Origin of the sequence: Methyloligella sp. GL2 (genome assembly GCF_013341275.1) — a bacterium.
Classification (GTDB): Bacteria; Pseudomonadota; Alphaproteobacteria; order Rhizobiales; family Methyloligellaceae; genus Methyloligella.
Genome location: NZ_CP054476.1, coordinates 3157766 through 3215436 on the forward strand (window position 1 = coordinate 3157766; position 57671 = coordinate 3215436).

General features: G+C 63.7%; 49 protein-coding genes (2 of these 49 running past the window's edge). 31 read left to right on the plus strand and 18 right to left on the minus strand.

What is annotated here, in order from left to right; all coding sequences use genetic code 11:
* Nucleotides 1-124, minus strand: the start of a protein-coding gene (locus tag HT051_RS14705; RefSeq protein WP_174542723.1) for an AraC family transcriptional regulator. 653 nt of this gene lie to the left of the window's left edge; only the first 124 of its 777 coding nucleotides appear in the window; it begins with the start codon at nt 122-124; its stop codon lies off the left edge, out of view.
* 134 nt (nt 125-258) lie between these two features.
* Between HT051_RS14705 and HT051_RS14710 the strand changes: the two genes are divergently transcribed.
* The 5 genes from HT051_RS14710 to HT051_RS14730 all read left to right on the plus strand — a co-directional run bounded on the left by HT051_RS14710 (nt 259) and on the right by HT051_RS14730 (nt 6556).
* On the plus strand, nt 259-1389 hold the full coding sequence (locus HT051_RS14710) for a DUF3047 domain-containing protein (RefSeq protein WP_174542724.1): 1131 nt from the start codon (nt 259-261) through the stop codon (nt 1387-1389).
* Between the two features lie 147 nt (nt 1390-1536).
* The gene (locus tag HT051_RS14715) at nt 1537-2649 is read left to right on the plus strand and encodes a microcin C ABC transporter permease YejB (protein ID WP_174542725.1); all 1113 of its coding nucleotides are present in this window, start codon (nt 1537-1539) and stop codon (nt 2647-2649) included.
* A gap of 19 nt (nt 2650-2668) precedes the next feature.
* Nucleotides 2669-3823: an ABC transporter permease gene (locus HT051_RS14720; RefSeq protein WP_246810267.1), complete on the plus strand. Its 1155-nt coding sequence runs from the start codon at nt 2669-2671 to the stop codon at nt 3821-3823.
* A gap of 132 nt (nt 3824-3955) precedes the next feature.
* On the plus strand, nt 3956-4870 hold the full coding sequence (locus tag HT051_RS14725; protein ID WP_174542726.1) for a cation diffusion facilitator family transporter: 915 nt from the start codon (nt 3956-3958) through the stop codon (nt 4868-4870).
* A gap of 9 nt (nt 4871-4879) precedes the next feature.
* Nucleotides 4880-6556, plus strand: a complete 1677-nt coding sequence (locus tag HT051_RS14730; protein WP_174542727.1) for an ABC transporter ATP-binding protein — start codon at nt 4880-4882, stop codon at nt 6554-6556.
* Here the strand turns inward: HT051_RS14730 and HT051_RS14735 are convergent.
* Nucleotides 6553-7419 carry an NlpC/P60 family protein gene (locus HT051_RS14735; RefSeq protein WP_174542728.1) on the minus strand — a complete coding sequence of 289 codons (867 nt, stop codon included), beginning with the start codon at nt 7417-7419 and terminating at the stop codon, nt 6553-6555. The two genes, HT051_RS14730 and HT051_RS14735, sit on opposite strands and share 4 nt — an antisense overlap.
* Nucleotides 7420-7421: 2 nt before the next feature.
* On the minus strand, nt 7422-8849 hold the full coding sequence (locus tag HT051_RS14740) for a M17 family metallopeptidase (RefSeq protein ID WP_174542729.1): 1428 nt from the start codon (nt 8847-8849) through the stop codon (nt 7422-7424).
* Between the two features lie 125 nt (nt 8850-8974).
* Between HT051_RS14740 and HT051_RS14745 the strand changes: the two genes are divergently transcribed.
* Entirely contained in the window at nt 8975-9649 is a 675-nt protein-coding gene (locus tag HT051_RS14745) for a glutathione S-transferase family protein (RefSeq protein WP_174542730.1), read from the plus strand.
* A gap of 197 nt (nt 9650-9846) precedes the next feature.
* Nucleotides 9847-11094 (plus strand): tetratricopeptide repeat protein, encoded by a 1248-nt coding sequence (locus tag HT051_RS14750; RefSeq protein ID WP_174542731.1) that lies wholly within the window; start codon nt 9847-9849, stop codon nt 11092-11094.
* A gap of 161 nt (nt 11095-11255) precedes the next feature.
* Here HT051_RS14750 and HT051_RS14755 read toward each other — a convergent pair whose 3' ends face one another.
* From HT051_RS14755 to HT051_RS14795, 9 genes are all read right to left on the minus strand, one after another.
* Nucleotides 11256-12227 (minus strand): type II secretion system F family protein, encoded by a 972-nt coding sequence (locus HT051_RS14755; RefSeq protein WP_174542732.1) that lies wholly within the window; start codon nt 12225-12227, stop codon nt 11256-11258.
* A 2-nt stretch (nt 12228-12229) separates the two neighbouring features.
* Entirely contained in the window at nt 12230-13222 is a 993-nt protein-coding gene (locus tag HT051_RS14760; protein WP_174542733.1) for a type II secretion system F family protein, read from the minus strand.
* Nucleotides 13215-14756 carry an ATPase, T2SS/T4P/T4SS family gene (locus HT051_RS14765; RefSeq protein ID WP_371740591.1) on the minus strand — a complete coding sequence of 514 codons (1542 nt, stop codon included), beginning with the start codon at nt 14754-14756 and terminating at the stop codon, nt 13215-13217. The genes HT051_RS14760 and HT051_RS14765 overlap by 8 nt, the downstream gene beginning before the upstream one ends.
* Before the next feature lie 2 nt (nt 14757-14758).
* Nucleotides 14759-16054 carry a CtpF protein gene (locus tag HT051_RS14770; protein WP_174542734.1) on the minus strand — a complete coding sequence of 432 codons (1296 nt, stop codon included), beginning with the start codon at nt 16052-16054 and terminating at the stop codon, nt 14759-14761.
* Between the two features lie 2 nt (nt 16055-16056).
* Nucleotides 16057-16794: a CpaD family pilus assembly protein gene (locus HT051_RS14775; protein WP_174542735.1), complete on the minus strand. Its 738-nt coding sequence runs from the start codon at nt 16792-16794 to the stop codon at nt 16057-16059.
* Nucleotides 16795-16814: 20 nt separating this feature from the next.
* Nucleotides 16815-18317 carry a type II and III secretion system protein family protein gene (locus HT051_RS14780; RefSeq protein ID WP_174542736.1) on the minus strand — a complete coding sequence of 501 codons (1503 nt, stop codon included), beginning with the start codon at nt 18315-18317 and terminating at the stop codon, nt 16815-16817.
* 66 nt (nt 18318-18383) lie between these two features.
* Nucleotides 18384-19175: a Flp pilus assembly protein CpaB gene (gene cpaB, locus HT051_RS14785; protein WP_174542737.1), complete on the minus strand. Its 792-nt coding sequence runs from the start codon at nt 19173-19175 to the stop codon at nt 18384-18386.
* A 194-nt stretch (nt 19176-19369) separates the two neighbouring features.
* Nucleotides 19370-19873: a prepilin peptidase gene (locus HT051_RS14790; RefSeq protein ID WP_174542738.1), complete on the minus strand. Its 504-nt coding sequence runs from the start codon at nt 19871-19873 to the stop codon at nt 19370-19372.
* A gap of 175 nt (nt 19874-20048) precedes the next feature.
* Entirely contained in the window at nt 20049-20231 is a 183-nt protein-coding gene (locus HT051_RS14795; protein ID WP_174542739.1) for a Flp family type IVb pilin, read from the minus strand.
* Nucleotides 20232-20771: 540 nt separating this feature from the next.
* Between HT051_RS14795 and HT051_RS14800 the strand changes: the two genes are divergently transcribed.
* The gene (locus HT051_RS14800) at nt 20772-21296 is read left to right on the plus strand and encodes a pilus assembly protein N-terminal domain-containing protein (RefSeq protein WP_174542740.1); all 525 of its coding nucleotides are present in this window, start codon (nt 20772-20774) and stop codon (nt 21294-21296) included.
* Between the two features lie 85 nt (nt 21297-21381).
* Here the strand turns inward: HT051_RS14800 and HT051_RS14805 are convergent, their stop codons facing one another.
* Nucleotides 21382-22968, minus strand: a complete 1587-nt coding sequence (locus HT051_RS14805) for a pilus assembly protein (protein WP_174542741.1) — start codon at nt 22966-22968, stop codon at nt 21382-21384.
* A 286-nt stretch (nt 22969-23254) separates the two neighbouring features.
* Here HT051_RS14805 and HT051_RS14810 point away from each other — a divergent pair, with 286 nt between their 5' ends.
* Nucleotides 23255-23752, plus strand: a complete 498-nt coding sequence (locus HT051_RS14810; protein ID WP_174542742.1) for a TadE/TadG family type IV pilus assembly protein — start codon at nt 23255-23257, stop codon at nt 23750-23752.
* A 12-nt stretch (nt 23753-23764) separates the two neighbouring features.
* Nucleotides 23765-24337, plus strand: coding sequence for a TadE/TadG family type IV pilus assembly protein (locus HT051_RS14815; protein ID WP_174542743.1), 573 nt, complete (start codon nt 23765-23767; stop codon nt 24335-24337).
* A gap of 67 nt (nt 24338-24404) precedes the next feature.
* Here the strand turns inward: HT051_RS14815 and HT051_RS14820 are convergent, their stop codons facing one another.
* Entirely contained in the window at nt 24405-26576 is a 2172-nt protein-coding gene (locus HT051_RS14820; RefSeq protein WP_174542744.1) for an AsmA family protein, read from the minus strand.
* A gap of 250 nt (nt 26577-26826) precedes the next feature.
* Nucleotides 26827-28224 (minus strand): carbohydrate porin, encoded by a 1398-nt coding sequence (locus HT051_RS14825; protein ID WP_174542745.1) that lies wholly within the window; start codon nt 28222-28224, stop codon nt 26827-26829.
* Between the two features lie 440 nt (nt 28225-28664).
* Here HT051_RS14825 and HT051_RS14830 point away from each other — a divergent pair, with 440 nt between their 5' ends.
* The 3 genes from HT051_RS14830 to pbpC all read left to right on the plus strand — a co-directional run bounded on the left by HT051_RS14830 (nt 28665) and on the right by pbpC (nt 37044).
* On the plus strand, nt 28665-29585 hold the full coding sequence (locus tag HT051_RS14830) for a LysR family transcriptional regulator (RefSeq protein WP_174542746.1): 921 nt from the start codon (nt 28665-28667) through the stop codon (nt 29583-29585).
* A gap of 143 nt (nt 29586-29728) precedes the next feature.
* Nucleotides 29729-34960, plus strand: coding sequence for an alpha-2-macroglobulin (locus tag HT051_RS14835; RefSeq protein WP_174542747.1), 5232 nt, complete (start codon nt 29729-29731; stop codon nt 34958-34960).
* Nucleotides 34957-37044, plus strand: coding sequence for a penicillin-binding protein 1C (gene pbpC / locus HT051_RS14840; RefSeq protein ID WP_174542748.1), 2088 nt, complete (start codon nt 34957-34959; stop codon nt 37042-37044). Before HT051_RS14835 ends, pbpC begins: the two co-directional genes overlap by 4 nt.
* Before the next feature lie 9 nt (nt 37045-37053).
* Here the strand turns inward: pbpC and HT051_RS14845 are convergent, their stop codons facing one another.
* A complete protein-coding gene (locus HT051_RS14845) occupies nt 37054-37239 on the minus strand; it encodes a DUF3008 family protein (protein ID WP_174542749.1) in 186 nt (61 codons plus the stop codon).
* Nucleotides 37240-37582: 343 nt separating this feature from the next.
* On the opposite strand from HT051_RS14845, the gene HT051_RS14850 reads away from it, so the two are divergent.
* The 18 genes from HT051_RS14850 to pnp all read left to right on the plus strand — a co-directional run bounded on the left by HT051_RS14850 (nt 37583) and on the right by pnp (nt 56530).
* Nucleotides 37583-37822, plus strand: a complete 240-nt coding sequence (locus HT051_RS14850; RefSeq protein ID WP_174542750.1) for a hypothetical protein — start codon at nt 37583-37585, stop codon at nt 37820-37822.
* A 213-nt stretch (nt 37823-38035) separates the two neighbouring features.
* Entirely contained in the window at nt 38036-39418 is a 1383-nt protein-coding gene (miaB, locus tag HT051_RS14855) for a tRNA (N6-isopentenyl adenosine(37)-C2)-methylthiotransferase MiaB (protein WP_174542751.1), read from the plus strand.
* Between the two features lie 123 nt (nt 39419-39541).
* A complete protein-coding gene (locus HT051_RS14860; RefSeq protein ID WP_174542752.1) occupies nt 39542-40477 on the plus strand; it encodes a PhoH family protein in 936 nt (311 codons plus the stop codon).
* Nucleotides 40470-41072 carry an rRNA maturation RNase YbeY gene (ybeY, locus tag HT051_RS14865; protein WP_174542753.1) on the plus strand — a complete coding sequence of 201 codons (603 nt, stop codon included), beginning with the start codon at nt 40470-40472 and terminating at the stop codon, nt 41070-41072. The genes HT051_RS14860 and ybeY overlap by 8 nt, the downstream gene beginning before the upstream one ends.
* Nucleotides 41069-42049: a hemolysin family protein gene (locus tag HT051_RS14870; RefSeq protein ID WP_174542754.1), complete on the plus strand. Its 981-nt coding sequence runs from the start codon at nt 41069-41071 to the stop codon at nt 42047-42049. The genes ybeY and HT051_RS14870 overlap by 4 nt, the downstream gene beginning before the upstream one ends.
* Nucleotides 41958-43778 carry an apolipoprotein N-acyltransferase gene (gene lnt / locus HT051_RS14875; RefSeq protein ID WP_208454344.1) on the plus strand — a complete coding sequence of 607 codons (1821 nt, stop codon included), beginning with the start codon at nt 41958-41960 and terminating at the stop codon, nt 43776-43778. The genes HT051_RS14870 and lnt overlap by 92 nt, the downstream gene beginning before the upstream one ends.
* Nucleotides 43779-43898: 120 nt before the next feature.
* Nucleotides 43899-44312, plus strand: coding sequence for a helix-turn-helix domain-containing protein (locus HT051_RS14880; protein WP_174542756.1), 414 nt, complete (start codon nt 43899-43901; stop codon nt 44310-44312).
* A 141-nt stretch (nt 44313-44453) separates the two neighbouring features.
* On the plus strand, nt 44454-45629 hold the full coding sequence (gene metK, locus HT051_RS14885) for a methionine adenosyltransferase (protein ID WP_174542757.1): 1176 nt from the start codon (nt 44454-44456) through the stop codon (nt 45627-45629).
* 55 nt (nt 45630-45684) lie between these two features.
* Nucleotides 45685-46374 (plus strand): tRNA (guanosine(46)-N7)-methyltransferase TrmB, encoded by a 690-nt coding sequence (trmB, locus tag HT051_RS14890; protein WP_246810114.1) that lies wholly within the window; start codon nt 45685-45687, stop codon nt 46372-46374.
* Nucleotides 46375-46554: 180 nt separating this feature from the next.
* The gene (gene rimP / locus HT051_RS14895) at nt 46555-47106 is read left to right on the plus strand and encodes a ribosome maturation factor RimP (protein ID WP_246810115.1); all 552 of its coding nucleotides are present in this window, start codon (nt 46555-46557) and stop codon (nt 47104-47106) included.
* Nucleotides 47107-47157: 51 nt separating this feature from the next.
* Nucleotides 47158-48822, plus strand: a complete 1665-nt coding sequence (nusA, locus tag HT051_RS14900; RefSeq protein ID WP_174542760.1) for a transcription termination factor NusA — start codon at nt 47158-47160, stop codon at nt 48820-48822.
* A 50-nt stretch (nt 48823-48872) separates the two neighbouring features.
* Nucleotides 48873-49523 carry an RNA-binding protein gene (locus tag HT051_RS14905; protein WP_174542761.1) on the plus strand — a complete coding sequence of 217 codons (651 nt, stop codon included), beginning with the start codon at nt 48873-48875 and terminating at the stop codon, nt 49521-49523.
* The gene (infB, locus tag HT051_RS14910) at nt 49520-52042 is read left to right on the plus strand and encodes a translation initiation factor IF-2 (protein WP_174542762.1); all 2523 of its coding nucleotides are present in this window, start codon (nt 49520-49522) and stop codon (nt 52040-52042) included. The genes HT051_RS14905 and infB overlap by 4 nt, the downstream gene beginning before the upstream one ends.
* A 55-nt stretch (nt 52043-52097) precedes the next feature.
* Complete coding sequence (locus HT051_RS14915) at nt 52098-52634, plus strand: YcxB family protein (RefSeq protein ID WP_174542763.1); 537 nt, start codon at nt 52098-52100, stop codon at nt 52632-52634.
* Nucleotides 52631-53020 (plus strand): 30S ribosome-binding factor RbfA, encoded by a 390-nt coding sequence (gene rbfA / locus HT051_RS14920; RefSeq protein ID WP_174542764.1) that lies wholly within the window; start codon nt 52631-52633, stop codon nt 53018-53020. Before HT051_RS14915 ends, rbfA begins: the two co-directional genes overlap by 4 nt.
* Nucleotides 53021-53054: 34 nt before the next feature.
* Nucleotides 53055-53981, plus strand: a complete 927-nt coding sequence (gene truB / locus HT051_RS14925) for a tRNA pseudouridine(55) synthase TruB (RefSeq protein ID WP_174542765.1) — start codon at nt 53055-53057, stop codon at nt 53979-53981.
* 34 nt (nt 53982-54015) lie between these two features.
* Nucleotides 54016-54285 carry a 30S ribosomal protein S15 gene (gene rpsO / locus HT051_RS14930; RefSeq protein WP_174542766.1) on the plus strand — a complete coding sequence of 90 codons (270 nt, stop codon included), beginning with the start codon at nt 54016-54018 and terminating at the stop codon, nt 54283-54285.
* 121 nt (nt 54286-54406) lie between these two features.
* Nucleotides 54407-56530, plus strand: coding sequence for a polyribonucleotide nucleotidyltransferase (pnp, locus tag HT051_RS14935; RefSeq protein WP_174542767.1), 2124 nt, complete (start codon nt 54407-54409; stop codon nt 56528-56530).
* A 121-nt stretch (nt 56531-56651) separates the two neighbouring features.
* On the opposite strand, the gene HT051_RS14940 is transcribed toward pnp, so the two are convergent.
* Together HT051_RS14940 and fabI are read right to left on the minus strand one after the other, a co-directional pair.
* Complete coding sequence (locus HT051_RS14940; protein WP_174542768.1) at nt 56652-56855, minus strand: hypothetical protein; 204 nt, start codon at nt 56853-56855, stop codon at nt 56652-56654.
* A gap of 46 nt (nt 56856-56901) precedes the next feature.
* Nucleotides 56902-57671 carry the 3' portion of an enoyl-ACP reductase FabI gene (gene fabI, locus HT051_RS14945; protein WP_246810116.1) on the minus strand. It continues 121 nt past the right edge of the window, so only the last 770 of its 891 coding nucleotides appear in the window; its start codon lies off the right edge, out of view; its stop codon occupies nt 56902-56904.

Here is a 57671-nt window from a genome sequence, read left to right on the forward strand (position 1 = left end):
GGCCGTAGATGCCGACATGCAGCACCGCCGAGCCATAAATATGGTCTTCCAGATGCTGCAGCGGCCCGCAATAGACCGACCGGCCCGATCCGACATAGAGCTGTGAGTGGATGGGATGCAGCATAGCAGGTTCCTACAAGCCCGCGCCGGGGTGCTTCGCTAGGGTTCGACCAGCCTAAGACGGCCCCCGCCCGCGACAAAGAGAAGGATAGTGCAACCTTCCGGCGGACAACAAGAAAACATCTGGAGGAAGATTTGATGCAAGATATGCCGATAGCGGAGGCGATGCGTCCCGGACGCGCGCCTGTCGATACGGGCGAGTTCAAAGCCGATCTGGCGTCCCTGCTGGCCGCCGCACCGGACGGACTGATCCGCGATCACCATCTGATCGAGCTTGGCTCGGAGCAGCATCCCTGGATCGATACCGGCATCGATATTGCCGCCGGCGACAAGGTGACCACGTTCACCGCCGGCAAGACCGTGCTGACCGGCACGCCGATCGAGATCGGCGCCGATTTCCAGCTCTGGTGCCGCATCGGCGAGGATGGCGAGGCCTTCCGCGGCACCCGCGCCTCCAACAGCTTCACCGCGGACCGGTCGGGGCGGCTCTATATCGGCAGCTATTTTCCCGGCGAATGGGCGACGCGGTCCGGCGAGCTGGCAACGCCCTTGGAAGCCTATGAGGCGGTGAACGGCGATCTTGCCATGGCGGTGATCCGCTGGGAGGGTGAGCCGGTTGAGGCGCTGAAGCAGCTCTTGGCGCAAGGCGATGTCTCCGGCCTGATCGCCGCGGAGATCGACCGTCTGACCGCGCCGGTCGCAGCGCCCGACGGCTGGCATTATCTGTGGTTCGTCGGCCCTGCCGAAATCTACAAAGATTGCGAGACCGAAGAGCACAAACACGCGATCTGCTGCTCGGCGAGCAACGATTGCGGGCTGCTTCTGAAAGACGTGCCGCTTCCCTTCGTGCCCGGCACCAAGCTTCGCTGGTCCTGGCGCATGGAAGAGCTGCCGTCGGACGTCAGCGAGGACGAGTTCTTCACCCACGACTATTTGAGCATCGCGGTGGAGTTCGAGAACGGCCAGGACCTCACCTATTTCTGGAGCCGCGATCTCCCGGTCGGCACCGGCTTCCGCTGCCCGATCCCGACCTGGGCGCATCGGGAGACTCATGTGGCGGTGCGCTCCGGCACGGAGCAGCTCGGGCAATGGGTGAGCGACGAGCGCGACGTCTATGCCGATTACGCGGAGCATGTCGGCGGCGATATGCCGGGGCGAATCGTTCGGGTCTGGCTGATCGCGCTCACCCTGTTCCAGCAGGGCACCGGCAAATGCCAATACGCCGATATCTCGTTTCAGACGCCGGAGGGCGAGGTTACAGTTCTGTAAGGGGCGGTTTTCCGCCATATTTGCTGCGAGTTCGGGCAGTAATCCCGATTGGGCGGCGCGCGGGCTTTTCCGCATGCGCCAGTGGTGGCATGAGTTGTCGAACTTTGCGACACTCGCCGCCCAATCGGAGACCTGTCCCGGACGTCTATGACAGCCTATATCCTTCGCCGGCTTCTTCTCATCATTCCCACCATGTTCGGCATCATGCTGATGACCTTCGTGGTGGTGCAGTTCGCGCCCGGCGGCCCGGTGGAGCGGATGATCGCGCAGCTCACCGGCACGGATGTGGCGGCGACGGCGAAGATCAGCGGCGGGGGCGGCGATTTCTCCGGCAGCGGCGGGGCGCAGACCTCGCCCGGCGATTTCTCGGTGAATTCCAAATATCGCGGCGCGCAGGGGCTCGATCCGGAATTCGTCAAAAGCCTGGAAAAGCAGTTCGGCTTCGATAAGCCGGCCTATGAGCGCTTCTTCAAGCTCTTGTGGGACTATGCGCGGTTCGATTTCGGCGAGAGCTATTACCGCGACACGCCGGTGCTCAAGCTGATCGCCGAGAAGATGCCGGTCTCGATCTCGCTCGGGCTATGGATGACGCTGATCTCCTATTGCATCTCCATTCCGCTCGGCATCCGCAAGGCGGTCTCCGATGGCTCGCGCTTCGATATCTGGAGCAGCTCGGCGATCATCCTCGGCTACGCCATTCCCGGCTTTCTGGTGGCGGTGTTCCTGATCGTGCTGTTCGCCGGCGGCTCGTTCTTCAAATGGTTTCCACTGCGGGGCCTGGTCTCGGAGAACTGGTCGGAGCTTCCCTGGTACGAGCAGATCCTCGACTATTTCTGGCATCTGGTGCTGCCGATGATCGCCATGGCGCTGTCGGCCTTCGCCACCACCACCTTCCTCACCAAGAACTCGTTCCTGGAGGAGATCCGCAAGCAATATGTGATGACGGCGCGGGCCAAGGGGCTGACGGAGAACTCGATCCTCTACGGCCACATCTTCCGCAACGCGATGCTGATCATCATCGCCGGATTTCCGGGCGCCTTCATCGGTGCGTTCTTCGCCGGGTCCTTGCTGATCGAGACCATCTTCAGCCTGGACGGGCTCGGCCTGCTCGGCTTCGAATCGGTGGTGAACCGCGACTATCCGGTGGTGTTCGCCACGGTCTATATCTTCTCGTTGCTCGGTCTGGTGATCAATCTGGTCTCCGACCTGACCTATACCTGGGTCGATCCGCGCATCGATTTCGAGACGCGGGAGGTCTGAGTTGGACGCACCCACCGATATCGCCGTCGAGGAAATCGAGACCAGCGAGGGCAAGCAGTCCTGGTACCGGCTATCGCCGATCAACAAGCGGCGCTGGGCGATCTTCAAGTCGCATAAGCGCGGCTATTGGTCGTTGTGGATCTTCCTTTTCCTGTTCCTGATCAGCATGTTCGCCGAGTTTATCGCCAACGATAAGCCGCTTCTGGTGAAATACGAGGGCGGCTACTACATGCCGGTCTTCACGGCTTATCCGGAGACCGATTTCGGCGGCATCTTCGAGACCGAGGCCGATTACCGCGACCCGGCGGTGCAGGATCTGATCAAGGAAGGCCATGGCTGGATGATCTGGCCGCCGATCCGCTTCTCCTACAATACGGAGAACAAGGATCCGCCGATGGCCTTTCCGTCCAAGCCGACTTGGGCGCTGACGGCGGAGGATTGCAAGAAGGCAGTGGAAGACGGTTTCCACCCTTGCAACGACCAGCTGGAATGGAACTGGCTCGGCACCGACGATCAGGGTCGGGACGTGGTGGCGCGCATCATCTACGGCTTCCGCATCTCGGTGCTGTTCGGGCTGGTGCTGACCTTCGCCTCCTCGGCGATCGGCGTGGCGGCCGGCGCGGTGCAGGGCTATTTCGGCGGCTGGACCGATCTCATCTTCCAGCGCTTCATCGAAATCTGGACCAGCGTGCCGCAGCTCTATCTGCTGATCATCGTGGCAGCGGTGATCGAGCCGAATTTCTGGATCCTGCTCGGCATCCTGCTCGCCTTCTCCTGGGTGGCGCTGGTGGGGCTGGTGCGGGCCGAGTTCTTACGCGCGCGCAACTTCGAATACGTCACCGCGGCGCGGGCGCTGGGTCTCTCCAACGGCACCATCATGTGGAAGCACCTGCTGCCCAACGCCATGGTGGCGACGCTGACCTTCATGCCGTTCATCCTGAACGGCTCGATCACCACGCTGACCTCGCTGGACTTCCTCGGCTTCGGCCTGCCGCCGGGCTCGCCGTCGCTGGGCGAGCTGCTGGCGCAAGGTAAGGACAATCTGCACGCGCCCTGGCTCGGGCTGACGGCGTTCTTCGTGATCGGCATTATGCTGAGCCTGCTGATCTTCATCGGCGAGGCGGTGCGCGATGCGTTCGACCCGCGCAAGGCCTATGGCGGAAAGGACGGCTGACGATGCACGGTGTTTCTTCGCCTTTCGTCATCGCCGGGCTTGACCCGGCGATCCAGGGCAGCACCCTCGGAGCCAGCCGCCCTGGATGCCCGGGTCTTTGCCCGGGCATGACGCGTTTGTTGAGGACATAGGATGCACGGCTCGCATGGACATAGCCACGGGCACGGCCATAGCCACAGCCACGATCTGAACGAGCGGCGTATGGGGCTGGCGGCGCTGATCACCGGTCTGTTCATGGCGGTGGAAGCGGGCGGCGGCATCGTCTCCGGCTCTCTGGCGCTGCTCGCCGATGCCGGCCATATGCTCACCGATTTCGCCTCGCTGAGCCTTGCCTGGTTCGGCTTCCGGCTGGCTCGCCGCCCCGCGGACTGGAAGCGCACCTACGGGTTCGACCGGTTCCAGGTGCTGATCGCCTTCGTCAACGGCATGGCGCTTTTGGTGATCTCCGCCTGGATCGTCTACGAGGCGATTCTGCGCCTGAGCGAAGGCGCCAAGGTCGAAGGCGGGCTGATGATGGGCATCGCCGCGCTGGGGCTCCTGGTCAATATCGGCGCCTTCCTGCTGCTGCACGGGGCGGACCGCAAGAACCTCAATGTGCGCGGCGCGGCGATCCATGTGATGGGCGATCTGCTCGGCTCGGTGGCGGCGCTGATCGCCGGCGCGGTGATCTATTTCTCCGGCTGGATGCCGATCGATCCGCTGCTGTCGCTGCTGGTCGCGCTGATCATCATCCGCAGCGGCTGGCTGGTGGTGCGGGAAAGCAGTCATATCCTGCTGGAAGGCGCACCGCCGGAAATCGACACCCGCGAGATCGGCCCTGCCCTGATCGAAGCGGTGCCGGGGGTGAAGGACATCCACCATGTGCATGTCTGGGCGATCACCCAGGAGCGCACCATGGTGACGCTGCATGCCGGCATCGAGTCTGCGGACAAGGCGGATGCGGTGGTGCGCGGCATCAAGGAGCAACTGAAACAGAAATTCGGCCTCGACCATGCGACGGTGGAGATCGAATGCGACGGCTGCGCCGACACCGCGCAAGGAAGCTGAGTCACGCTCATGGCCGAAACCAAGACCACACGCCGCCGCAAAACGGCAGCCAAGCCCGCAACCGAGACGCTGCTTTCGGTGAAGGATCTTTCGGTCGATTTCGGCCGCGGCGAGACGCCGACTCATGCGGTGCGCGACGTCTCCTTCGAGATCGGCAAGGGGGAGACGCTGGCGCTGGTCGGCGAATCCGGCTCCGGCAAGACGGTGAGCGCGCTGTCCATCCTGCAGCTTCTGCCCTATCCGTCCGCCTCGCACCCTTCCGGCGAGATCGTCTTCAAGGGCGACAACCTGATGAAGGCGAAGCAATCGGATCTACGCCGCATCCGCGGCAACGAGATCTCGATGATCTTCCAGGAGCCGATGACCTCGCTGAACCCGCTGCACACCATCGAGGCGCAGGTGGCCGAGGCGATGATCATCCATCAGGGGCTTTCGTCCAAGGCCGCGCGAGCCCGGGTGCTGGAGTTGCTGGATGCGGTCGGCATCGAGGACCCGAAGGGGCGGCTCGCCTCCTATCCGCATCAGCTTTCCGGCGGGCAGCGCCAGCGCGTGATGATCGCCATGGCGCTGGCCAACGAGCCGGACCTTTTGATCGCTGACGAGCCGACCACGGCGCTCGACGTCACCATCCAGGCGCAGATCCTGGAGCTTCTGTTGGAGCTTCGCAAAAAGCTCAACATGGCGATGCTGCTGATCACCCATGATCTGGGCATCGTGCGCAAGATGGCCGACCGGGTCTGCGTGATGACGAAGGGCGAGATCGTGGAGCGCGGGGCGACGAAGCAGATCTTCACCGCACCGAAGCACCCTTACACCAAGCATCTGCTGAGCTCGGAGCCGAAGGGCGAGCCGCCCGCGGCGGATGCCTCCGCACCAACCATCGTAGAGGCCAAGGATCTGAAGGTCTGGTTCCCGATCAAGCGCGGCTTCCTGCGCAAGACGGTCGGCCATATCAAGGCGGTGGATGGGGTCGACGTCAATGTGCAGGAAGGCCAAACGGTGGGCGTGGTCGGCGAATCCGGTTCCGGCAAGACCACGCTCGGCCTAGCGCTGCTGCGGCTGATCTCCAGCGACGGGCCGATCGTCTATCTCGGCGACCGCATCGATTCCTTCGACAGCAAGGAGATGCGCCCGCTTCGGCGGCAGATGCAGATCGTGTTCCAAGACCCTTACGGCTCGCTCTCGCCGCGGCTTTCGGTGGCGCAGATCGTCGAGGAAGGGCTGCTGGTGCAGAACCGCGGCCTCTCGGCGGCAGAGCGGCAGCAACGCGTCTCGGCAGCGCTGAAAGAGGTCGGGCTCGACCCGGCGATGAAGGACCGCTACCCGCATGAATTTTCCGGCGGGCAGCGACAGCGCATCGCCATCGCCCGGGCGCTGGTGCTGGAGCCGCGCTTCCTGGTGCTGGATGAGCCGACCTCGGCGCTGGACGTCTCGGTGCAGGCGCAGATCGTCGATCTGCTGCGCGACCTGCAGAAGCGGCACAAGCTGGCCTATATGTTCATCAGCCACGATCTGAAGGTGGTGCGGGCTCTGGCCAATTCGATCATCGTGCTGCGCCACGGCAAGGTGATGGAGCAGGGCCCGGCGCGCGAGGTGTTCGAAAATCCGAAGACCGACTACACCAAGGCGCTGCTGGCCGCCGCTTTCGAGCTGGAAGCGACGGGCGGCGAAGCGGTCTCCAGCTAAGCGGATTTTTTCAGGCGTTTGACCGCGAGGATGGGCTCGCCGGTTTCCGCGATGCGCGCCTTCGCCTGTTCCAACGGCTCGGCGGCCACCGCCATGTGATGGGCGTTGGCATGAAGCAGTGTCTCGGGCGAGGTCATGATGCCGACATGGCCGCGCCAGAAGACGAGATCGCCGCGGGACAGCGGCGCCCCCTCCCCGACCGTTTCGCCGAGTGCCGCCATCTGCAGATCGGTATCGCGCGGGGCTTTGGTACCGGCGCTTTGCAAAGCGAGCTGCACCAGGCCCGAGCAGTCGAGGCCGAGGCTGGTCCGACCACCCCAGAAATACGGCGTCCCGAGAAAGCGCGTCGCGACGGCGACGAAATCCTCTTCGTGCTCCGCCAGCGTTTCTGCATGCCCCGCGAACAGGAAGCCGCCGCCGGAGAGCGACAGAAACTCGCCATTCTCGCCGGCATCGCCCTTGGCGGAGACTTGCGCATTCATGCTGAGCTGGGCGAGCGGCGGCGTCTTGATGTTGGGCTCGGGGTAGACATAGCTGCGGAGCGCCTTGATGCGATGGGTCGGCGGCACGACCTCGGCGCTGATTCCTTCCGTCGGCAGGTAGCCGACATAGCCATCGTAATCGAGCTGCACCCAGCCCCAGCCCTCGCGGCTATCGAACAGGGTCAGCGTCTCGCCGAACAGCGTCTCGGTCTCCAGCGGCGCGTCGGCGCGGGGGGCGCGGCGCAAGGGAAGATGCGAAGCGGTGACCTGAACGCGCGTCCCTTCGGTGTAGCGCGGCGCCTCGACGATCCCGCGCAAGGCCTCGGACGCCAGATCCTCCCGGTATGGCGTGATGCGGGGGTCTGGCGTCGTCTCGCTCACGGTTACACCGATCCTTTGCCCGGGAAGGTCTTCTCGAAGAAGGCGAACAGCGCGCGGGCGCCTTGCGGCTCACCGCCGATCGGCTTACCCGGCTTCACGCGCGGCACCCAGCCATAGATATCGAGATGGGCGAAGCGCTTGGCTTCCGTCACGAAGCGCTTGAGGAACAAGGCGGCGGTGATGGAGCCGGCGAAGGGGCCTTGCGAGATGTGATTGACGTCGGCGATGGAGCTCTTCAGCCACTCGTCATACGGCGCCCAGAACGGCATGCGCCAGAGCGAGTCGCCGGTCGTCTCGGCGGCATCCAGCATGCCGGCGGCGAAGTCTTCGTCGGTGCTGTAGAGCGGCGGCAGGTCGGGACCGAGCGCGGAGCGTGCCGCGCCGGTCAGCGTGGCGAAGGTGACCAGATAGTCCGGTGCTTCCTCATCGGCCAGGCTCAGCGCGTCGGCCAGCACCAGGCGGCCTTCGGCGTCGGTATTACCGATCTCCACGGTCTTGCCGCTGCGGCTCTGCAGCACGTCGCCCGGACGGAAGGCATTGGCGGAGATGTTGTTGTCGGCGGAAGGGATCAGCACGCGCAGGCGGACGGGAAGCTTCGCCTCCATGATCAGCAGCGCAAGGGCGAGGGCCGCGGCCGCGCCGCCCATATCCTTCTTCATCAGCACCATGGCGCTCGGCGGCTTGATATCGAGCCCGCCGGTATCGAAGCAGATGCCCTTGCCGACGATGGTGAGCTTGGGCGCGGTGTGCTCGCCCCAGGTCATATCGATGAGGCGGGGCGCGCGGTCGCTGGCGCGGCCCACGGCATGGATCATCGGGAAGTTGTCGGCGAGCAGCATCTCGCCTTCGGTGACGGAGATCTCGGCGCCGTAGGTGCCGGCGAGATCGCGCACCGCCTTCTCCAGCTCGGCGGGGCCGAGATCGTTGGCCGGGGTGTTGATCAGCTCGCGGCCGAAATAGAGCGACAGGCCCTGCGCCAACACGCGATCCTTGTCCGCGCCTTCCGGAAGCACCAGCCGTTTGGGCTTGCTGTCGTTCTCCGGCTTGTAGCGGCCGAACTCGTAGCTGCCGGCGAGCCATGCGAGCGCAGCAGTCTCCGGATCGTCCAGCGCGCCTTCGAAGCGATAATCGCCTGCCGGCAGCCTTGCCGGCAGGACGCCGGGCAGGAACGGAGACGTCTTGCTCCAATCGGCGCCGCCCGTGCCGAGGGCGACGGCGGCAACAGCGCCATCCTCGCCCGGCAACAGCAGCACCGCGCCTTCGCTCGGCGTCCAGCCTTGTGCGGCGGCCCATTTTCTCTGGGCGTCGCTCAGAACCGAGAGCCCATCCTCGTCGGCGATTGGATAGATAGGGATCGCGCCTTCGCCGGGCGCGATAAGCGCCTCCAGCTGGCTGCGAAGGGTGGCGAGTGTATTGGCTTTGTTTGACATGGAATCCGGACAGAAATTCAAGGAACTTGCACGCGCCGGGCATTAATGGCAGGGGAGCGCGGCAAAGACAATGGAACAGGCTCTGGGCGCAGGATCTGGGCACAAGATTTGGCGGAGAGGACAGCATGGCGGTTGAGGCATATCGGTTGGTGATCGGCGACAAGAACTACTCCTCCTGGAGCTTGCGGCCCTGGCTCGCCATGGCGCATTTCGGCATCTCGTTCACCGAGGAGAAGGTCGTGCTGCGCCAGGGCCATGCCACCAAGCAATCGATCCTGCGCCATTCGCCGTCCGGCAAGGTGCCCTGCCTGATCGCCGGGGAGATTCTGGTCTGGGACAGTCTGGCCATTCTGGAATTCCTGGCCGAGCGCTACCCGCAAGAGCCGTTCTGGCCCAAGGACGAGGCGGCCCGTGCGGAGGCGCGCGCAGTCTCAGCGGAGATGCATTCCGGCTTCCAGGCGCTGCGCAACGACATGCCGATGGATATCGTCAGCCGCCTGCCCCAGCCTGAGATCAGCGAGGCGCTGGAGCACAATATTCGCCGCGTGACGGCGATCTGGAATGCTGCACGGCAGCGCTACCAAGCCGACGGTGCGTTCCTGTTCGGCGGGTTCTCGATCGCCGACGCCATGTATGCGCCGGTGGTGACGCGGTTCAAAACCTTCGGCGTCGATCTTCGGCGCTATGGCGATGAGGACGGCCTCGCCGCTTCCTATTGCGAGACGGTGCTGGCGATGCCCGAAATGCAGGCTTGGGAAGAAGGCGCGGCAGCGGAAATGGCCGAGCGCGCGGCAAGCTAGAAGACCCCGCAAGGGGGCGCCGGGCACGGCGCTCCGCCGCTAAACTCTTAAGATCAATTAACTTTTCGGGAGGCTCTCGGCCGCGCCATACGGCGTATGGTTAATTCTTTTTTGACGCGTGTGCCAGAAACTGACGAGGTCAAATTCAGGTAAAGGCACCGCTTGCCTCGTCTCGCGGTGCCTTCGCGAGGTCCTTCATGTTTCCGGTTTCCGTTCGCTCTTCCAGCCGCCGTCGCCGCCTCTTCTTTGTTCTGGTCGCGACCACCGCTGCGTCTGCCTTGCTGGGCGGCTGCAACAAGAGCGGGCCGAAGATGTTCGGCAACAATGCGAGCGGGCTTCCCTCGCAGATGGCCTCGCTCACCGGCAAGCAGGACACCAACAAGGCGGTGTCACAATGGGCCGCGGCTTACGGCAAGCGGCCGAGCGATCCGAAGATGGTGCTGGGCTATGCCTATGCGCTGAAGGCCACTGGCAACAAATCCAAGGCGTTCGGCGTGCTGCAGCGCGGCTATGCGGAAAATCCCACCAATGGCGAAATCGCCGCCAATCTCGGACGCCTGGCGCTGGAGATGAACCGGCCCGACATCGCCAAGCCGGCGCTGCATCTGGCGGCGGCCCAGGGGGTGGACGATTGGCGGACGCTCTCGGCCCAAGGCACCCTGCTCGCCAAGCGGGGCCAGCATGCCGAGGCGCAGAAATATTTCCAGGCCGCTTTGCGTAAAGAGCCGAGAGCGACGTCGGTGATCAACAATCTGGCGCTGTCCTATGCCCTCGACGGCAAGGCGGCGGAAGCCGAGGGCCTGCTGAAGAAGGCAGTGGCCAACGGGGCGAACGACAAGCGCATCCGCCAGAACCTGGCGCTGGTGCTCGGCGTGCAAGGCAAATATGGCGAAGCGAAGAAGATCGCTGCGGTGGATCTGCCGGAGGCGCAAGCCAACGCCAAGATCGCCAAGCTGGAAGAGATGCTGAACCGGCCGACGCAGGTGGCCATGGCCGAGCCGGAGCCGGTGCCCGAGCCGCCGCGCTCCACGCCGTGGAATCCGTTCGGCGCCAATGAAGGCAAGCCCCGCTATGAGCCGGTGCGCACCGCCAGCGTGGACAATTCCGGTCCGGCCGGAAATCTGCCGGTCTGGACCTCCTCGCGCAGTCTGAGCACCGCGCCGGAGCCGAAGCGGATTCCGGTTCCGGAGCAGCTCGCGCCGCCGCCAAAACAGGCCGCGCCGAAACAAATCAACCCCACCCAAGTGGCCGTCGCTTCGGCGGCGGACGCGGTTGCGGCTCCAGCAGCGCCGAAGCCGGTGCTCAGCATTGCCAAGCCCTATATCGAGAAAACGCATAGTTCCTCGGCGATCGCCAAGAGCGCGCCCGCAGCCAGCACGCAGATCGCCGCCAATGAGGGCACGGCGCGGGATGCGGCGAGCCTGCTGCGCAGCGATCTGAGATAGACCCCCCCCCCATATCCGGCTATCCGGCATTTGCGCGGCGCTCCCTTTTGGGGGCGCCGTTTTTTCGTTTGGCACTAGGCTGGTCGGATCATGCGCTGCTGGCGGTGGCCGCACTGAGCCGCGAGGGCCGCAGAAAAGGAACGCTTTGGAGCGGCGCAGGCCTAGAAGTTCTTCATCACCTGGATGATCGCCGGTCCGAGAATGACCGCGAACAGAACGGGCAGGAAGAATAGGATCATCGGCACGGTCAGCTTCGGTGGCAGGGCGGCCGCCTTCTTCTCGGCTTCCGACATGCGTGCATCGCGACTTTCCTTGGCCATGACGCGCAAGGCCTGGCCGAGGCCGGTGCCGTAGCGCTCGGCCTGCACCAGGCTGGTGCCGACGGCCTTGATGGCGGGCACGCCGGTCCGCTTACCGAGATTCTCGTACGCCTGGCGCCGGTCGGGGAGATAGGAAAGCTCGGCGGTGGTCAGCGCGAACTCTTCCGCAAGCTCCAGGGATTGCCTGCCGATCTCCTTGGAGACCTGGTTCATCGCCGATTCGATGGACATGCCCGACTGTACGCAGATGAGCAGCAGATCGAGCGCATCCGGGAAGGCCTGCTTGATGGATTTCTGGCGCTTCTGGATCAGATTGGTGACGAAGATATTCGGCAGATAGAAGCCGACATAGGCGCCGCCGATGGCGATGCCGAGCCGCGCGATGGGCGCAAGATCGAAATCGGCCCAAAAGAAGGCATAGAGCGCCGCGACGGTGAAGGTCGCGATCGGCAGGGTGGCGCGGAAGAACAGGAAGGCAATCACCGGTGCCTGGCCGCGGAAGCCGGCCATCTTGAGACGATCACGGGTTTCGTCGGTCTCCAGGGCCTTGCGGAGATTGAGCTTGTCGACCACCCGCTTCATGAAGGTGCGCGGATCCTTGCGCAGCCTGGCATGACGCTCCTCGGCGAGTTCGGCCATGCGCTCGGCACGCAAGCGGTCGCGCTCGCCGGCGACATATTTCATGCGCGACTCGAGACGGTTGCCGACCAGAAACGGCGTCACCAGCACCGCCACAGTGGCAAACGCCGCCACCGCCGTCAGGATGACGACGAGGGTCTGGGGTTGGATCAGGCTGTAGATCGTATCGAGCATAATCAGTACTCGAAATTGATCATCTTGCGCATGATCAGGATGCCGGTCAGCATCCAGAGACCGGCGCCGATCAGGATGATGTTGCCCATGCGCTCCGTCACCAGCGGATCCATGTAGCCGGGCGTGGTGAAAAAGACCGCAAGTGCGACCAGCGGCGGCAGCGCGCCGATAATCCAGGCGGAGGCCTTCGCCTCTGCGCTGAGCGCTTTCACCTTGGCCTGCAGCTGATAACGGTCGCGCAGCACTTGCGAGAGGTTGCCCAGCGCCTCGGCGAGATTGCCGCCCGCCTGAGACTGTATCCCGATCACGGTGGAGAGGAAGTTCACTTCCTGCAACGGCATGCGCTCATACATGCGCTGGAATCCCTGGCCCAAAGGCACGCCAACCTTCTGCTGTTCGACCAGCTCGACGAACGCGCTCTTCACAGGCTCCGGGGCTTCGGAAGCGATGATCAGAAGACAATCGCTCAAGGGCAGACCCGTCTTCACACCGCGAACGATGATGTCGATGGCGTTGGCGAACTCGCGCAGGAATTTCGCCTGATGGCGTGTCGTCATCTTGCCGAGAACCCAGCGCGGCAAGCCGACGCCGAACACGAAGATGGCGAGCACTGCGGTCCAGAGCGGCGCTCCGACAAGAGCGACAACGAGGCCGCCGAACAGGCCCGCGGCGACGCAGAGAAGATAGTAGACGCGCGGCGATATCGTGAGGCCGGCACGCCTGAGCCGGGTGCGCAAGCTGATGCGTTTGTCCGCCCTCTGCTGCGCTTCCAGCTCCTTGACGGTTTCCTGCACCTGCTGGCGGCGCATATGGGCGGGCTGCTTGGCGGCTTGCTGGATACGTCGCTGGGTGGTGCCTTGCGAGACGTTGGCAACCCGTTTGTTGACCTGCCGCTCGCTGCTGAAATAGGGGCTGAGCAGAGCATAGGCGATGCCGCCGACGGCCAAGGCCGCCAGGCCGATAATCGCGATCTGAAGCAGCTCGGGGCTAACCAAGGCGTTCTCCTAAGGGACGGCCGGTCTCGTCGCTCATTTCGGCGGACGACAGGACTTCCGTGAGGCGCTTGTCCTCGCCGAAGTAGCGCGCCCTTTCGTAGAAGTTCGGACGGGCGATGCCGGTGGCGCGATGGCGGCCGACCAGGCGGCCGTTCGCGTCCTCGCCTTCGATGTCATAGACGAAGAGATCCTGCAGGGTGACGACGTCGCCCTCCATACCCATCACCTCGGTGACGCGCGTGATCTTGCGCGAGCCGTCGCGCATACGGGCGGCCTGGATGATGATGTCCACCGAGGAGACGATCATCTCGCGGATGGTGCGCGCCGGCAGGTTGTAGCCGCCCATCAGGATCATGCTCTCCAGACGCGAGATGCATTCGCGCGGAGAGTTGGAGTGCAGCGTGCCCATGGAACCGTCATGGCCGGTGTTCATGGCCTGCAGGAGATCGAACGCCTCCGGTCCGCGCACCTCGCCGACGATGATGCGGTCGGGGCGCATACGCAGACAGTTCTTGACCAGATCGCGCATGGTCACCTCGCCCTCGCCTTCGAGGTTCGGCGGGCGGGTCTCCAAACGCACGACGTGGGGCTGCTGCAGCTGAAGCTCGGCGGAGTCTTCGCAGGTGATGATCCGCTCTTCGTGATCGATATAGGCGGTCATGCAGTTGAGCAGCGTCGTCTTACCGGAGCCGGTGCCGCCGGAGATGATGACGTTGCAATGCACCCGGCCGATGATGGCGAGGAGCGTGCGCCCCTCCGGCGTGATGGAGCCGTAGCGGACGAGCTGATCGAGAGTCAGCCGGTCACGCTTGAACTTACGAATGGTGAGGGTCGGCCCGTCGATGGCGAGCGGCGGGGCGATGACGTTGACGCGGCTGCCGTCGGCGAGGCGGGCATCGCAGATCGGGCTGGATTCGTCGACGCGGCGGCCGACCTGGCTGACGATGCGCTGACAGATATTCATCAGCTGGGCATTGTCGGCGAAGCGGATGGCCGAGGGCTCGACCTTGCCGTCGACTTCGATATAGGTCGTGTTGGCGCCGTTGACCATGATGTCGGCAATGTCGTCGCGGGCGAGCAGCGGCTCCAGCGGGCCATAACCCAAGACGTCGTTGCAGATATCCTCGAGCAGCTCTTCCTGCTCGGCGATGGACATGACGACATTCTTGATCGCCAGAATTTCGCTAACGATGTCGCGGATCTCCTCGCGGGCGACATCGGGATCGAGCCGGGCGAGCTGGGTCAGATCGATGGTGTCGATCAGCGCAGTGAAGACCGTGGTCTTCACGTCATAATATTCTTCCGAGCGCTGCCGTGCGGACTTAGCAGCCGCGGCTTGCGGTTTCGGCTGGCCGGATCCCTGCGAGGCTTGCGGCACGGCCGGCACCGCCGCCTCAGCCTTGGCATCGGACGTCGGCTGGCTTGCGCTCTCCGGCGCCTTCGTCTCCGTCGTCGACGCTCCGCGCTCGGACTCAGGTTTCGTCGCCTCGGCCGCGTCCGACCCGGGCAATGTGGTTCGCCGTTTACCGAACATCTCTACTCACTCGTCTTGCTAAGCCTTAGCTTGCTGAGAAGCGGCGCGAGCAAGGAGCCGCTTTCGGCCTTCTGCTCATGGTGATCGGCCAGCAGGTAGGCGAGCGACCGGAATTGCTCGGCAGCTTTCGACTTGGCGGAAATTTCCTCAATCATCTGGCCGTTATTGGCCGCGGTGCCGAATAGCGGCGCATCGAAGTCGATGACCACGGCGGGGTCGAGTTCCAGCGCTTGCGCGAAATCCTTGACCGAGATCTCAGGGCGTTTGGGCATGCCCACCGCGTTCAGAGCCAGGAACGGCGGACGGTCGTTCTCGCGCTTGGATTTGAGCTGGTCGACAATATTCTTGGCATTGCGCAGATTGGCCAAATCGGGCACCGCGGTGAGCACGATATGATCGGCGCGCACGATCACCTGCTGCGCCCAATCGGTCCAAAGATGGGGAAGGTCGACGCAGACCCAGGGCACGTTGGCGCGGACCACGTCGAGCACGGTCTCACAGGATTGGGTGCTGACCTCGAACGGATTCTCCAAGGTGCCGGGCGCCGCGAACAGGCTCAAATGATCGGAGCAGCGCGATAGCAGCCGATCGAGCAGCACCTCGTCGAGACGTTCCGGCGCGGCCAAGGCGTCGGCGATGCCCTGCATCGGATCCTGATTGAAGTCGAGCCCGGCCGTGCCAAACGGCAAATCCATATCGGCAATCACCACCTCGTTGTCGAGATGATCGGCGATGGCAAACGCCGTATTGTGGCACACCGTGCTGGAGCCGCATCCGCCCTTGGCGCCGATGAAGGCCGCCACCTGGCCGATCGGGCCGGTCTCCGGGTTGGTGTAGATGTCGGAGATGCTCTCGATGATGTCCTGCACGTCGGTCGGCGCCACGATGTATTCGTTGACGCCGCGGCGCAACAGCTCGCGATAGAGCAGCACGTCGTTGACGTGGCCGATGGCGATCACCTTGGTGCCCTGATCGCAGACGTCTGCGAGGCGGTCTAATTCCTCCAGCAGCGCTTGGCCGTTGCGCAAGGATTCGATGATGATCAGGTTCGGCGTCGAGGCATCGCGGAAGAAGGTGACGGCCGCATCGATACCGCCCATGCGAACATTGACATGCGCCCGCGCCAAGCGGCGGTCGCTGCTTGCCTTCTGGATCGATTCGGCGGTCTCCCGATCCTCGCAAAAGGCCTGGATATTGATACGCGGAATGGGGCGCGCCCGGATGGTCTTGGATTCCGTCGGCGCGCTATCACCCGGTTCTTCCGAAGCCGGTTCTTCCGCATATGCCGCATTACTCATGTCTAGTTCGACTCCACGTCGCTGGCTTGGACCCTTTCATCGTCACTCCGTTCGGCGCCAGTGACTTGGCCCTTCACGTATTTGCCCCAGACCACGTCGCGGCGTTCGCTGGAGCGCGGCGTCTCGCCTCGCGGCTCCACCAGATCGCGCGGATTGGCGACTTGCGCGGCAAGATTCGCCTGGGTGGCGCAACCGAGATTGGGGTAAGGCATGTTCTGCGGATCGCGGGCCAGGTTCTCCGACCAGTCGCCGCAAACCGGGCCCTTGGCGACGTAGCGCTCATAGGACAGCCGCAGCGCCGGGCTCTGTTTGTAGCTGACATTATAGGGGACCAGCTCCACCATATCGCGGGTGAAGCCCTGACTGCGCAGAATATCGCGCACATCGGCGTAAACCCGCCTTGCCGCCTTCTCGCTGGCGCCGCCAGAGGGAGCGCGGATCACGATCTTGGTACCTTTGCTACGGCGAAACTCGTGCAGGTAGCTATAGAGCTGGGATTCCTGGTGCCGGGTGAGGCCGTAGGAACTGCCATAGACCGGGATGTCGAGCCGTGCCTCGCTATTGGAGACGAGGATCGGGTGCCGCTCATTGGGATTGGCCAGCATGAAGGGTGCGTCATAGCGCGGACCTGCCTGCATGCAGCCGCCCAGGACTGTGCCGGAAATCAGGATGGCGAACAAGGCGACAGCCGGTTTGCCGATCTGGCGCGCGTCCGCGGGCCGCTTGTTGGATCCAGACATGATACGCTTCTCCATCCTCTCTACTCGACGATAAAGCCGACATCGCCGCCCATGGGCCCGGCGGGAATTGCTGCCGGTTCGGGGTGACGGCCATAGATACGGTTCATCTGACCCATCAGGTCGGCGTTGACGTCGGATGCCCAGCCAAAGCCCTCATCCGGCGCGGTCAGCTTGCTCTTGGCCACGGCTTTGGCGATGTAGGGCGTGACCATCACGACCAGCTCGGACTCGTTCTTTTGAAAGTCGCGGCTGCGAAACAGCGTGCCGAGCACCGGAAGGTTCTTCAGCCCCGGATAACCGGTGAGATCCTGGCGCGACTGGTCGGACAGAAGGCCGGCGATCACCAGGGAACCGCCGCTCGGAAGCTCCACCGTGGTCTGAGCCCGCCGCACCTTCAGCGCTGGAATAGTGAAGCCGCCGGTGGTAATGGCGCCTTCATCAGACAGCTCGCTGACCTCGGTCGAGATCTTCAGGCTGATGCGGCCCTCGGACATCACCACCGGGGTGAAGGCCAATCCTACGCCGAACTGCTTAAAGTCTACCGATGCGGTGTTGGTGGTGGCATCAACGCCCGTCACGATCGGGAACTCGCCGCCAGCCAGGAAGTTGGCGGTCTCGCCGGAGATGGCTGTCAAGTTCGGCTCGGCCAGAGTGTGGATCAGGCCGTTCTGCTCCAGCGCCTGCAGCACGGAATCGACGCTATCGCTGCCGCTCGCCCAGCCGAGGCCTGCGGTTGCCGGCGCGATGGCGCCCTGGTTCACAGGGAAAGGCAGGCTGCTCAGAGCGGCGAATTGGAAATTGCCTGAATTGACCACGGCATCGAGATCTACGCCGAGCTGCTTGGCGGTATTGCGTTCCATCTCGACGATGGAAACCTTGAGCAGCACCTGCTCCTCGCCTTCGACGGTGATCATATTGATGACCCGGCTGTCGGTCTGGCTGGAACCGGTATTGGAGGCCGCGCCGGAAATATTGACCGCAAGCGAGCCGCCGCTGGAGCTACCGCTCGCTTGATCTTCATTCGCTCCGAGGAACTTGTTGACGATCTCGCTGGCCCGGGTGGCATCGACCGGTGTCCGCACGCTGCCGGTCAGCACCACGTTTTTGTTGATCGCCTCGACCCGCACATTGGAGCCGGGGATCAGCCGCGCGATGAGGTTCTCCAGCGGGCGCAGATCCCGCTGCACGCTGACCTCCAGCGTCAGCACCTGGTTGCCCTGCTGGTCGGTGAAGAACACGTTGGCTTCGCCAAGACCCTTGCCGATGACATAGGCACGCCTGGATGTCTGCATCACCGCATCGATCTTGCTCGGGTTGGAGACCATCACGTCGCGCGCGGCGACCGGAAGCTCGACCACCATGGATTTATCGAGGCCGAGGGTCACCTGGCGGATGGCCGGCAAGCCGTCGGCCGCGGAGACGCGCAGCAGCGAGATCGGTCCCGCCTGCGCGGGCGTCGCCACCGGCAGTCCGGGCCCTGCCGCGATCGCCGCAATGCAGACCATACGGAACGCAAGTTTCAACAACCGACCCATGAACCGCCCCATGCCCTTGCCATTTTTTGTGTTTTGTCCCCCGACGCGCATGGATCAGTTCACTCCAAACACCTGAGAGGGCACGCCGTATTTCAACATTCGCACCGAGCCCCGCCCCTCGCGGTCGAGATCGGCGGTGGCCTCGCCCGGCTTCCGCTTGGCATCTGCCAAGCTGCGCAGGGACAGCGAGAGCGGCCCCATAGAACGGGCCAGAGAAAGAACCTCCGCCTGCCGCGGCGTCAGCTCCAAGGTGGCGGTCGCGCCGCTGACGACCTTCTGATCGCCCTGGGTCTCGAGCTGCTGGCCGATGGCGAGCACGCGCACATTCTGCAGCACGGTCTCGGAGACCTGCTGTTCCTTGCTTCCGACGGTGATCTCGCGCGACAGGATCACGTCGACGCGGTCATTGGGCAGGATAAAGCCGGCGGCCGCGCTCTCCTCGCTGATTGGCGTGGAGACCGCCCGCATGCCGGAGGGCAAGATCGCGGCAAGCACGCCGCCCTCGCCGAGCTTCACCAGCTTGTCGCGCAAAATCGGCTCGTCAGCGACAAACGGCGCGCGCGCAACGGAGCCTGCAAGCTGCTCGATGGCGTCGGCATCGTTCTGTTGGATGATGAAGTCGGGCGTAATGCCCTTCTCGGGCCATTCCTGCCATCGCAGATCGGCGGCATCGATGGAATCGCCGAGGTCGATATCCTGCGCGGCGACAAGCACCTGCGTCGCGCCGACGGTTTTCTCCACCGTGCGAACCTCGCCCGGCCCCGAAACCATATTGCGGGCGATGAGCGCGGCGCCCAGGGCAGCGGCAAACGCGATACCCAGAACGATGACTCTGCCTCTCTTCATGACGACCTACTCCTTGCGCCCGAAATCCGCTTCCGAGACAGGCCCAATGTGACGCCGATTTCTCAACGCGGAGTTAATACCCGTGCCAAATTGGCCGGGTCGAAACCCTTAGCGGGACAGGCCGAAACGACGAACGGCGCCGCCGGCGTTTCCACCGGGGCGCCGCATAAGCGCTCATGAAGATGTATCTCGGTTTAGCCGCCGATAGCCGCCATGAAGGGGGTGGAGCTATAGGCGATGAGGCCGCCGGCCGCCAAAGCGATGCCGTAAGGGACGCCTTGGCGCGAGTCGTGCAGCCGTGCGATCCAGCCCTGCTGCATCAAGGTAACCGGCAGAGGCAGATTACGGGCGCCGACCAGCACAAGGGTCAGCACGCCGCCGAGAATGCTTGAGATAAAAACGTAAGTCACGAAGGACATCGGATCGAGCCACAACGCCGTTGCGGCGAAGAGCTTGGCGTCACCGCCGCCAATCCAGCCCATAGCGAAGAGAAAGAATGCGACGGCGAGCGCTGCGACCGCGATACCGAGTTGCATGCCAATCTCTTCCCAACTCAGGCCGATAATCGGCGCAAGCACCGCAAAGCCGACGATCAGCGCAATGGCGATGCGGTTCGGCACCGTCATGGTGAGCAGATCCATGGCGGCCGCAAAGGCCATGCAGGCCGGGAAAACGGTGAGAATAAGAAGGTCGGTCATCTCGCCTCGCAAATGCGGTGTTTGCAGTTTGCCTGCTTATCGCCCATGGGACGCTAAAGGCCGGTTAACCGTGGCACCGGGGGCAAAAAAAGAGGCCGCCCCCGGGAGGGCGACCTCTGTTTTGAAAGCCGGCGCTTTCAGCGTTTGCGGTACGGCCGGAGCCGATGGCCGCTGCTTACTCGCTGGAGTTCATCGCGTCGAGCTTGGTATTCACATCGGTGAAGATACCGCTCAGCGTACCGCCGAGAGTCCCGACGATGGTGATGATGGCGATGGAGATGCCGGCAGCGATCAGGCCATACTCGATGGCGGTAGCGCCGGACTCGTCTTTCGCAAAGCGAGCGAAGAGATTCTTCATTTCGACAGTTCCTTTCACAGATTTTCACAGCACCCAGTTCTCCGCTTCCGAAGCGTTGTTGCGTTCGTTCGCGGGCTGAACTGGGGGAACCTTAGCGCTGCCCCGTTACGCCCAGGTTAAATGAAAAGAATAAATCGGATGGCTTATGGTTAATTAAAAGTATACGCTATTTTAGACCCACGATCTGCCACCAGAGGCCGAGAATTCCCCCGTATTTAGACCTTTCCCTATGATATTCAAAGCTTTTTCAAAGTTACAAAGTATTTCGTAAAAACTTTAGATACTATATTCGCCGCTCAGGAAGCCGGAGTTCGCGGGCTGTTTGGCGCCCGATGGCCCGGTCTCTTTAACCGGCCATTTACGCTAGAAATCGGTTTTGGTGCGAAATGTACGCCCCAGCGGCATTTCCGCCCCGCCTTGCGATGCGCCGGCGCGATCAATTCGATCGGCACGGCGTTTCAATTCGGGCCCGGCATTTGCCAATCCTTCACTTTTTTGCCGCCAGACTGGCCACGATTAGAAGTGAAGGACATGTCCACCATGCTTACAGGTTCGAAGTTTCATGGCGCGACGGTCGCCGGCCGCTGGGTGCAGGCGTTTTCCGCCGCCCTCATCGCAGCCGGCCTGCTCGTGGCGCAGGCCGCCACTGCTCAACAGCGTCCGACCAATGTGATCGACGTCAATCTGGATCAAGCCAAGCTGGTCAAGCTGGAGCGGCCGGCTGCGGAGATCATCGTCGGCAATCCTTCCATTGCCGATGTCTCGGTGCAGAATGCCGGGCTCCTGGTGGTGACGGGGAAATCCTTCGGGCGCACCAATATGATTGTCATCGACGGGGCGGGGAACGAGCTCCTGAACACCGCCCTCAGCGTCTCCGATCCCGGCTTTGGGATGGTGACCTTGCATAAGGGCACGGAGCCCGGGCAAACCGTCTACTGCGCACCAAGATGCACTACGCCGCTCGCCATCGGCGACGACCCCAGCTACTTCAAGGAAATCGAATCGCAGATCTCCGCCAAGCAGGGGCTGGCGCAGCAGAGTGTCGGCAGCAGCGGTCAGCGCTAAGCGCCAAAGCCAATATTATTCCGAAGCTGCCGAAAGGCCGGAGCAAGCTCCGGCCTTTTTCATTTCGCGAAGATAGCGATCGCGGCTAGCGGGCGACGCGAAGATCGCCCAGGCCTTGCGCGATGTCCTGGAACACCGAAGCGAGCTCCGAATTGCTCGGCGAGTTATAGAACATGTCGGATTCGCTGGCGCAGCTCTGCAAGAGGTTCTGCACCGAGGTGCTGACCTGAAAGCCGATGGTATAAAGTCGGATACCGGTCGCCTTGATATTGTCGCACACTTCAAGCGTCTTTTCGTCCAGCTCATCTTCGGCCTGATAGCCGCTGGTGCTGCCGAGATGGCCCTCCGCAGCATAGCCGAAGGCATTGTAGTACGACTCGTTGTGCTCATTGCTGCCACCGCCGACGCTGTTCTCACCGTCGGTTAGAAGCACCATCGCCTTGACCACATCGTCATCCGAATATTCGGCGCCTTCGGTGAAGGGCGCAGTCGGTGACAACACCCGCCAGCCCCACAGAAGCCCGGCCGGGATCACCGTGCTTCCTTCCGGAGACAGGTCATTGATGGCGTCGATGATGGTGGTCTTCCGATTGGTCAGATCGGTCAGAGGCGACGCAGTGCAGTTGAAATTCGGATCGCCGTCGGAAACATATCCATCATCGGCATATTTGTTGGTCAGACGCTGAATTTCCTCCGGATCTTCGGTCACAGGCTCGCAAGTCTCGCCTCGCCAGCCAGACTTGGTGCATTCCTCCGGCACCTCGTCGTCGAGATAACTATTATAGTAGTCGCTGTTGCTGCCGCCTCTGCAATACCAGCCACTGCAGCTCGATTCCGTCTCGTCGGGCTCGTCGGGAGCAAGATAGGGCGAGAACAGCGTGTCCTTATCGCTGCTCGTCGGCGCGGTGTCGGTCAGCTCGTAAGGCTCGGCCCGTTCGCGCACGCAGCCGCCCCAGCTGTCATTGTGCAATTCGTCGAAGAGGCCGAGGATGGTTTCGCCGGATTGCAGGTCGAGATCCTCCGAGGCAATGGAGGATTTGCTATCGTCGTCGATCCAAGAGGCGTTCTTGTTGCTGGTACCGACATTGACCGCGGCGGAGAACGGCACCACGCCGATCTTCAGCGTGTCGGAGGTCGATTCGGAGCTGAACAGCGTGTTGACCATTTCCTTGGCGGCGCTCTTGAGCGCGGTCATCTTGCCGCTGTTCTTCATGGAGCCGGTGGTATCCAGCACCAGAACGAGCTCGATGTTTTGCTGCTGGCGCGAGATCAGACTCTGGGCAGACACGTCGACGTCGTTGATGTCGGCGAGCCGCATAAAGGTGGTGGGCACCTTGCCGGTCACTGTGAGGAGAATGTCATCTCCAATGAACTGCACATCCACATTGCTCGCAGTGCCAATGGTCGAACTCGGGTAGTTGGCGTCGAAATATGTCTGCGCCTTCTCCTTCAGCGTGTCCTCGTCCAGATCGACCCAAGATCCGATCGCCAGGCCGGCGGCATCGGTCGCCTCGGACATACGCTCCTTGACGAGAAATGCGCGCCCATAGTCGATGCCAACGCCGAGCGCGAGGATGATGGGGACAATGGCTGCGCCGAAAATGATCGCAACATTGCCGCTGCGCTCCCGCGCAAACCGCCGGACCAGCCAGCCGAGCTTTTCTTTCAACATGATACCTACCCACATGCTGCCGCTTTTGGCAGCGGCATCCGACGGGCGGCATAATAGACAACAGACACTTACTTTTCGTATTCTTATTAATTAGAAACAAGTTCAAATTTGAATAAAATTTTATACAAATCCAAATTACTCTGCGCTCTGACTTATTCTTTCTCGTTTATTGTACTTTAATACGACACATATACTTATATGGAACATCATTATTACGAAGCAGAGACGCTGGACTCCCCAATCGGCTATGGATTCAACTCAAAGCAAGCTATCGCGGCGGCCCAGAGTGCGCCGGCTTCTCCGTGACCGCTCCGGCGCGGCGGCGATCGAATTCGCCATCGTCGCGGTGCCATTCCTGATTCTGCTGTTGGGACTTTTCGAGGTCGGTTTCGTTTTCGTCGGCAACCTCACCCTTGAGCATTCGGTCGCCGATGCGGCGCGATGGGTTCGGACCGGTCAAGCGCAAAGCTGGGACGAGGATACCTTGCGGCAGAAGGTCTGCGATCAAATCGTCATTCCGGTCGATTGCGACAAGCTGAGGCTCGATATACGGACCTTCAATGCGTTCGGCGATACCTCGTTCCCGGATCCTCTGAATGACGAGGGCAAGCTCAGAGACGATTTCACTTTCGACACGGGCGGCCGGAACGATGTCGTGGTCCTACGCGCGTATTACGAATGGCCGCTGATCTCAATCTTTCCGAGCTGGATCTCGCTCGGAAACATGTCGAGCGGCAACCGCCTGCTTAGCGCCACATCCGTGTTCCGGAACGAACCGTTCTAGGAAGTTTTGACGATGACCAAACCGCAGAGCACAGCAATTTGGACGAAGCTCCGTGCGTGGCTTCGCCGGCCGATCGAGGAGGAGGACGGCGTCGCGGCGGTCGAGTTCGCGATCATCCTGCCGCTGATGATCGTGCTTTTCTTCGGCGCTTTGCAGGCAAATGACGCGCTGACGATTCACCGCCGCATCGACCAGATTGCCTATGTTGCGGCGGATCTCGTTGCGCAGGAGAAAACCACTTCCGACGCCGATCTAGACGACGTCACAGCGGCGGCGGCCGATATCTTGGCGCCCTATCCCGACGCTCCGTTGAGCATCGTTCTGACCAGCGTCGTCGCAGATAGCGACGGCAAGACAACGGTCGATTGGAGCTATGCCTATAATGGAAACCCGCTGAAGTCGGGCAATAGCATCGATGTCCCCGACGGGCTGACCGAGCCCGGGACAAGCGTCGTCGTGGCGCAAGTCGGATATAACTACACACCAATCTTCGATACGGCAGGCGATTCCTTTACCGCATTCTCGATGAGCCGCACCTTCTATACCCGGCCGCGCCAGAGCGTCGTCGTCACCAAGACGGACTAAGGCAAGAACCAAACCGGGCAAGAGCGAAACTAGGCAAGAGCGAGAAACCCGCGCGCGACGCTACGGGTTAGTTGCCCTTCTTCTTCTGATTGCCCCCGCCGATCTGGACGCCGCCGAGAAACTGGCCCAGCGCCTCGGCGCCCGAATTGCCCTTCAACTTCTCCTGCAGCACCTCGCCCACCTTGTTGACGGTGGCAGTGGCATTCTTGGGATCGTTGAGCAGCTTGCCGACCTGCGGGATATAGCTCGGATTGCTGAACGGGCCGCGGATCCGAATCGGCACGGTCAGATTGTTGAGATTGGCGGCCTTGGTGCCCTTGTCGGCGGTGACCCGCGGGGTTGCCACCATGTCGATATAGCTCTTCGGGATATTGACCGTGCCCTTGGCGTCGACTTTCAGATTCGGGCTGACCAGCTTGGTGTCGTCGGTCTTGGCGATGCCGTTCTTGATATTGAAGCTGCCGCCGAGGCTGGAGAACTTGGTCTGGCCGCCTTTCAGCTTCGGGACGCCGTTCTGTCCGAGATTGGTGACGATGCTGTTGATATCGCCCTTGCCGACGGTGTTGACGAAGCGGTTGATGTCGATGCCCTGGATGACGCCGTCGCTGAGCACCACGCTGCCATTGCCGGTGAGGGACTGCTTGATCTGATTGGCGGTCGCCCCCTTGCCGTTCAGCTTCAGCACCAGCTTGGTGGTGCCGGAGAGCATGGTGAGGTCGGCGGCATCTTTCAGAAGCGGGCCGGCGGCGACGCGGTCCAAGGTCAGATTGCCGGAGAAGACCGGCGTTGCGCCATTGCTGTCGATGGTGAGCTTACCGCGCCCCTCACCATTATAGAGCTTCATGCTGCCGAGCTTGGCGGTCAATATGCCCTTGTGGAAGCCGAGATTGGCCGTGCTCGGGCCGATGGTGATCTTCTCCACGATGGTCTTGCGGACATTGATATTGAGGTCGGCCTCGAACGGGGTCGGCTCCTTGGCCGCCACGGCACCAGGCTGCATCTTGGCGGCCGGATCCTCATTGCTCGGATTGCTCGGGAATTGCTGCGCCGCGGGGCTGGAGAACCAGTCGTCGGGCACATTGATACCGTCGCTCTTGGAAGCAGCGTTCTTGGAAGCGGCGGTCTTGGTAGCGGGCTTGGCCTGGGCCTTTTTCGCAGGTTTCGCCGTGGCCGGCTTGGCCGCTCCGCCCTTGGGCAGGAACGGCGTCACGTCGAGGGTCTCGATCGCCACGGCGGCGCGCAGATGCAGCGGCTCCTTGTCCAAATGAACCGTGGCCTGGCCGCGCCCGTTGGATTGCCCCAGGGTGAAGCTTGCGTCGGAGATGATGAGCGCGACAGTGGTATAGGCGACATCACCGGTGAGGATCGCCTTCACGGCGGGCTTGGACGGCGCGCGGCCGTCCGGCTGCCATGCGATCAAATCCTGGAACGAGGAGGTCGTCCCCTTGAACCGGCCTTTGGCCGTCATGTTCGGGGCGAGCTTGCCTTGGAACTGGGTGTTGAAGGCTTCGCCCGCCAAAGCGACGTTCACATCGGCCGGCTGCTGCGCCTGGAGCGCGGCGGGGGAGGTCAGCTTCACACCGAAATCCACGGTCTTCTTCAACACCTGCAGATTGCCCTCCGCCGACAGGGTCTGGTTGAGACCCGGCAGGGCAATGGCGGCATTGATGCGCTTCACCTCGGTGGACAGAGCGCCCTTCTCGTCCAGCATGCGGACGGTGGCGTTCTCGATGCGCATATCGCCGATCTCGATATCGAACTGGCTCGGCGCCCCGGCGGCCTGGGCCTTGATCGGCTGCAGCGGCTTGATGGTTTGCAGCGGCTTGGCCGCTGGCGCTCCGCTCTCCGGCGCTGCCGGCTGCGGGGCGAGCTCGGCCTTCTTCGCCACCGGGCGCAAGGTCACGGTCGGCTTGGAGACGAGCAGATGGGTGATGTTGATATGCGCGCCGATCAGATCGGCCAGGCTCAAGGTCACCTCGAGCCGCGGCACCTCGACCTCGACCGCCGTGCCGGTGGCGTTGGGATCGGTCAGGGTCACATCGTTCAAGGTGAGCGAGGGGTTGGGGAGAAAATAGAGCGACTTTTCGCCGGCGACGCGGAGCTCCCGCCCGGTCTGGCTGCGGATCTGCTCGGCCAGCCGATCGAAAATCATATCCGTGGAAATGAAAAGATTGGCCGCGATCAGCGCCAGCAAAAGCAGCGTGAACAGACCACCGAATATTTTTAGCGCAAGTTTCATGCTGTCCTAATTCACCGGCGCGGCAAGGCTTTGCTGCCGCCGATGCCGACTCCATCCTGCCTCAGGGCATCAATAGGGTTGGGAACAAAATAACGCGACAATTACGGTAAGAATAGGTTGCCAGGGGCGTATGCCCCTTCCACACCCGTCTCGCCGTGCCCCGCAGCCCATATAGGGTGGAACTCACGAATTCCTACCCGGCGCCACAGCAAAAAAGCCGTTCAAACGCGGCGGGCTAAGCGCTTGAGGCTCAGAAATCCCAGGTGGAGCGGGCGCCGATCACGGCGACATCCTCGACTGCGGCCGTCCCGGCATCGTTTGGCACATTGCCGCCGGGCTGCCAGATATACTGGAAGTCGGGCTGTACCATCCAATTGTCGGTGACCTGGAAGGTGTAGGCCACCTCGACCAGCGATTCGTAGGATTCGGCGACAATCAGCCCCGAATCGACATCGGCGGCGCTCACATTGTCGGAGATGTTGGTGTAGGCGAAGCCGATCGCGAGCGCATCATCCGGGCGCCCCGGGATCATGCCGGTGAAGGTAATGCCCATATCGGTATACGCATCCACCAGGTTGCGGTCCTCCGGCGCCCACATGAAGCGGCCGAAAATGCCGATCCCCTTGCCGTCGCTGCCGGGCTTCTCCCAGATCAGCTGATCGACGATGCCGTAGAAGCCGTAATTGCCGTCGATCGGGCTGCCGCTAAGACCGGTAACGGCGATCAGATTGCCGCCGGAATCGAAGCGCAGATCCTCGAAATCCCCGAAATGGTTCCAGCCGCCGAACTTGACCTGGCCGGGCAGGCGGTCGGTGAGGTCGTAGCGATAGGCGATCTCCGCCATCAGCAGCGGGTCATCGCCGAGCGGGAAATCCAGACCGTGATCGTTGCAGCGCTGGGGATCGCCGATGGCACAAGGATCGGCGGAGAGGCCGTTAAACAGCCCGACCAGCACATCGATATTGTTGGTGGGCGCAGCCAACACGCGGACGCCGGGCGTGGCGAGCGGATAGGCCGGCCCGCCATCGGCCATGTCGGAGGCGGTGATGGTCGGCCAGCCCCAGGTGCCGTTGAGGAAGTGGCTGCCGCCTTCGCTGATCGCGAATTCCGCATCGGCGGCGATCTGGCCGAAACGGATGGCGAGCCTGTCCTCCATCAAATGCTGCTCGAACCACAGCTCGAAAAGCCGGGTGGCGGGTACCGCCTCGGCGCTGGAGACCGGCGCCAGGCTGCCGGTGCCCTTGGCGGTGATGCCGTCGCCATGGATCTGCAATGCGTTGGCGTGGAAGCAAAGCCCGTCCCAAAGCCCCAACTTCTGCATATCGGCGTCCATATAGACGTCGAGCACGCCGTCATAGGCCCAGGTGCGGTCGATACCGCCGGAAACCGTGCCGAAATATTCGCCGATATAGCTGGCGCCGACACTGACGCCGTCGGCGCTGACCAGGGGACGGTCGCCCAGCTCGTCCAAGCTGGGGAGAACCGAGGCCTCTTCGACGCCTTCGGGCAAATCGCAATCGGCTTCGGCGCTTCCTGCACCGGCAAAGAGACAGGCGATCGCCAGAAAACCGCCCAGCGAGACAGTCGTTACTCGCCGCGTCCAAATTCGCCGCAGATCACCATGCGGCACGTCCCCCAATCGAACCATCTCAATGTCCCCTGCCCCGATTCCATTACTGACAATAATACTCAGGTTTTTGGTTGCAAACTGTCAATTCCATTCGTTTGACGTGTTAAGCTGTCGCATCGAATGCCAGCGAAGCTGCCGCCGACTTTGCGGAGAGCCTGGTCGCGGGCATCGCGACAGCGCGAGCAGGCGGCCGGCCCCTTACCACCCATACCTGCGGTTCTCGGAAACATCGAAAATCCCATTTTTCGTCATTCCTTTGCCGCCGCTAGCGATCCGCTGCCCGGAGGCAGCGGATCGCCGCACGGTTGAGATGAGGAAGCGAATGGCAGCCCCTTTGGGCTGGGCCACCAAGGGCGCTTCGGGGCAACGGGCTGGGAGACCCGTGAGCCTTGTCAAGACAGTAGCGGAGGCCGTAACATGCATGAAGTGAAACGTTTTCAGATGAATAGTTGCAAACCATGCATCTTAAAGAAGTCGACGCCAATCTCCTCGTTATCCTCGACGCGCTGCTGATGGATGCCAGCGTCACCCGGGCCGCCGAGCGGCTTGGCCGCAGCGCCTCGGCCATCAGCCATGCCCTTGCAAAACTTAGAGAAATCTTCGGCGACGAGCTGTTCGTCCGGGCCGGGCAGCGGCTGGTGCCGACGGCCAAGGCGCAGGAACTGGCGCCGACAGTGCACGTCATCCTGGCCGGCATGGAGAGCCTGCTGCGGCCGGATAATCCGTTCGATCCGTCGCTTGCGGAGCGCGATTTTTCGATTTCCGCCTCCGAAGCGGCCGAGCTCGTAGTGGTGCAGCCGCTACGCAAGCACCTGGCGAACGCGGCGCCCAGCGTGCGGGTCGGCTGGATTCCGGGGGCGGGCGAGGATTCCATCGAAGCTTTGCGCAACACGCGCTGCCATTTCGCCATCGATATCGAATCGACCCAGATTCCGGCGCCGGATATCCGCTCCGCCAAGCTGTTCGACGATCATCTGGTAGTGCTCGGCCGTCCGGGCCATCCGTTGAGCGTCATTCGCCCCGATGCCCACACCTTGGCGGAGGCCACCCATGTGGCGGTGGAGGCGCTCCCCGCCTTCGCCCTGCTGGAGCGGCGCTATGCCGAGGAAGGCTTCATCTGCCGGGCGCCGGAGCACGTCTCCTCGGTGCTGGTCGGTCTGCTTTTGACCCTGAACAGCGATGCGCTGATGACCGTGCCGACGGCGCTGGCGCAGATCCTGGAAAAACAGTTCTCGCTGGTCCGGGTGGCCCAGCCCTTGGGGCCGATCGCGTTTCCGGTGCGGCTGCTATGGCATTCCAGCTACGACCGGGACGAGTGCCATCAATGGGTGCGCGGCGAGATCGCCGGGCTTGCCGCGGGCCGCGCCATCGAAACCTAGGCTTTACGGCCGCCTCCGGTGGATTTCTCCGCCGCGTTTGCCCGGAGACTCTAGCGCCTGTCACAGGGCTCAACTACCATCGCCTCCATCCCAAGCTGACAATGGGACCTATCCAGCCGAGGATGGGCTTACGGAGGAAACCGATGCGCCAAGTCGTGCGAGCCGCCGTGGTGGCGGCTGCCCTGTGCCTGACCCCTGCCATTTCCGCGCTGCCGAGCTTCGCGCAAGCCGCGCCTGCCACGCTGCAGGACCGCAGCCTGGACGATGCGGCGATCAAGCTGGAAGCCACGCTGAAAGAAGAGGCCGGTGCGCAAGCCGCGCCGCTGCCTGCGCTGAAGCTGCAGGCGGAAGATGCGCTGAAGAATCGCGACTATGACGGCGCGGCGCGGCTCTATGCGCAGATCGTCTCGACCGATCCCAACGATGCCAAGAGCTGGCGGCGTTATGCCGATACCTTGCTGCGGATCGAGCCGGCGGCGGACGAAAACCAATATGCGCTGTTCGAGCGGGCAACGACCGCCGCCTATATCGCCTATCGCCGGGCGGCCACCAAGGACGATCGGGCCGACGCGCTGGTCACCTTGGCCAATGCCTATGGCAAGCGGGAGGAGTGGCGCCCTGCCCTCAACGCGCTGAGCCTGGCGCTGTCGGTCCGCGAGACCGAAAGCCTGCGCACCATCTACACGCGCTTGCGCGAAAAATACGGCTTCCGGGTCACCAATTTCTCCGTCGATTCCGATGCCGCCTCGCCGCGCGCCTGCTTCCAGTTCAGCGAGGCGCTGCCGCAGCGGGTGGACTTCTCGCCCTACGTCTCCGTCACCGGGATGGATAAGCCGGCGCTGTCGCTGGACGATCAGCAGCTTTGCGTCGACGGGCTGGAGCACGGCAAGAGCTATTCGGTCACCTTGCGCGAGGGGCTGCCCTCCACGGTGGACGAGGCGCTGCTGAAGCCCGCCAAGTTCGACATCTATGTGCGCGACCGGGCGCCTTTCGTGCGGGTCTCGGGCAAGGCCTATGTGCTGCCGAAAACCGGCCAGCAGGGCATTCCGCTGGTCAGCGTCAATACCGATGCGGTGACGGTGACGCTGTACCGGATCGGCGACCGCAATCTGATCAACGCGGTGCTGGACGGCAATTTCCAGAACAATCTCTACCCTTACAGCCTGAACCAGATCGCCGAAACGGAAGGCGAGGAGGTCTGGACCGGTTCGCTGGAGGTGAAGAAGGAGCTGAACCAGGACGTCACCACCAATTTCCCGGTGACCGAGGCGGTGCCGGAGCTTGAGCCCGGCGTCTATGTGCTGGCGGCGGAGCCGGCCAATCAGCCGGACGACGAGTGGGGCGAGCGGGCGACGCAATGGTTCATCGTCTCCGATCTGGGGCTGACCGCCTATTCCGGCGCCGACGGCATTCATGCCTTCGTCAATTCGCTGGCCAGCACCGAGCCCTTGGAAGGGGTGAAGCTGCGGCTTCTGGCCCGCAACAATGAGGTGCTGGCGACCACCGAGACGGATGCGAACGGCGCGGCGCATTTCGCCGCCGGGCTGACAAGAGGCGAAGGCGGGCTGTCGCCGGCCATGCTGGTCGCCTCGCAGAAGAACGCCGATTACGGCTTCCTGAGCCTGAAGCAGGCGCCCTTCGATCTCACCGATCGCGGCGTTGCCGGGCGCACGCCGCCGGGCGCGCTGGATGCGTTCGTGTTTGCCGAGCGCGGCGTCTATCGCACCGGAGAGACGGTGCATCTGACGGCGCTTTTGAGAGACGCCGTCGGTGAAGCGGTCTCTGATACCCCGCTCACCTTGGTCGTTACCCGCCCCGACGGGGTGGAATACCGGCGCGCCGTGGTCGGCGATCAGGGGCTGGGCGGCCGCTCGCTCGACCTTCCGATCATCGCCGCCGCCCCCACCGGCACCTGGCAGGTCGCGGCTTATTCCGACCCGAAGGCGAGCCCGATCGGCGAGACCACCTTCCTGGTCGAGGACTACGTGCCGGACCGGCTCGAATTCGACATGACCACCGATGCCAATGCGCTGGCGGTCGGAGCTCCGGCGGAGATCGCCGTCGACGGGCGCTATCTCTATGGCGCACCGGCGGCGGGCTTGGCGCTGGAAGGCGAGATGCGGCTTGCCCGTGCCGAGGAGCGCCCCGGCTTCAAGGGCTATCGCTTCGGCCCCGATGACGGTGAAGGGATGAGCCAGGCCTCGGCCGAGGTGCTGCCGCTGGAAGGCCTGCCGAAGACCGATAGCAACGGCAAGGCGGTGTTCCCGGCGCGGATCGCCAAGCTCCCCGACACCACCCATCCGCTGGAGGCCAGCATCACAGTGCGCATGGCCGAGCCCGGCGGGCGTGCGGTGGAGCGCGATCTCACTTTGCCGGTGCGGCCGCAGACGCCGATGATCGGGGTGAAGCCGCTGTTCAAGGGCGCGTCCCTGGGCGATGGCGCGACGGCGGAATTCGACGTCGCCATGGTGGCGCCGGACGGCGCCGAAACGGCAGCCGAAGGCCTCACCTGGGAGCTGCTGCAGATCGAAACCAAATATCAGTGGTACCGCCAGGACGGCTATTGGCAGTTCGAGCCGGTGAAGATCACCCGGCGTATCGCCAACGGCACGCTGAATACGGCGCCGGGCACGCCGGCGCGAATCTCGGTGCCGGTCTCCTGGGGCCGCTACCGGCTGGAAGTGGCGAGCCCCGATTCGAGCGGACCGCTCACCACGTTCGGCTTCGATGCCGGCTGGTATGCGGAGGCGAGCGCCGATACGCCGGACTTCCTGGAGGTCGGGCTCGACAAGTCGGCCTATAAGCCGGGCGACACCATGACGGTGGCGGTGACGGCAAGAAGCGCCGGCAAGGTCACGCTCTCGGTGATCGGCGACAAGCTGCTCACCAGCAAGACGGCCGATGTGGAGCCGGGGCTTTCCAAGATCCCGCTGGAGGTCGGCGAGGATTGGGGCACCGGCGCCTATGTGGTGGCGACGCTGCGCCGGCCGCTCGAAGTCGAAGCCAAGCGCATGCCGGGCCGCGCCATCGGGCTGAAATATTTCTCCATCGGCAAGGCGGCGCATACCATCGGCGTCTCCCTCGACCTGCCGAAGAAGATCCGCCCCGAGACCACGCTGAAGGTACCGGTGAAACTGGCCAATCTGGCGCCGGGGGAACAGGCCCGGATGGTAGTCGCAGCGGTCGATGTCGGCATTCTCAACCTGACCAATTATCAGCCGCCGGCCCCGACCGAGTATTATCTCGGCCAGCGCAAGCTCGCCGCGGAGCTGCGAGATCTCTACGGCCAGCTGATCGACGGCATGCAGGGCACCAAAGGCGCCATTCGCATGGGCGGCGATTTCGGCGGGGCGGAGATCACCGGCAGCCCGCCGAGCCAGGCGCCGCTGGCGCTCTATTCCGGCATCGTCACCGTGGGCGAGGACGGCACCGCGGAGGTCGAATTCGACATCCCGGCCTTCTCCGGCACGGTGCGGGTGATGGCAGTGGCCTGGAACGAAACCCAGGTGGGCGAGGCCGATGGCGATGTGATCGTGCGCGATTCCGTCGTGGCCAGCGCCTCGCTGCCGCGCTTCCTGGCGATGGGCGACACCTCCACCTTGCGGCTCGATCTCGACAATGTCGAAGGCGAGGCCGGCGACTACGTGATCTCGGCGAGTTCCGAGGGGCCGATCACCTTGGGCGCCGCGGAAAAGACGCTGGAGCTGAAAGCCAAGCAGCGGCGCGGGGTGAACTTTCCGCTCGGGGCCGCGGGGATCGGCGACGGGCTGGTCAGCATCTCGGTGAAAGGTCCGGGCGGTTTCGCGCTGGAGCGGCATTACGCCTTGAGCGTCCACCCGGCCAATCAGATCGCCTCGCGGCGCACGGTGAGCGCGCTGGAGCCCGGCGCCAGCTTGTCGGTCTCCAACGATGTATTCTCCGACTTCCTGCCCGGCACGGGATCGCTGGCGCTTTCGGTCACCCCGACGGCGGCGCTGGATGTGGCGACGCTGATCGCCTCCCTCGACCGCTATCCGCTGGGCTGCACCGAGCAGGTGATCAGCCGGGCGATGCCGCTGCTCTATGCGAAGCAGCTCTCGGCGGAAAGCCATCTGACGGCAGACACCTCCCTGGACGAGCGGCTCGGCAACACCATCGAGACGGTGCTGGCGCGGCAAGGCTCGGAGGGCGCCTTCGGCCTGTGGTCGGCGGGCGGCGCCGATCCTTGGCTGGATTCCTACGTCACCGACTTCCTGACCCGGGCACGGGATCAGGGCTATTCGGTCTCCGACGAAGCCTTCACCCTGGCGCTGAACCGCTTGCGCAACTACGTCAGCACGGCACCGGACGTCTCCCGCGACGGCGGGCTGGCGCTGTCCTACGCACTCTATGTGCTGGCGCGGAACGGCACCGCGCCGGTGGGCGATCTTCGCTATATCGCCGATACCAAGCTTTCGGAGCTCGGCACGCCGGCAGCCAAGGCGCAGATCGGTGCGGCGCTGGCCATGCTGGGCGACCGCATCCGGGCGGAGAAGGCCTTCCGCGCCGCGCTTAGCTCACTGCCCACCGATCCGGTGTTACAGCCGGGGGGACGGGCGGATTTCGGCTCGCCGCTTCGCGATGCCGCCGCGGTGGTGACCTTGGCGGCGGAGGGCAAGGCCCCCAACTCCATCCTGGTCAAGGCCACGGCGCGGATTGCACCGGCCCGCAAGCTGGTTGAGCGCACCTCCACCCAGGACGATGCCTGGCTGGTGCTGGCGGCGCGGGCGCTAGGAGAGCAGAAGCTGGCGCTCAGCGTCAACGGCACGGAGAGCGACAAGCCGGTCTACCGGCAGATGGCCGCGGCGGAGATCGCCGCAAGCCCGCTGAAGGTCTCCAATAACGGCGAGACACCGGTGGATGCGGTGCTGGATGTTTCCGGTGCGCCGGTTGCGCCGGAACCTGCCGCCGATCACGGCTTCCATATCGAGCGGAGCTTCCACCGGCTGGACGGCACGCCGGTCGATATCTCCAAGGCCCGGCAGAACCAGCGCTTCGTGGTGGTGCTGCGGGTGAGCGAGCCGAAGCCGCAATTCGCCCGGGTGGCGCTGACCGACTACATCCCGGCCGGGTTCGAGATCGATAACCCGAATCTCGTCGCCTCCGGCGAGACCGGCGCCTTCTCCTGGATCGCCGACAACACCACGCCGGTGCATCAGTCGTTCCGCGACGACCGCTTCACCGCGGCGTTCGACCGGGACAAGGATAGCCCTTCAGTGTTCGCCGTGGCTTACGTGGTGCGGGCGGTTTCGCCCGGCGAATACGTGCTGCCGCAGGCTCATGTGGAAGACATGTATGCCCGCGACCGCTACGGCCAGACGGGCACGGGCAAGATCACCGTGGGCACGGCAAAATGACCCGGCGCCTGCGCCCCTCGCGTCTTAGGCGCGCCCTGCTCTATAGCGGGCTGGGCGTGCTTTTTGCGGGGGCGATTGCCGGCGGCGCGGTGAGCGGCTTTGTGGAAACGCTCGGCCCGGCGCCGCTCGGCGACCAAGTCGAGATGTCGCCCATCGTGGTGGACCGGGAGGGGCGGCTGCTCCGCCCCTATACGACGAAGGCCGGGCGCTGGCGGCTGCCGGCGACGGTTGCAGATGTCGATCCGCGCTTTCTCGATGTGCTGCTGGCTTACGAGGATAAGCGCTTCTATGCCCATCCCGGCGTCGATCCGCTGGCGATGCTGCGGGCGGCCGAGCAGCTGGCCACCCAAGGCCATATCGTCTCGGGCGGCTCGACCCTGACCATGCAGGTGGCGCGGCTTCTGGAGCCGCGGCCGCGCTCCTTCGAGGCCAAGGCCCGGCAGATCGTGCGCGCTATTCAGATGGAGCGGAAGCTCGGCAAGCAGCAGGTGCTCTCCCGCTATCTGACTCTCGCCCCCTATGGCGGCAATCTGGAGGGGATCCGGGCGGCGAGCCTTGCCTATTTCGGCAAGGAGCCGCGGCGGCTTTCCCTTGGCGAATCGGCGCTGCTGGTGGCGCTGCCGCAATCGCCGGAGGAGCGGCGGCCCGACCGGTCGCCTAAGGCGGCGCAGGCAGCGCGAGACCGGGTGCTGGACCGGATCGCCGGCAGCGGTGTGTTCTCCAATGCGGAGATTGCGCGGGCGAGATTAGAGCCCGTGCCCCACGCCCGAAAGCCGATGCCGATCTTGGCGCCTCACGCGGCGGACGATGCGGTGGCGGCAGCACCCGAGACCCGCATTCATCGCCTCACCATCGACAAGCGCATGCAGGCGCGGCTGGAGCAGCTGGCCAAGGAGCGCGCCGACCGGCTAGGGCCGGATATTTCCGTCGCCATGGTGGCGCTGGACAATGCGACCGGCGCGGTGCTGGCCCGGGTCGGCACGCCGGATTATTTCGACAAGCGCCGGGCGGGACAGGTGGACCTCACCCGCGCGGTGCGTTCCCCCGGCTCGGCGCTGAAGCCATTCATCTATGGGCTTGGCTTTGAGGACGGCGCGATCCACCCCGCCACGCTGATCAAGGACAAGCCGGTGCGCTTCGGGGCCTATGCGCCGGAGAATTTCGACATGAGCTATCAGGGCACGGTGTCGATCCGCCGGGCGCTGCAGCTCTCTTTGAACGTGCCGGCCATCGCGGTGCTGGATGCGGTGGGGCCGGAGCGGCTGGTGGCGCGGCTCGGCGAGGTCGGAACGCCGCTTGAGCTGCCGCCGCATGAAAAGCCGGGGCTGGCGCTGGGGCTCGGCGGTGTCGGCGTGACGTTAAGCGCGCTGACGCAAGGCTATAGCGGCATCGCCCGGCAAGGCAGCGTGATGGCGAGTTATGAGCGTCAGGATCAGCCGGTGCCCGCACCGAAGCGGCTGATCTCACCCGTCGCGGCCTGGTATGTGGCCGATATCCTGCGCGGTGCGCCGCCGCCGGAGAACGGGCTGCCCGGCCGGATCGCCTTCAAGACCGGCACCAGCTACGGCTATCGCGACGCCTGGTCCATCGGCTTCGACGGAGCGCGCACTATCGGCGTTTGGGTCGGGCGGCCGGACGGGGCGCCAGTGCCGGGTTTGGTGGGACGGCTTTCGGCGGCGCCGATCCTGTTCGATGCCTTTGCTCGGACCGGACCGGTAACACCGCTGCCGCCGGCGCCGGACGGCGTGCTCACCGCCTCGACCGCGGAGCTGCCACGTCCGTTGCAGCGCTTCACCACCGATCCGGTAACGGCGGGCAGCACAGAGCAAGCCTTGCGCATCCTGTTCCCGCCCAACGGGGCGAGCCTGGAGCTGTCGGGCGATTTGAACGGCGCGCTCGATCCGGTGCCGGTGAAGATCTCCGGCGGCACGCCGCCGCTCACCGTGCTGGTCAACGGCGCGCCGATCGATCTTCGGCGGCCGAGCCAGGCGGTGTTCTTTGCGCCGGACGGGCCGGGCTTCACCCGGGTGACGGTGACCGATGCCGCCGGCCATGCCGACAGCGTTCTGGTCCGTCTGCAATAAGCGCCGGCCTCAGTGATGGACGTGCTGGGGCTTGCCCTTGCGCTTGGTCGAGGCGAGCTCGTCGAGCTCCTTTTCGCTCATCGACTCGTACATGCCCTTCGAGGCGCCCTTCAACTCGCTCACTTTGATCTCGCCGCGCTTGGCGGCAAGAGCCGCTCCGGCCGCTTCCTGCTGGGCTTTGGATTTCGCAGGCATGGCAATTCCTCCTTCACGAGAGACACATGGGAGAAACGACGCTGGCGGGGATTTGGGTTCCGCCGGATCGAGGCGAAATCGCTGCAGCTTGCGCAATTGCGGCGAGCTTGCGGCACCCGGCCGATACCGCATGACCGGCGCAAACCCACGGCGCGAAATCCGTCAAAGACTTAGCGTCTCGAAGGCGCTGACCGCCTCCGCCGGTACGGTGCGAAGAACACCAAAATTGCAGCCGCAGTTCGCCGCGATTTGGCCCCCGGCCCGCCGGAAATCGGGAGCGTAGTCACGCCATCATCGATTGATGCCGGACCCGATATTGGGCCGGCCTTTGGAGACACCCAAGATGAAAAAGCTCGTTATTGCCTCCCTGCTCACGATCGCCGTCGCCACGCCCGCTCTTGCCGGCGAGACCTTCTACGTCGCTCAGAACACCAAGAACCAGAAATGCCGCGTCGTGACCGAAGAGCCGTCCGGCAAGCTGACCATGCTGGGCGCGCCCTACCAGAAGCGCGGCGAAGCGGTGAAGGCGATGAAGGCCATGGACGCCTGCAAGGCACCGGCGACGGACTCCTCCAAGTCCTAATCGCGTCCTAATCGCGCCGCTCTTTTCCGCGGGATAGACCGCGAAACGGCCCCTCCCCCAGGGGAGTATATCGAGGCGTATCTTGGCCGCTCTGCCGCGGCGTCCGGTCTTCTTCCAGGAAGCGCCGGCGCGGCAGGGCGGCTTTTTCTTTGCTCGGTGTCCTCGTCACGAGGGGGCTTGACGCCTCGCCCGCGCTGCCCAACAAACGGCTGCATGTCGAAGAATACGAAAAAGCTGCACGTCAAAACCTATGGCTGCCAGATGAATGTCTACGATTCTGAGCGCATGAGCGAGGCGCTCGGAACCGAAGGCTATGAGCTGACGGACAAGATCGACGATGCGGATCTAGTGATCCTCAACACCTGCCATATCCGGGAGAAGGCCGCCGAGAAGGTCTATTCGGAGCTCGGCCGGGTGCGGAAGATCAAGCAGACGCGGCAACAGGCCGGCAAGGAGACCATGGTCGCGGTCGCCGGCTGCGTGGCGCAGGCCGAGGGGCAGGAGATGCTCTCCCGCGCGCCGGTGATCGATCTGGTGCTGGGGCCGCAGAGCTATCACCAGCTGCCCGAATTGCTGAGCAAGGCCAAGAACTCCAAGCACGGCGTGCTGGCGACGGAATTCCCGGCGGAAGACAAATTCGCCAGCCTGCCGAAGCGGGCGGTGCAGGCGCGGCTTCCTTCCGCCTTCGTCACGGTGCAGGAGGGCTGCGACAAGTTCTGCACCTTCTGCGTGGTGCCTTATACGCGCGGAGCGGAGTTCTCCCGGCCGGTGCAGAAAATCGTCGAGGAGACGGAGCGGCTGGCCGCCTCGGGCGTGAAAGAGATCACCCTGCTCGGGCAGAACGTGAACGCCTATCACGGCGAAGGACCGGACGGGCGTATCTGGTCGCTGGCCGATCTGCTGCGGCGCCTGGCGGAGATCGAGGAGATCGAGCGGCTGCGCTACACCACCAGCCATCCGCGCGACATGGACGACGATCTGATCGGGCTGCATGGCGCCGAAGAGAAGCTGATGCCGTATCTGCATCTGCCCTTCCAGGCCGGCTCCGACAAGATGCTGAAAGCCATGAACCGCAAGCATACGAGCGAGGAATATCTGGAGATCGTCGGCCGCATCCGCGCCGCGCGGCCCGATATCGCGCTTTCCACCGACATCATCGTCGGCTTTCCCGGCGAAACGGACGCCGATTTCGAGGCCACCATGACCATGGTGCGCGAAGCCCGATTCGCTCAGGCCTTCTCGTTCAAATACAGCGCCCGGCCGGGCACGCCGGCGGCCGATTTGGCCGACCAGGTGTCGGAAGCTGTGAAAAAAGAACGGCTCGCCGCGCTGCAGGCGCTGATCGAGGAGGAGCGCAAAAGCTTCGAACAGGCCCTCGTCGGGCGCCGTTTACCGGTGCTTTTCGAACGAAAAGGCCGCAAACCTGGCCAAATCGCCGGGCGATCCCCATATCTCCAGGCCGTGCATAGCGAGGGGCCGGAGCGGCTTCTCGGACATATCGTGGAGGTTGACATCCAGGCCGCGGGGCCGAACAGTCTTACGGGTGTCATCAATTCCGGTTTTGCATGGGATGAGGCTGTCCAAGCCGCTGTGTGAGCTAGAGATATCGGAGACGAGAGACCTAATTTGACGCCAGAACACGCGTCTGAAAGCGCCACCGCCGTTGCCCTAGAGGGCGGGAACGAGCCGCTTGTCGTATTTTTCGATGACACCAGGCTCATGCGCGATCTCCTCGGCGATTACGATGCCAATTTGGCTGTGCTTGAAGACCGGCTCGGGATCGAGGCGGTGGTCAACGGCACGGCTGTGTCTTTGCGCGGGCCGCAGCAAGCCTGCGAGACCGCCAAATCGGTGCTGGAGGATCTTTACGACCGCCTGGCCAAGGGCGAGGCGATCGGGGTCGGCGAGGTGGTGGGCTCGATCCGCCATTCCGATGTGCCCCCGATGGCGAAAGAGGCGCCAGGCGCCGCCACCGAGCAACAGCAGATCCGCACCCGCAAACGGCTGGTCACGGCGCGGACACGCGCGCAGAGCGGCTATATCGCGGCGCTGGAGCGGGACGACTTGGTGTTCGCCTCCGGCCCTGCCGGCACGGGCAAAACCTATCTCGCCGTGGTCTATGCCGCCGCGGCGCTGGAAAGCGGCGCCTGCGACCGCATCATCCTCTCGCGGCCTGCGGTGGAGGCGGGCGAACGGCTCGGCTTCCTGCCCGGCGATATGCGCGAGAAGGTCGATCCTTATCTGCGCCCGCTCTACGACGCGCTGTATGACGTGCTGGCACCGGAGCGGGTGGAACGCGGGCTTGCCACGGGGGCGATCGAGATCGCCCCGCTCGCCTTCATGCGCGGGCGCACCCTCTCCAACGCCATGGTGATTTTGGACGAGGCCCAGAACTGCACCCCGGTGCAGATGAAGATGTTCCTCACCCGTCTTGGCGAAAACAGCAAGATGGTGATCACAGGCGATCCCACCCAGGTCGATTTGCCTTATGGCAAGGATTCGGGGCTAATGCAGGCAATCGATATCCTTGAAGGTATTGACGGCGTTTCTCACATCGCCTTTACCGGTAAGGATGTGGTCCGGCGCGAACTTGTAGGCCGGATTGTGGATGCGTATGAGACCGCGCAAGGCAGCGGCCGCGACAACAATGAGTGACGACGTTCCTAGTACCATCGAGGCTCCCTTGGGCGCTGCCCTCGCGGAGCCGGAGCCAGAGCCCGGCGACTTAAGCATCGCGCTTGTCGTCCGCGAAGGTGTTTGGCCGGACGAAGCGGTCGGCGAGAGCGCGCTCGTGCAAGCCGCAAAGGCGGCATTCGCCGCGGCAGCCGATGGCGCCCGCAAGGCGGGGCTGATCGCCGAGGGGCCTTACGAGGTCTCGATCCTCCTCACAGGCGACGACGAAATCCGCACCCTGAACCGCGACTACCGCGACAAGGACAGCGCCACCAACGTGCTGTCCTTCCCGGCGGGCGAGAGCTTTGCCCTGCCCGGCGAACCGGCGGCGCTCGGCGATATCGTGCTCAGCTTCGATACGCTTGCCCGCGAAGCGGAGGCGCAAGGTCTCTCGCTTCACGATCACGCGGTGCATCTCGTCATTCACGGCATGCTGCATCTCCTCGGCTTCGATCATATGGAGGAGGAAGAGGCGGCAGAGATGGAACGGCTGGAGACCGCGCTGCTGCAGCGTTTCGGTATCGCCGATCCTTATGCCGATCCCCCCCTTTCCCAAAACTCTGAGATTTCAGGATGAGCAACGCGGCTTTGCCGGAGAACGATCCGGCTCCCGAAAACGGTCGCCAAAGCGACGACGAACCTTCCTGGCTGGAGCGCATCCTGTCGCGCTTCGGGCTTGGCGAGGCGGCGGACCTGCGGACGCTGATCGAGGATGCGATTTCGCGCAGCCCCGACGCCTCCGACAGCTTCAGCGCCACCGAGCGCACCATGCTGCTCAACATCCTCCGCTTCGGAAAGCTGACGGTGGAGGATGTGATGGTACCGCGCGCCGATATCGTGGCGGTGGAGGACGGGATCAGCGTGGAGGAGCTGCTCGGCATCTTCCGCGAGGCGGAGCATTCGCGCCTGCCGGTGTTCCACAACACGCTGGATGAGCCGCGCGGTCTGATCCATATCCGCGACCTGATGAGCTGGATCGCCGAGGAGGCGGAGAAGGCCAACGGCGCCGATCTCTCCTTCGGCAATGTCGATCTCACCCGCAAGGTGCGCGAGCTCAGCCTGGTGCGCGATATTCTCTATGTGCCGGGCTCGCAATCGGTGACCGATCTGCTCTTGAAGATGCAGACCAGCCGGGTGCATCTGGCCCTGGTGGTCGACGAATATGGCGGCACGGACGGGCTGGTCTCCATCGAGGATCTGATCGAGCAGGTGGTCGGCGATATCGAGGACGAGCACGATGTCGACGATGCGCCGCTGATCACCCGCGACAAGCTGGGGCTGGTGGCCGATGCGCGCGTGCCAGTCGAGGAGCTGGAAGAGCAGCTCGGCGTCACGCTGATCGATCCGGAAGAGGATGACGATATCGATACGCTCGGCGGGCTGGTGTTCTCGCTGTCGGGCCGCATCCCGGTGCGCGGCGAGCTGCTGAAGCATCCGAGCGGCGTCGAGTTCGAAGTGCTGGATGCCGATCCCCGCCGCATCAAGAAGCTGCGCATCCATACCCGCAATCTCCCGGCCGACGGCGAGGACGGAAAGACCGAGGATCGGTCATAACCTCGCCGTTTCCATAAGGGATAACAGCGCGCGTCATCGCTGGGCACGCTTTTGCGGGGGTTGCACAAACTTGGCTTTTCTGGATCGGCTCGCGGCCAAGGTCGCGGGGCTTCATGGCTGGCGGCGCTATTTGCTAGCGGCCGCGGCGGGGGCGTTCGGTGCGCTCGGCTTTGCGCCCTATAACGCCTGGCCGGTGCTGTTCGTCAGCTTCGGCGTCCTGGTCTGGCTGCTGGATGGCGCCTTTTTGCGCCACGAGAAACTGAAAGGCCGGCTGATCGGCGCTTCGCTGATCGGCTTTTCGTTCGGTTACGGCTTCTTCCTCGCCAATTTCTACTGGATCGCCGAGGCCTTCCTGGTAGAGCCGGAGCGCCATGCCTGGCTGATCCCCTTCGTGCTCGCCGCCTTTCCGGCCTGGATGGCGCTGTATTTCGTGCTCGCCTGCATGCTGGCGATGCTGCTTTGGGGAAAGGGCGCCACCCGCGTCTTCGCCCTCGCCTTCGCCTTTGCCATCGGCGAATACGTGCGCGGGCATCTGTTCACCGGGCAGCCCTGGAACCTGATCGGCTATAGCCTCACCGCCAATCTGCCGATGATGCAGATGGTGTCGCTGACCGGCATCTACGCCCTCACCCTATTTGCCGTCTTGCTGTTCGCCAGCGTGTTGGCGGTGTTCGCGCCAAAGGGGCTGGAAGGCCGGGCGAGTGCCACGGGGCTCGCGCTTATCGCCGTGGCGCTGCTGGCGGCGGGAACCGGCTGGGGCTATTGGCGCCTGGCGCATGCGCCTCGGGAGATGACCGATCTTTCCTTGCGGATCGTGCAGACCAGCGTCGCCCAGAACGAGAAATGGCGCCCGGAGAACGCGCGGGCGATCTTCGAAGATTATCTCGCCTATAGCCGCGAAACCAAGGACGGCGTGGGGCTGAAGGATATCGACATCCTGATCTGGCCCGAGACGGCGATCCCGGCGGTTTTGCCCGACGAGCCGGAGGCGCTTTCCACCATCGGCGAGATGCTGCCCGACGGCACAAGGCTTCTGGTGGGCTCTATTCGCATCGCGCGCTACCGGAATTCGCAGGGAATGCCTCTGCCGCGGAAATTTTTCAACAGTCTGCTAATTATTGGGGGCAAAGGTCGCATTCAGGCAAGCTATGACAAGATACATCTTGTACCGTTCGGCGAATATCTGCCGTTTCAATCGCTTTTGGAGCGAATGGGCGTAATGCAGCTAACCGGCGGTATTCGCGGGGGATTTACCGGAGGCAAAGGGTCGCGTCGGTTGCGCTTATCGGACGCACCACCTTTGATGCCTCTGATCTGCTACGAAATCTTGTTCCCTGACGAGGTGAATGCCGGCGAACAGCGTGCGGGTTGGATGGTCAACGTTACCAACGATGCGTGGTTTGGTCGCAGCGTGGGACCGTATCAGCACTTCCACCACGCCCGCGTAAGGGCTGTGGAACAAGGGCTCCCCCTGGTTCGTGCAGCCAATACGGGAATCTCGGCGATCATCGATCCCTATGGCCGTATCGAGGCTCGCTTGGGCCTTGGGAAGAAAGGCGTCGTCGATGGTGTTCTACCAAACGCGATTCCGCCGACATTCTTTGCCCTTCATGAGCGCGGAATCGAAATTTTGTCGTTATTCCTGGTATTTATTGGAACGCTAGGTAGACGGCTAAGCCAATTAACCGGTAAATTAATGCCGTCGGGTGCGCGCCTATCACGCGCTTGACGGGGGTTTATGTGAAACGTATGACACCGCTTTCGCGGGGGCGCGTTCTGGTGCCCAGAGCGTCTGTTCTGAGTACCCTATTCAAGGGTTTTTCCTTCCATGACTGTGACGAGTGAGCGAATGGCCGGCAAAAAGCCAAATCCAGTTGATGCGCATGTGGGTAGCCGCGTGCGGTTGCGGCGCATGCTGTTGGGCATGAGTCAGGAACGGCTCGGCGAGAGCATGGGTCTGACCTTCCAGCAGGTCCAGAAATACGAGAAAGGCGTCAACCGCATCGGTGCGAGCCGGCTGTTTCAGATTGCCAAGATTCTCGACGTTCCCGTCCAGTTCTTCTTCGAGGAAGCCCCGCAATTCGACGGCAGCGCGCCGTCCGGCATGGCGGAGCCCGAATCGGAGACCTTCATTCTGGAGTTTCTGAACAGCCGCGAAGGGCTGGAGCTCAACCGCGCTTTCGTGAAGATCTCCGACCCGAAGGTGCGCAAAAGCGTTGTCGATCTGGTTCGTTCGCTCAGCAACGAAGAGCGGTCTTCCTAGCATTCTCAGCCTGTTCGGCGCGGTCCTCTCGATCGCGTCCCAGCCTTCCTATGCAGGCTTGACCGGATCGGCAATCGTTGCGACAACCGCGCTGGCTTTGCGGCAATGCCGCCATAATGTGGGTCAGTAGAGGGGGCGGAATTGTCTCGAGAGAACTACGTCTTTACCAGTGAATCGGTGTCCGAAGGGCATCCGGATAAGGTTTGCGACCGGATTTCGGATGCAGTCGTCGATCTTTACCTGAATGCCGATCCGGTCTCCCGCGTGGCGGTCGAGACCATGGTCACCACCAACCGGATCATCATGGCCGGCGAGGTGCGCGGGCCGGAAGAAATCACCCCTGAGGTGATCGAAGAGACCGCCCGCCGCACGATCCGCGAGATCGGCTACGAGCAGGACGGTTTCCACTGGGATAACGCCAAGTTCGAATATTACGTGCACGAACAGTCGGCCGATATCGCCATGGGCGTGGACGCCGATACCGAGAAGGAAAAGGAAGAGGGCGCGGGCGACCAGGGCATCATGTTCGGTTACGCCTGCCGCGAGACCGAGCCCTTGATGCCGGCGCCGCTGTATTTCGCCCATTCCATTCTGTACGAGATGGCCAAGGCCCGCCATGCCGGCAATGCACCGGAGCTCGGCCCCGATGCCAAGAGCCAGGTGGCGCTGGACTATGTGAACGGCGAACCGTCGCGGGTCAATTCGGTGGTGGTCTCCACCCAGCATGGCGAAGATGTCAGCCAGGAGCGGGTGAAAGAGATCGTGATGTCCTTCATCGAGGGCGTGATCCCCGAAGGCTGGATCGACCCGGAGACCAAGTTCTACGTCAATCCCACGGGGCGCTTCGTGATCGGCGGTCCCGACGGCGATACCGGGCTCACCGGGCGCAAGATCATCGTCGACACCTATGGCGGCATGGCGCCCCATGGCGGCGGCGCCTTCTCCGGCAAGGATCCGACCAAGGTGGACCGTTCGGCGGCCTATGCGGCGCGGTATCTGGCGAAGAACATCGTCGCGGCCGGCTTCGCCGACCGCTGCACCTTGCAGCTCTCCTACGCCATCGGCGTGTCGCAGCCGCTTTCGATCTATGCCGACATGCACGGCACCGGCAAAGTGTCGGAGGATGCGCTGGAGAAGTCGATCCGCGAGGTGATGGATCTGTCGCCCCGCGGCATCCGCGAGGCGCTGTCGCTGAACCGGCCGATCTACGAGCGCACCGCCGCTTACGGCCATTTCGGGCGCACGCCGGACAATGACGGCGGCTTCTCCTGGGAGAAGCTGGATCTGGTCGAGCCGCTGCGCTCCGCAATCAGCTAAGACGGCGCGGCGGTCTTCGGACCGCCGCAACACGATTACCGCAAGAGAGAAAGTCGTGGCCGAAGACCAACCCGTCTTGCGGTCCTATGGGCGGCGCAAGGGGCATAAACTCACAGCCTATAAGGCGTCGCTGATGGAGACGCGGCTGCCGGCCTTGCGGCTACCGCTGCAGGCCCCTGCCCCGGAATCGCTTGCCGCATTATTTCCGTCCGGCGCCGATCAAGTCTGGCTGGAGATCGGCTTTGGCGGCGGCGAGCATCTCGCCTGGCAGGCCGAACACAATCCCAAAACCGGTTTGATCGGCTGCGAGCCGTTTTTCAACGGGGTAGCGAGCCTGCTGGCCCAGGCCGAAGCGAAGGGGCTGGACAATATCCGCCTGCAGGACGGCGATGCGAGGGAGGTGCTGGCCTGGCTGCCGGAGGGCGCGATCGACCGGGTGTTCATGCTGTTCCCCGATCCTTGGCCGAAGACGCGGCACAAGAAGCGGCGCCTGCTGAACGAAGAGACCGCTAGCGAGATCGCCCGTGTGCTGAAGCCGGGCGGCGAATTCCGCTTCGCCTCCGATTGGCCCGATTACGTCGCCCAGGCGCTAGGTATCCTTCACAAGCATCCCGGCTTTTCCTGGAATGCCGCCCGGGCGGCGGACTGGCGGGAGCGGCCGGACGATTGGCCGGAGACCCGCTACGAGCAAAAGGCCGTCCGCGAAGGGCGGAAATCGGCCTATCTCAGCTTCCGCAGGGTCTGAGGCCCAGTATCCAAGCCATTCGGCGCGCCGCGAACGCAGCTTGAACTCAGCAAAAAAGCTCGTATATTACCCATCAGAACTCATGATTGGTTTCCGTCAGGAGTGGGCCGCGGCCCGCTCCTTTTTATTAGGTTCACAGGTTCGGGCCATCGTGACTTCCGAAAAGGTATGTGCCTGACGATGTCGAGCCCTTCGAGCTTGGAGCGACGTTTTTCCCGGGAGACCGGGCCTGCGCGGCTGGTCGCCGATCTGGCGGAGCCGGTGCTTGAGGAGCTGGGTTTCCGTCTGGTGCGGGTCCGGCTAACGGGCGAAGCCGGCGGCACGCTGCAGGTGATGGCCGAAAAGCCGGACGGACAGATTTCGATCGACGATTGCGCGATCATCAGCCGGGCGCTGTCGCCCCTGCTGGACGAGCAGGACCCGATCGCCGGTGAATATAATTTGGAGGTTTCTTCGCCCGGGATCGACCGGCCGCTGGTTCGGCCAAGCGATTTCGAGAGCTATATCGGCCACGAGGCGAAGCTGGAATTGGCGGAGGCCATCGACGGACGCAAGCGGTTTCGCGGCGTGATCGATGGCACCGAGGACGACGAGGCGAGGCTGATCGTCAGGCTCGGCGAGGACGAGGAGCCCCAGATCCTGGGCTTTCCCTTCTCGATGATCGCCGATGCGAAGCTGGTCGCCAGCAAGGAAGATTTCCGCGCCGATCTGGCGCAAAAGAAGACCCACTGAGTTTTGGCGGCCGGGACGCCGCCCAAAGGAACGAAATCGGAGGCAAAGGCAATGGCTGAGGCGGGCATTAGCGCCAATAGGCTTGAGCTCCTGCAGATCGCAGATGCGGTCGCGCGGGAAAAATCCATCGACCGCAACGTGGTGATCGCGGCGATGGAGGATGCGATTCAGAAAGCCGCCAAGTCGCGCTATGGCAGCGAGAACGAGATCCGCGCCCAGGTCGATCCGAAGACCGGCGAGATCCGTCTGGAGCGCCTGCTGGAGGTGAGCGAGGACGTGGTGATGGAAGCCACGCAGATCTCCCTGGAAGACGCCCGCCGCCGCAACCCGGACGCTCAGATCGGCGACTTCATCGCCGAGGAGCTGCCGCCGTTGGATTTCGGCCGCGTCGCCGCCCAGAACGCCAAGCAGGTGATCGTGCAGAAAGTGCGCGATGCCGAGCGCGAGCGTCAGTACGAGGAATATAAGGACCGTGTCGGCACCATCGTGAACGGCATCGTCAAGCGCGTGGAATACGGCAATGTGATCGTCGATCTCGGCCGGGCCGAAGGCATCGTCCGCCGCGACGAGACCCTGCCGCGGGAGAATTTCCGCTATGGCGACCGTATCCGCGCCTATGTCTACGACGTGCGGCGCGAGCAGCGCGGCCCGCAGATCTTCCTGTCGCGCACGCGGCCCGAATTCATGGCCAAGCTGTTCGCCCAGGAAGTGCCGGAAGTCTACGACGGCATCGTCACCATCAAATCCGTGGCGCGCGATCCGGGCAGCCGGGCGAAGATCGCCGTGGTGTCCCGCGATCAGTCGATCGATCCGGTCGGCGCCTGCGTCGGCATGCGCGGCTCGCGCGTGCAGGCGGTGGTGAACGAGCTGCAGGGCGAGAAGATCGACATCATCCAGTGGTCCGAGGATGCGGCCACCTTCATCGTCAACGCGCTGGCCCCGGCCGAGGTGGTCAAGGTCGTGCTGGACGAAGATGCCGAGCGCATCGAAGTGGTGGTGCCGGATGCCCAGCTATCGCTGGCCATCGGCCGCAAGGGCCAGAATGTGCGCCTCGCCTCTCAGCTCACCGGCTGGGATATCGACATCATGACCGAAGCGAACGAGAGCGAGCGGCGCCAGGCCGAATTCGCCGAGCGCTCGCAGATGTTCATGGAAGCGCTGGATGTGGACGAGGTGATCGCCCAGCTTCTGGCCTCGGAAGGCTTCAGCTCCATCGAGGAGGTGGCTTTCGTCGATGAGAACGAAATCGCCACCATCGAAGGCTTCGACGAGGATACGGCGAGCGAGATCCAGACCCGCGGGCGGGAATATCTGGAGCGCATCGAGCAGGAAATGACAGCCAAGCGCAAAGAGCTCGGCGTCGAGGACGAGCTCAACGAGGTGCCGGGCGTGACCACGCCGATGCTGGTCGCTTTCGGCGAGAATGGCGTGAAGACCGTCGAGGACCTCGCCGATTGCGCCACCGACGATCTGATCGGCTGGAACGAGCGCAAAGAGGGCGAGACCGTCCATCACGACGGTTTCCTGGATAGCTTCAACGTCTCCAAGCAGGATGCCGAAGCGATGATCCTGGCGGCCCGTATCAAGGCCGGCTGGATCGAAGAGGAGCCCGAGCCGGAGCCGGAGGAGGCTTCCGAGGCGGAAGGCGAAGAGGCCGAAACGGCGGACGCCGACGAGCCGGCCGCTGAAGACAGCGCCGACCGCGCGGACGCTTAAGGTGGCTTTTACGGGAGCATATGCGCTTGCAAAGCACAGCGACCACGAGCATGACGCTTCAGGAGGGGACCGAAACCGGCCCCTTCCGTCGCTGTGCGCTGTCGCGCGAGCAGCTTCCTAAAGACGCGCTGATCCGATTCGTCGCCTCGCCGGACGGCGAGATCGTCCCAGATTTGAAAGAAAAATTGCCCGGCCGTGGTGTTTGGATCACGGCCGATCGGGCTTCTGTAGCGGAGGCAGCGAAGCGCAATGCCTTCGCCCGGGCGCTGAAGCAGGCGGTGAAGATCCCGCCTGCGCTTGCTGAGCGCGTGGGGCAAATGCTAAATGAGGCTGCGCTTTCAGCGCTGAGCCTTGCCAACAAGGCGGGCAGCGTCACGTTCGGCTTTGCCAAAATCGAGGACGCCATCAAAAAGGGCCGCGTTCGCGCCCTGGTCCATGCCGCCGATGCGGCAGAAGATGGGTGCCGGAAGCTGGACGGCAAATACGCGGCGATCGCAGGCGATGGCGCGATTGCCCCAATCCGCATTTTCACGGCGGATGAATTGGGTTTGGCCTCAGGCCGGACAAATGTGATACATGCAGCCCTTGCCCGAGGAGGGGCAGCCGAGAATTTCATCGCCGCGGCGGAGCGCGCCCAGCGCTACCGTGGCGCGGCGGACGGATGTCAGGCCTCGTTGGGGCGGAAGACGGATAAAGAATGAGCGATACGAACGAGACAGACGACAAGACCATCCGCGGCTCGCGGAAGCTGACGCTGAATGTGCGACGGACCGTCGAATCCGGTCACGTGCGCCAGAGCTTCAGCCATGGGCGCAGCAAGTCGGTGCTCGTCGAGAAGAAGAAGCGCCGCGCCATCGGCAGCTCGCCGCAGGGCGAGGAGACGGCGGCCCCGAAGACCGAAGAGGCCAAGCCCGCCCCTGCCGCACCGAAGGCAGAGGCCAAGCCCAAGGCGCCGCCGCGCCAGAGCGGCGATCAGAAGCGCGGCGTGGTTCTGAAATCCCTCTCCGACGAGGAGAAGGATGCCCGCCGCCGTGCATTGGCCGGCGCCAAGCAGCGCGAGGGCGAACGGCGCGAGGAAGAAGCCCGCGAGGCCGAGCGCGCCAAGGCGCGCGCCGCCGAGCGTGCCCGCGAAGCGGAAGAAAAGCGCCAGCGCCGCCTCGAGGAAGAGCGCGAAGCCAAAGAGCGCGCTGAGGCCAAGACCTCCGAAGAGACCGAAGAGAAAAAGACAACGCCCCGCAAGCCGGCGGCGGCGGCGGCGCCGAAGGCGGTCACGCCTGCCCGTGCGCCCGATCGCAAGAAAGAGCGCCCCACCCCGGTCCGCCGCGGCGACGAGCGCCGGGTGCGCGGCCGTCTCACCATCACCAACGCGCTCGACGAAGAGCAGCGCCAGCGCAGCCTTGCCTCGCTGAAGCGCCATCGCGAGCGCCAGAAGAAACAGCCGAACCAGCAGAGCACGCAGAAGATCGCCCGCGAGGTGATCATTCCGGACGTGATCACCATCCAGGAGCTGGCCAACCGCATGGCCGAGCGCGGCGTCGACGTCATAAAATTCCTGATGAAGGACGGCGCCATGCACAAGATCACCGACGTGATCGATGGCGATACCGCCCAGATCATTGCCGAGGAGTTCGGCCATACGGTGCGCCGCGTCTCCGAGTCGGATGTCGAGGAAGGCTTCATCGGCGAGAAGGATATCGAAGAGGACCTGCAGCCGCGCGCGCCGATCGTGACCATCATGGGCCATGTCGACCACGGCAAGACCTCGCTGCTCGACGCCTTGCGCACCACCGATGTGGTGGGCCAGGAGGCCGGCGGCATCACCCAGCATATCGGCGCCTATCAGCTCGAAGGCGCGGACGGGAACAAGATCACCTTCATCGACACGCCGGGCCATGAGGCGTTCACCGCCATGCGCGCCCGCGGCGCCAAGGTGACGGATATCGTGGTCTTGGTGGTTGCGGCCGATGACGGCGTGATGCCCCAGACCATCGAGGCGATCAATCACGCCAAGGCGGCCGAGGTGCCGATCATCGTTGCCATCAACAAGATCGACAAGCAGGGCGCCGACCCGCAGCGCGTGCGCACCGAGCTTCTGAGCCACGAGATCGTGGTGGAGAGCCTGGGCGGCGACACGCTGGAGGTCGAGGTTTCGGCCCTGAAGCGGACCAATCTGGACAAGCTGCTGGAAGCGCTGCTGCTGCAGGCCGAAGTGATGGAGCTTCGGGCCAATCCCGAGCGGGCGGCCGACGGCGTCATCGTCGAGGCCAAGCTGGAGCGCGGCCGCGGTCCGGTGGGCACGGCGCTGGTCCAGCGCGGCACGCTGCATCAGGGCGATATCGTCGTTGCCGGCACGGCTTGGGGCCGTGTACGCGCGCTGATCGACGATCATGGCGAGCAGGTGAAGGAAGCCGGCCCCTCGGTGCCGGTGGAGGTTCTGGGCTTCGACAACGCACCGGAAGCGGGCGATCAGTTCGCCGTGGTGGAATCGGAAGCCCGGGCCCGCGAGATCACCGATTATCGCGAGCGCGAGCGGCGCAAGCGTATGGCGGTGGCCGGCCAGCGCGGCTCGCTCGAGCAGATGATGACCCAGCTGCAGGAGACCGGCGCGGCGGAGTTCCCCTATCTCATCAAGGGCGACGTGCAGGGCTCGGTCGAGGCGATCACCTCGGCGCTGGATAATCTTGGCACCGACGAGGTCAAGGCGCGGCCGATCCATGCCGCGGTTGGCGGTATCACCGAATCCGACATCACCCTGGCCTCTGCCTCCAATGCGGTGGTGTTCGGCTTCAACACCCGCGCCAACGCCCAGGCCCGCGAGGCGGCCGAGCGCGCCGGGGTGGAGATCCGCTACTACTCGGTGATCTACGATCTGGTCGACGACGTGAAGCAGGCCATGTCCGGCATGCTGGCGCCGACCATCCGCGAGAACTTCCTCGGCAATGCGGAAATCCTGGAGGTGTTCCACATCTCCAAGGTCGGCAAGGTGGCCGGCTGCCGCGTGACCGAAGGCAAGGTGGAGCGCGGCGCCCATGTGCGGCTGATCCGCGACGACGTGGTGATCCACGAGGGCAAGCTCTCGACCCTGAAGCGGTTCAAGGACGAGGTGAAGGAAGTCCAGACCGGCCAGGAATGCGGCATGGCGTTCGAGAACTACCAGGACATGCGCCCTGGCGATGTAATCGAATGCTTCACCGTGGAGCAGATCGAGCGCAGCCTGTAAGGGCCGCGCTCGCCGCTCGCGTTAAGCCGGACATTCGCCGGGAGGCCCGCGGGCGATGGCCTACACCATCCACTATACCTACGGGTATGACGACTTTGCCGGGCAGATCGCGGCGAAGCGGTCGCGGAGTCTGTTCGGCCAAGCAACGCCCTATATCGTGGTGACCGGGCTTTATCTGCTCTTGATGGCGCTGCAGCTCTGGCAGAGCGGGATCGGCGCTGCGGAGCTGACGACACTCGAGGTCATCGGTCCGGTGCTGGGCGGCATCCCGATCATCGTGATGATCGTGGCGGTGATCGACTTCATGTTCTTCCGGCTGATCTACCGGCTGGTGTTCCGGCGCTATGCGCTGGCCGATACGCCGATGACCGTCGGGCTGGACGACGAAGGCATTACCTGGCGCAGCGCGGAGTTTTCCGGCCAGTGCATCTGGGCCAAGGTGACGGGGCTGGTGCAGACCAAGCAGAGCCTGTTCGTCTTCCTGAACCGGGCCGAGGCGATCGCGCTGCCGCGGCGGGCGATGGCCTCCGACCAGGAATTCGACGCGATCGCAGCTTTCGCGAAGAAGCGTATCCAAGGAGCGGATCAATGACTAGTCAGGGCAAGGGGCGTCCCCCCAGCCAACGGCAATTGAAGGTCGGCGAGCTGATCCGCCATGCGCTGGCGGAGATCTTCTCGCGCGGCGAATTGATGGACGAGGTGGTGGAGCGCCATCCGGTGACCGTGCCGGAGGTGCGCATGTCGCCGGATCTGAAGCTTGCCACCTGTTACGTCATGCCTCTGGGCGGCGAGGAGGCCAAGGTCGTGGTGGATCACCTGCAAAAACATGCCCGCTTCCTGCGGGGCGAGGTGGCGGGGCGGGTGAAGCTGCGCTATGCGCCGGAGCTGCGTTTCCGGCTGGATACCAGCTTCGAGACCTCGCAGCGGATCGACGAGATTCTGGCTTCGCCGGACGTCACCCGCGATCTCGACGACTAACCTCAACGATTAGAGCAACAAGGCAGAAACGCGTATGGCGCGGCGGCGCAAGGGCGATCCCGTTCACGGCTGGCTGATCTTGGATAAGCCGAGCGGCATAACCTCCACCAAAGCCGTGGGCAGGCTGCGCCATCTGTTCAACGCGGCCAAGGCGGGCCATGCCGGCACGCTGGACCCGCTGGCTACCGGCGTGCTGCCGATCGGTTTCGGCGAAGCCACCAAGACCATGCCCTTCGTGGTGGACGGCAGCAAAAGCTACCGCTTCACGGTGCGCTTCGGCGCCGAAACAGCCACCGACGATTGCGAAGGCGAGATCACCCAGAGCTCCGATACCCGCCCCACGCGGGCGGAGATCGAGGCCGCCCTGCCCCGCTTCACCGGCGAGATCAGCCAGATCCCGCCCCGCTTCTCGGCACTGAAGGTGGACGGCGCGCGCGCCTATGATCTGGCGCGGGACAATGAAGACTTCGAGCTGGCTGCCCGCACCGTCACCGTCGACCGTCTGGCACTGATCGATATGCCCGATCCCGACCATGCGGTGATCGAGGCGGATTGCGGCAAAGGCACCTATATCCGGTCGATTGCGCGGGATTTGGCCCGGGAATTGGGGGCTTTGGGCCATGTTTCGGCGCTGCGCCGCACCCGGGTCGGGCCTTTTAAGGAAACGGACGCAATTTCGCTAGAAAAGCTGGAAGAGTTAGGACATAGTGCCGCCGACCGCGAGGCCCTGATGGGCCAACTCAAGCCGCTGGAGACGGCGCTGGACGACATCCCGGCGCTCGCCCTTAGCGGGCAAGACGCGGCAAGGCTCAAAAGAGGACAACCCGTGCTGATCCGAGGCCGGGACGCTCCAATTCTAAACGGGCCGGTTTATGCCACCTCGCGAGGGCTCCTCGTCGCGGTAGGCGAAGTTAAGCAAGGCGAGATGCGACCGACCCGGGTTTTTAATCTTCCCGGCTAGGCGATCCGCCATTTTCAATTTCAGGAGATGACCGATGTCGATTAGCGCTGAGCGCAAACAGGAACTGATTCAAGAATACGCCACCAAACCCGGCGATACCGGGTCCGCCGAAGTTCAGGTCGCGATCCTGACCGAGCGGATCACCAACCTCACCGAGCACTTCAAGAGCCACGCCAAGGACAACCATTCGCGGCGCGGTCTGCTCAAGATGGTGAGCCAGCGCCGGCGGCTGCTCGATTACGTGAAGTCCGGCGACGTCGACCGTTACAAGACTCTCATCGAGCGTCTCGGTATTCGCCGCTAGCAACTCATTCATTGGGCCGGTGCGGCACGGCCGCACCGCGCCAGCTTGTGAAAAGATTATCCGCGTACCGCCATCCGGGCGGTACGTCTGACCGATAACATCCGATCTGAGAAAGCAAACCATGCTCAATCCTCAAACCGTAGAAATCGAATGGGCGGGCCGTCCACTCAAGCTCGAGACCGGCCGCCTGGCCCGCCAGGCCGATGGCGCCGTCCTCGCCCAGTATGGCGAGACCACCGTGCTCGCCACTGCCACGGCTGCGAAAGACCCTAAGCCGGGTATCGATTTCTTCCCGCTGACCGTGAACTACCAAGAGAAGACTTTCGCCGCCGGTAAGATTCCTGGCGGTTTTTTTAAGCGCGAAGGCCGTCCGAGCGAGAAGGAGACGCTGACCTCCCGCCTGATCGACCGGCCGATCCGTCCGCTGTTCGCCAAGGGCTTCAAGAACGAGACCCAGGTCATCCTCACCGTGCTGTCGCACGATCTTGAGAACGATCCCGATATCGTCGCCATGGTCGCCGCCTCCGCGGCGCTGACCATTTCCGGCATTCCCTTCATCGGCCCGATCGGCGCCGCGCGCGTCGGCTATATCGAGGGCGAGTACGTGCTGAACCCCGAGATCGACGAGATGTCGGAAAGCGCTCTGGACCTCGTTGTCGCCGGTACCAGCGATGCGGTTCTGATGGTGGAATCGGAGGCCAAGGAGCTTTCCGAAGACATCATGCTGGGCGCTGTGATGTTCGGCCAGAAGGGCTTCCAGCCGGTGCTCGATGCCATCATCAAGCTGGCCGAGAAGAGCGCCAAGGAGCCTTGGGAGCTGAAGACCGACGAAGGCGCCGCCGAGCTGGAAGGCAAGGTGCGCGAGCTGGCCGAGGCCGGGCTGCGCGAGGCTTATGCCATCGAGACCAAGACCGAGCGCCGTGACGCGATTGCCGCGGTGAAGGAGAAGGTCGCCGAGGCGCTCGCCCCGGAAGAGGATGACGGCAGCTTCGGCGCCAAGCTTTCCGGTGCGTTCAAGTCCATCGAGAAAGACGTGGTGCGCGGCAATATCCTGACCACCAAGCACCGGATCGACGGGCGCGACCTGACCACGGTGCGGCCGATCGTGTCTGAGGTGGGCGTGCTTCCGCGGACCCATGGCAGCGCGCTGTTCACCCGCGGCGAGACCCAGGCGCTGGTGGTTGCCACGCTGGGCACCGGCGAGGACGAACAGTTCGTCGATGCGCTGGAAGGCACCTACAAAGAAAACTTCATGCTGCACTACAACTTCCCGCCCTATTCGGTGGGCGAGACGGGCCGCATGGGGTCTCCGGGACGTCGCGAGATCGGCCACGGCAAGCTGGCCTGGCGCGCGGTGCATCCGGTGCTTCCGGGCAAGGAGAACTTTCCCTACACGCTGCGCGTCGTCTCCGAGATCACCGAGTCCAACGGCTCGTCCTCGATGGCGACCGTCTGCGGCACCTCGCTGGCGCTGATGGATGCGGGCGTTCCGCTGGCCCGTCCGGTGGCCGGCATCGCCATGGGCCTGATCAAGGAAGAGTCCGGCTTTGCGGTTCTCTCCGACATCCTGGGCGATGAGGATCACCTCGGCGACATGGACTTCAAGGTCGCCGGCACGTCGGAAGGCGTGACCTCGCTGCAGATGGACATCAAGATCACTGGCATCACCGAAGAGATCATGAAGGTGGCGCTGGATCAGGCCAAGGGTGGGCGTATCCATATCCTCGGCGAGATGGACAAGGCGCTGAACACCGCACGCCCCGAGGTCGGCGAGTTCGCGCCGCGCATCGAGGTGATGCAGATCCCGACCGATAAGATCCGCGAAGTGATCGGCTCGGGCGGCTCTGTGATCCGCTCCATCGTCGAGGAGACCGGCGCCAAGATCGACATCTCCGACGACGGCACGGTGAAGATCGCCTCGCCCAACGCCGAATCCATCAATGCCGCCATCGCCCGCATCAAGGGCATCGCGGCGGAGCCCGAGGTCGGCGAGATCTACAAGGGCAAGGTCGTCAAGATCATGGATTTCGGCGCCTTCGTGAATTTCTTCGGTCCCAAGGACGGGCTGGTGCATATCTCCCAGCTGACCCAGGGGCGCCCGGCCACGGTGGGCGAGGTCGTCAAGGAAGGCCAAGAGGTCTTCGTCAAGCTGCTCGGCTTCGACGACCGCGGCAAGGTCCGCCTGTCCATGAAGGTCGTCGACCAGGAGACCGGCAAGGAGCTGGCCCCGGAAGACGCCAGCTAAGGCTGACGGCGACGCGGGCGCCTCAAAGCGCCCGCCGATGCCACACAGATTTTGCCGTTCAGGCATGAAAAAGGCCGCCCCGAAAGGGCGGCCTTTGTTTTTTCGGAACTGACCGAGAGCGCTATTTCTCAGCGGCCTTGTCGGTGTCCGTGCACTGCCAGCCGACCACCATGTATTCGGCGTGGTCGGCCTGCCAGTCCAGCGCCCTATCGTGGGCGGTCTTCAGACAGGCGCTCAGGCTGACGCCCTCTTCCACGGGAACTTCAATCTTCTGACAGTCTTTCGATCCCGACAGAAGGCAGGCGGTAATCACCAACTCGATCATGGGTCCTCATCCTTGACGTTTCCTCGGCCCCCATTTTGTCGGTTGCTTATTGTGCGGCTTCGCGGGGGGTCGGTTCGGCAGGCGTTTGCTCGCCCTGCTCCTTTTCGCCGGCCATGGCCTTGATCGCCTCGAGGCGCGGCATGAACACGGTGCTGTAACCGCAATCGACGAAGTGCACCTCGCCGGTGACGGCGCCCGACAGATCGGACAGGAGATAGAGACCGGCGCCGCCGACCTCATCCAGGGTCGGGGTGCGGTGCATCGGCGAATGATCGCGCTGATAGTGGAACAGCACGCGGGCATCGGAGATGCCGGAGCCAGCCAGGGTCCGCATCGGTCCGGCGGAGAGCGCGTTGACGCGGATGCCGGACGGGCCGAGATCGGAAGCGAGATATTTCACGCTGGCCTCCAGCGCCGCCTTGGCCACGCCCATCACGTTGTAGCAGGGCACCACGCGGGTGGAGCCGCCATAGGTGAGGGTCAGCAGCGAGCCGCCATCGGTCATCAGATCGGCGGCAAGCCGGCAAATCTCGGTGAAGGAGAAGCAGGAGATCTCCATGGTGTGGAGGAAGTTGTCGCGCGTGGTGTCGCAATAGCGGCCCTTAAGCTGCGTCCGGTCGGAAAAGGCCAGCGCATGCACGACAAAATCCAGCTTGCCCCACTGATCGCGGATCTTGTCGAAGACGGCTTTGACGCTGTCCAAATCTTCCACATCGCAGGGCTCGATGATGGTCGCCCCGACGGATTCGGCCAGCGGGATGGCGCGGCGCGCGAAAGCGTCGCCCTGATAGGTGAAGGCGAGTTCGGCACCCTGGC

Coding starts and splice junctions, on each gene's coding strand:
- HT051_RS14805 (WP_174542741.1), bottom strand. CDS start 22,968: ATGTTGAAAGAAAAGCTCGGCTGGCTGGTCCGGCGGTTTGCGCGGGAG.
- HT051_RS14770 (WP_174542734.1), bottom strand. CDS start 16,054: ATGAGTAATGCGGCATATGCGGAAGAACCGGCTTCGGAAGAACCGGGT.
- HT051_RS14710 (WP_174542724.1), top strand. CDS start 259: ATGCAAGATATGCCGATAGCGGAGGCGATGCGTCCCGGACGCGCGCCT.
- nusA (WP_174542760.1), top strand. CDS start 47,158: ATGGCTGAGGCGGGCATTAGCGCCAATAGGCTTGAGCTCCTGCAGATC.
- HT051_RS14715 (WP_174542725.1), top strand. CDS start 1,537: ATGACAGCCTATATCCTTCGCCGGCTTCTTCTCATCATTCCCACCATG.
- HT051_RS14825 (WP_174542745.1), bottom strand. CDS start 28,224: ATGGTTCGATTGGGGGACGTGCCGCATGGTGATCTGCGGCGAATTTGG.
- HT051_RS14845 (WP_174542749.1), bottom strand. CDS start 37,239: ATGCCTGCGAAATCCAAAGCCCAGCAGGAAGCGGCCGGAGCGGCTCTT.
- HT051_RS14820 (WP_174542744.1), bottom strand. CDS start 26,576: ATGAAACTTGCGCTAAAAATATTCGGTGGTCTGTTCACGCTGCTTTTG.
- HT051_RS14815 (WP_174542743.1), top strand. CDS start 23,765: ATGACCAAACCGCAGAGCACAGCAATTTGGACGAAGCTCCGTGCGTGG.
- HT051_RS14755 (WP_174542732.1), bottom strand. CDS start 12,227: ATGCTCGATACGATCTACAGCCTGATCCAACCCCAGACCCTCGTCGTC.
- HT051_RS14830 (WP_174542746.1), top strand. CDS start 28,665: ATGCATCTTAAAGAAGTCGACGCCAATCTCCTCGTTATCCTCGACGCG.
- HT051_RS14940 (WP_174542768.1), bottom strand. CDS start 56,855: ATGATCGAGTTGGTGATTACCGCCTGCCTTCTGTCGGGATCGAAAGAC.
- infB (WP_174542762.1), top strand. CDS start 49,520: ATGAGCGATACGAACGAGACAGACGACAAGACCATCCGCGGCTCGCGG.
- HT051_RS14725 (WP_174542726.1), top strand. CDS start 3,956: ATGCACGGCTCGCATGGACATAGCCACGGGCACGGCCATAGCCACAGC.
- miaB (WP_174542751.1), top strand. CDS start 38,036: ATGTCGAAGAATACGAAAAAGCTGCACGTCAAAACCTATGGCTGCCAG.
- HT051_RS14905 (WP_174542761.1), top strand. CDS start 48,873: ATGACGCTTCAGGAGGGGACCGAAACCGGCCCCTTCCGTCGCTGTGCG.
- HT051_RS14800 (WP_174542740.1), top strand. CDS start 20,772: ATGCTTACAGGTTCGAAGTTTCATGGCGCGACGGTCGCCGGCCGCTGG.
- HT051_RS14790 (WP_174542738.1), bottom strand. CDS start 19,873: ATGACCGACCTTCTTATTCTCACCGTTTTCCCGGCCTGCATGGCCTTT.
- pnp (WP_174542767.1), top strand. CDS start 54,407: ATGCTCAATCCTCAAACCGTAGAAATCGAATGGGCGGGCCGTCCACTC.
- HT051_RS14730 (WP_174542727.1), top strand. CDS start 4,880: ATGGCCGAAACCAAGACCACACGCCGCCGCAAAACGGCAGCCAAGCCC.
- HT051_RS14870 (WP_174542754.1), top strand. CDS start 41,069: ATGAGCAACGCGGCTTTGCCGGAGAACGATCCGGCTCCCGAAAACGGT.
- HT051_RS14880 (WP_174542756.1), top strand. CDS start 43,899: ATGGCCGGCAAAAAGCCAAATCCAGTTGATGCGCATGTGGGTAGCCGC.
- HT051_RS14740 (WP_174542729.1), bottom strand. CDS start 8,849: ATGTCAAACAAAGCCAATACACTCGCCACCCTTCGCAGCCAGCTGGAG.
- ybeY (WP_174542753.1), top strand. CDS start 40,470: ATGAGTGACGACGTTCCTAGTACCATCGAGGCTCCCTTGGGCGCTGCC.
- HT051_RS14835 (WP_174542747.1), top strand. CDS start 29,729: ATGCGCCAAGTCGTGCGAGCCGCCGTGGTGGCGGCTGCCCTGTGCCTG.
- rimP (WP_246810115.1), top strand. CDS start 46,555: ATGTCGAGCCCTTCGAGCTTGGAGCGACGTTTTTCCCGGGAGACCGGG.
- HT051_RS14860 (WP_174542752.1), top strand. CDS start 39,542: ATGCGCGATCTCCTCGGCGATTACGATGCCAATTTGGCTGTGCTTGAA.
- HT051_RS14775 (WP_174542735.1), bottom strand. CDS start 16,794: ATGTCTGGATCCAACAAGCGGCCCGCGGACGCGCGCCAGATCGGCAAA.
- cpaB (WP_174542737.1), bottom strand. CDS start 19,175: ATGAAGAGAGGCAGAGTCATCGTTCTGGGTATCGCGTTTGCCGCTGCC.
- rbfA (WP_174542764.1), top strand. CDS start 52,631: ATGACTAGTCAGGGCAAGGGGCGTCCCCCCAGCCAACGGCAATTGAAG.
- pbpC (WP_174542748.1), top strand. CDS start 34,957: ATGACCCGGCGCCTGCGCCCCTCGCGTCTTAGGCGCGCCCTGCTCTAT.
- HT051_RS14915 (WP_174542763.1), top strand. CDS start 52,098: ATGGCCTACACCATCCACTATACCTACGGGTATGACGACTTTGCCGGG.
- HT051_RS14765 (WP_371740591.1), bottom strand. CDS start 14,756: ATGTTCGGTAAACGGCGAACCACATTGCCCGGGTCGGACGCGGCCGAG.
- HT051_RS14850 (WP_174542750.1), top strand. CDS start 37,583: ATGAAAAAGCTCGTTATTGCCTCCCTGCTCACGATCGCCGTCGCCACG.
- truB (WP_174542765.1), top strand. CDS start 53,055: ATGGCGCGGCGGCGCAAGGGCGATCCCGTTCACGGCTGGCTGATCTTG.
- rpsO (WP_174542766.1), top strand. CDS start 54,016: ATGTCGATTAGCGCTGAGCGCAAACAGGAACTGATTCAAGAATACGCC.
- HT051_RS14795 (WP_174542739.1), bottom strand. CDS start 20,231: ATGAAGAATCTCTTCGCTCGCTTTGCGAAAGACGAGTCCGGCGCTACC.
- HT051_RS14745 (WP_174542730.1), top strand. CDS start 8,975: ATGGCGGTTGAGGCATATCGGTTGGTGATCGGCGACAAGAACTACTCC.
- HT051_RS14750 (WP_174542731.1), top strand. CDS start 9,847: ATGTTTCCGGTTTCCGTTCGCTCTTCCAGCCGCCGTCGCCGCCTCTTC.
- lnt (WP_208454344.1), top strand. CDS start 41,958: ATGCCGATCCCCGCCGCATCAAGAAGCTGCGCATCCATACCCGCAATC.